Here is a 47763-nt window from a genome sequence, read left to right as displayed (position 1 = left end):
CGTCCACGTCCTCACGGTCCACCGTCAGGTCATCGGCGAACCCCCGGTCACCGGTCGCGTCGGGCACGTACTTCACAGGGACAACGATCCTCAAGCTCACGCCGGCTCTCCTACTGCATCGTGAATTCTGGGCTGCCTCGGTTGGTCGCAGCATAGGCGCCCCGGGAGGCGGTTTCCCGGTCAGGGCGACCGGCACACCGAGCGAAATATTACTCGCCAGTACACCCTTCACGTGCCCAGTGAGCAAGCGCTTGGAACTGTGATGTGGCCAACGCGGCGGGCCCGGAGAAAGGCGACCGCGGACGGGGCCGGACCAGGCCGGACCCGGGTGGTGTCCGACCCTCACCCGCCGGACACCACCCGGAGGTCCCGGCGCCGGGTACGGCCCCGCGGCAGCGCCCCGGGTCAGTCCCGCAGCGCGGTGAAGCGGCCCTCGTGGTAGAGGAGCGGGCGGCCCCCGCCCGCGGGGTCGCCGACCTCGACCTGCGCGATGACGATGCGGTGGTCGCCCGCGGGCACCCGGGCCACCACGCGGCAGACCAGCCACGCCACCACCCCGCCGAGCACCGGTACACCCTCGGGTCCGTGGTGCCAGTCGGTGTCCGGGCCGAAGCGGTCGGCCCCGGAGCGGGCGAAGGTGGCGGCCAGGTCGGCCTGGTCCTCGGCGAGTATGTGCACGCCTATGTGCGCGGCCTCGGCGACCACGGGCCAGCTGGAGGACGAGGTGGAGACGCCGAAGGAGATCAGCGGCGGTTCGGCGGCGACGGAGTTGAGCGAGGTGGCGGTGAATCCGACGGGCTTCCCACCGGAGGCGGTGATCACGGCGACCCCCGCGGCGTGCTGCCGGAAGACGGAGCGCAGCAGTTGCGGGGAGGCCGGCACGGGGGTGCGGAGCTCGGGCGAAACCGTCATGGAATTGTCCTTCTGCGAGTCGGGCGTACGGGGCCGTAGGTGCTCAGGCACCCGGACAGCGCGCACTCGCGTTGCGTGCCAGGTCGACGTGGACCCGGCCGTAGAGAAGGATTTCCGGCGGCATAACGTCAGACTGACGATGCGCGACCGCTACCGTCAAGTGCGTATCGCCATGTGGGAGCGGCGTCACCGCCGATCACATCGCCTGACCGAGCGCGGCTACGACGTCGACGGTGCGTGGCTGCCCGGTCGCGCGGCGGACGACCGCGCCGCCCGCGTCGAGGACGAGGACGGTCGGTGTGCTGCGGATGCCGAGCCGGCGGACGAGCGTGAGATGGGCCTCGGCGTCGATCTCGACGTGGGCGACGCCCTCGACCATGCCCGCGACCTCGGCGAGGGTGCGGCGGGTGGCGCGGCAGGGCTGGCAGAAGGCGGTGGAGAACTGCACCAGTGTCGCCCGTTCGCCCAGTTCCGCGCCGAGTTGGGACGCGTCCAGCCTCTGCGCGCTCGCGGTCCTGTCCACCGTCGTCCTTCCGTCGGAGTTCCTCGCAGGACGTCAGCGCCGGGGGACGGCGGCGCATTCCCGGCCGGGGCACGTGATGAGAATCTCGCCGCCCGGCCCCATCGGGACTGGCCACCGCGTCGCACATGGGGCACCATCGCCACAATGCCGAAAACCTACGGCCGCGTAACTTCCGCCGGGAGAACCCCCCAGGCGCAGAAGAAGGAGTCTTCTCCAGATGGCAGAACTCGTCTATCGACCGGTCATCGGCGCCGCTCGCACCATGTTCAAGGCGCTGGACCTGAAGATCGACACTCAGGGTTCGGAGAACATCCCGAGAACCGGTGGCGCGGTGCTGGTCAGCAACCACATCAGTTATCTCGACTTCATCTTCTCCGGGCTCGCCGCCCTTCCGCAGAAGCGCCTCGTCCGGTTCATGGCCAAGGAGTCGGTGTTCCGGCACAAGGTGTCCGGTCCGCTGATGCGCGGGATGAAGCACATCCCGGTCGACCGGAAGCAGGGTGAGGACGCCTACGCGCACGCGCTGGCCTCGCTGCGGTCCGGCGAGATCGTGGGGGTGTTCCCCGAGGCGACCATCTCCTCGTCCTTCACTCTGAAGAGCTTCAAGTCGGGTGCCGCCCGGCTGGCCCAGGAGGCGGGGGTTCCGCTGATCCCGATGGCGCTGTGGGGTACCCAGCGGATCTGGACCAAGGGACACCCGCGCAACTTCCGGCGGAACCACATCCCGGTGACCATAAGGGTCGGCGCCCCGGTCGAGGCCCCGGTGGACCAGTACGCGGGGGCCATCACCCGGCGGCTGCGCGAGCGGGTCCAGGAGCTCCTGGAAGCGGCGCAGCGCGCCTATCCGGTACGGCCGAAGGACGCGGGCGACACCTGGTGGGTGCCCTCCCACCTCGGCGGTACGGCTCCGACGGCGGCGGAGGTCCGCGAGCGCGGCTGATCCGGGCGGCCGGGCCGGGTGGGCCGGCCCCGCGCGAGTCGGCTCACCCGGGCCGGCTCACGCGGGCCCGGCAGCGCGCTCCGGGCGTCAGAGCGCGCCGGGCAGCATCTCCCACAGCTCGTGCCGGTCGCGCGCCCTCCGGAGCGCCCCCAGCACCTCGGGACGGGGCGCCGCGTACAGCACGGGGTAGTCCGCTTCCCCCGAGGCGGTCCGCACCGGCCAGGCCAGCCGTTCGTGGTCGAGGGAGAACCGCGCGTCGACGCCGGGCGTGTTGCCGCGCGCGTCGACGCGGGCCCAGCGCTCCCGCCCCGGGAGCCGCAGGGCGACGAGTCCGTGCAGCATGGACCTGTTTCCGTCGTCGTTCACAAGCCTCTGGTAGCAGAGCGCGGCGGGAATGCCCGCGGCGCGCAGCAGCGCGGCCAGGGCGTGGGACTTGGCGTGGCAGATGCCGTTCCGGGTCGCGAGGACGTCGGAGGCCCGCCAGCTGACCCGCAGGTCCCCCGAATCGACGGAGTGCCAGATGGTGTCGCGTACGAAGGTGAAGGCCGCCTCCGCGTATGTGTATGCGTCGCTGGTCTCGGCGCCGAGGCGTCGCGCGGTCTCGGTGACGTACGGGTGCTGGTGGTCGATCGCTTCGTCCGCCGCGAGATAGGCGTCGAGTTCCGGGTTTTCCTGGATCAGTTCCATGCCCGCCGACCATAGGAGTGCGGCCGACCGGGAGCAAATATTTTTCCGGTCGGCCGCATCTTCATGCAAGCAGTACGCCTACTTTGGTACCGCGCCTCTTCAGCTCTTCAGCTCTTCGGCCAGTGCCTCGACGAAGGCGTCCACGTCGCTCTCGCGCGTGTCGAAGGCGCACATCCAGCGGACGTCTCCCGCCGCCTCGTCCCAGAAGTAGAAGCGGAACCGCTTCTGGAGCCGTTCGGCCACGTCGTGCGGGATCCGGGCGAAGACGCCGTTGGACTGGACGGGGTAGAGGATCTCCACTCCGTCCAGGGCACGGACGCCCTCGGCGAGGCGCTGGGCCATCGCGTTGGCGTGCCGGGCGTTGCGCAGCCAGAGGTCACCCGCGAACAGGGCTTCCAGCTGCACGGAGACGAAGCGCATCTTGGAGGCGAGCTGCATCGACGTCTTGCGCAGGCGCTTCATCGCACGGACCGCGTCGGGGTTGAGCACCACGACGGCCTCGCCGAAGACCGCGCCGTTCTTCGTGCCGCCGAGGGAGACCACGTCGACGCCCGCGTCGGTGGTGAAGGCGCGCATCGGCAGGTCGAGGGAGGCCGCCGCGTTGGCGATCCTCGAGCCGTCGAGGTGGACCTTCATCCCGAGCCCGTGGGCGTGGTCGCAGATCTCGCGGATCTCTTCGGGGGTGTACAGGGTGCCGAGCTCGGTGCTCTGGGTGATCGAGACCACCTGGGGCATCGCGCGGTGCTCGTCGTCGAAGCCGTACGCCTGGCGGTCGATGAGCGCGGGCGTCAGCTTGCCGTCCTCGGTCGGGACGGTGAGCAGCTTCAGCCCGCCCACGCGTTCCGGGGCCCCGCCCTCGTCCATGTTGATGTGCGCGGACTCCGCGCAGATCACCGCGCCCCAGCGGTCCGCCAGGGCCTGGAGGGACAGCACGTTGGCCCCGGTTCCGTTGAAAACCGGGTATGCCTCGGCGCCCTCACCGAAGTGGCCGCGTACGACGTCCTGGAGGTGTTCCGTGTACGCGTCCCCGCCGTAGGCGACCTGGTGGCCGTCGTTGGCGAGGGCGAGGGCGAGCAGGATCTCCGGGTGGGTTCCGGCGTAGTTGTCACTGGCGAAACCGCGTATCTCCGGGTCGTGATGACGACGCGCGTCGGTCGTTACGGTTGCGGAGTCAGCCACAGGCGCTTTCCGTTCACATCGGGGGCGGGACGTTCCCAGACGCCGGCGATGGCCTCGGCCAGTTCCGTCACGTCGGTGAAGCCCGCGAATTTCGCAGTCGGGCGCTCGGCGCGCATCGCGTCGTGCACCAGTGCCTTCACGATCAGGATCGCAGCCGCCGTCCTGGGCCCTTCCTCGCCCCCCGCCTTGCGGAAGGCGTCGGCGAGGGCGAGGGTCCACGCCTCGGCGGCGGCCTTCGCCGCGGCGTAGGCCGCGTTTCCCGCAGTGGGCCGGGTCGCGCCCAAGGCGCTGATCAGGACGTAGCGGCCCCGGTCGCTGCGCTCCAGGCCCGCCTGGAAGGCGAGCGAGGTGGACTGCACGGTGCGGATGAGCAGCTTCTCCAGCGCGTCCCAGTCGCCGAGATTGGTATCGGCGAAGTTCGCGCTGCCGCGCCAGCCACCGACGAGGTGGACCAGGCCGTCGATCCGGCCGAACTCCGTCTCCGTCTTGTCCGCCCACGCGCGGGCGGCGTCCGGGTCCAGCAGGTCGACGGTCTCCCCGGTGACGCTGGCCCCGCCGTGCGCGTACCGTGCGGCGTCCACCGCTTCGGCGAGCCGCTCCGGGTGGGCGTCGGCCCCGACGACCGTCGCTCCCGCCTCGGCGAGGCGCAGCAGCGTGGCCCGCCCCGCCGGGCCGGCCGCGCCGGCCACCGCGATCACCGCGCCTTCGAGTGGGCCGGTTCCGTTACGGACACCGTTCATGGCCACCGCCTCCTTGCGACCCTCGCTCACGCGGCCACCTGCTCGACGCTCGCCGCGGTGATCCCCACCGTGGACGCGATCACGTGCTTCAGCTTCTTGGAGAGCGCCTCATAGAACATGCTCAGGGGAAACTCGTCCGGAAGCACGTCGTCCACGAGTTTGCGCGGGGGAAGTGTCAGGTCCAGCGCGTCGGGGCCCTTGGCCCAGCGCGAGCCCGGGTGCGGGGCGAGATACTCCGCGACCAGGTCGTACGCGGCGAACCAGTGGACGAGCTTGGGGCGGTCGATGCCGTCGCGGTAGAGCTTCTCGATCTCGCCGCAGAGCTGGTTGGTGATCTGCGGGGCGCGGTCCCAGTCGATCTTCAGGGTGTTGTCGGTCCAGCGGACCACGTCGTGCTTGTGGAGGTAGGCGAAGAGCAGCTGACCGCCGAGGCCGTCGTAGTTGCGCACCCGCTGGCCGGTGACGGGGAAGCGGAACATGCGGTCGAAGAGGACGGCGTACTGGACGTCCCGGCCCTGCGGGAAGCCGTCGGCTTCCAGCTTCACGGCCTCCTTGAAGGCGGTGAGGTCGCACCGCAGCTCCTCCAGCCCGTACATCCAGAACGGCTGGCGCTGCTTGATCATGAAGGGGTCGAACGGCAGGTCGCCGTGGCTGTGGGTCCGGTCGTGGACCATGTCCCAGAGCACGAAGGCCTGCTCGCAGCGCCGCTGGTCGCCGACCATCTCCTGGATGTCCGCGGGAAGCTCCAGGCCGAGGAGGCCGACGGCGGCCTCGGTGACCCGGCGGAAGCGGGCGGCTTCGCGGTCGCAGAAGATGCCGCCCCAGCTGAAGCGGTCGGGTGCCTCGCGCACGGCGATGGTCTCCGGGAAGAGCACCGCGGAGTTGGTGTCGTACCCGGAGGTGAAGTCCTCGAAGGTGATGCCGCAGAACAGCGGGTTGTCGTAGCGGGTCGCCTCCAGGTCGGCGAGCCACTCGGGCCAGACCATGCGGAGCACGACCGCTTCGAGGTTGCGGTCGGGGTTGCCGTTCTGCGTGTACATCGCGAAGACGACGAGGTGCTGGAGACCGTCCGCCCGGTTGGCGGCCGGCTGGAAGGCGAGCAGGGAGTCCAGGAAGTCCGGCACCCCGAAGCCGCCCTCGGCCCAGCGGCGCAGGTCGCCGACGAGGGCGCGGTGGTAGGCGGCGTCGTGCGGGAGGAGCGGGGAGAGCTCCTCCACCGCGCCGGTGATCCGGTCGAGGGTGGCGCCCACGACGGCGGCCGTGGGGGCGTCCTCGGCCCCGAAGTCGATCGAGCCGTCCTTCGACTGCCAGGGCCTGATCTCCTCCACGGCGTCCCTGAGCACGGGCCACGCAGGGTGGTCGACCACCCGCCCGGCCGCGACCACGCCGCTGCCGGGGGTGTCGTGTACCAGAATTTCCGTCATAACCGTTTCCTCCACAGGGCCTCGCGTGCGGCGAGCGTATCCGGGCACGGTTCCCCAGGACAAGTGGGATCCAATAAATTATCCTGCCCAACCCCCATGGTCACCGCCGATTTTCCTGCAACAGCCTAGAACCACGTTACTTCCGTCACCCATGTCGTGCCGGGTCGGAGGCTGGGTAGGTACGCCCCCGGCAGCCGGGGCGGGACGTGGGAACGCGCCGGGCCACGTGAGGAATCAGGAGAGTGCCTTGTCCTTCGTCACCATCGGTCATCGCGGGCTCATGGGCGTCGAGCCCGAGAACACCCTGCGGTCCTTCGTCCGGGCGGAGCGGGCGGGGGTGGACGCCATCGAGCTGGACCTGCATCTGAGCAAGGACGGCGCGCTCGTGGTGATGCACGACGCCGAGGTGGACCGCACGACCGACGGCACGGGCCGGATCGCGGACAAGACGCTGGCGGAGCTGCGCGAGCTGGACGCCGGGCAGGGTGAGCGGGTGCCCCTCTTCGAGGAAGTGCTCGACGCGGTGGGCTCGCCGGTCCAGGCGGAGATCAAGGATGTCGCGGCGGCCCGGGCGCTGGCCGAGGTGATCACCCGGCGGGGTCTGGCGGGCCGGGTGGAGGTGTCGTCCTTCCACGACGAGGCGGTCGCGGAGATCGCCGAGCTGCTGCCGGGCCTGCCGACCGTGCTGATCGCCAGCCGCTGGGGCCCGGACGTCGTGGAGCGGGCGCGGGCGGCGGGCGCGGCCACGCTGGCGCTCAACATCCGGCGGCTGACGCTGGAGACCGTGGAGCAGGCGCGCGCGGCCGGTCTGCGGATCATCGCCTGGGTGGTGAACACGCCCGAACAGCTCTCCCTCGTACGGGCGTTCGGGCTCGACGGCGCGACGACCGACCGCCCGGAGATCCTCGGGGCCTGAGCCTCGCGGGGCGGGCTGAGAGCACGAAGGGCCCCGCCGTACGGCGGGGCCCTTCACCTGTGCGAAAACACGGCCGGCGCCTGCCTACGGGAGCGCCTTGACCAGCAGCTCGAACTCCAGGTCGTCGCGGAGCGGGACACCGAAGCGCTCGTCGCCGTACGGGAAGGGGCTCATCCGGCCCGTACGGCTGTACCCGCGGCGCTCGTAGAAGGCGATCAGCTCGGCGCGCACGGAGATCACCGTCATCTGCATCTCGGTGGCGCCCCACTCCTCGCGGGCCACCCGCTCCGCCTCTGCGATGACGGTCTTGCCCAGCCCGGCGCCCTGACGGCCCGGCCGGACCGAGAACATGCCGAAGTAGGCCGCGTCGCCCCGGTGTTCGAGCTGGCAGCACGCGACGATCGCGCCGTCCTGTTCGGCCACGAGCAGGCGTCCGCCGGAGGTCGCGATGATCCCGCGCACCTCTTCGTCGTTGGTCCGCCGGCCTTCGAGGATGTGCGACTCGGTGGTCCATCCCGTACGGCTGGACTCTCCCCGGTAGGCGGACTCGACCAGCTCCACGAGCGCCGGCACGTCGTCCTCGGCCGCGTCGCGGAAGGTGAGCCGGTGCGCGACGCGCGGCGGGGCGATCTCCATGGAACGGTCTCCGTTTCTCCGCCGGTGCGGCAGGACTCCCGGGCCCGCCCGCCGGGCGGGGCTCCGCTTCGGCGCCGGACCTCTGCTCCGGCGCCGCGCACGAGGGTAACCCGATCACCGCAGCCCACCACGAACCCGGTCGCTCCCCCTTGTGCACCCTTCGCGCCACCGTGCGCCTGGTTGTCACGGCGGCGCGCGGGAATCGAGTACGGGACAGCTTTGGCACACCGGAGGGGGAGGTGCGCTGTGCACGGACCGGCGCTGTCCGGCTGGCTGCTCATGGTGCTGTGCGCGGCCACGGGCGCCTACTGCCTGCTGCGGGCACGCGCCGGGAGCGGGGAGGAGCGTCGCGTCGCCCACGCCGAGGCGCTCATGGGATTCGGCATGGCCGCGATGGCCGTCCCGGCCGCCCTGCTGACGCCCCCCGGGTGGGCCTGGGCGGCCTGCACCGTGCTCTTCGGCGGGGCCGCCCTGCGTTCGGCCTGGGCCGCACGCCGGGGCGGACACCATCTCCACCATCTGGTCGGCTCCCTGACGATGGTCTACATGGCCGTGACCATGGGGCCCTCCACGGCGTCCGGAGCGGGCGGCGGTCCGCACGCCGGACACACCGGAGCGGGCACGGGGGCGGGCCTGCCCCTGCTCACCGGTGCGCTCCTCGTCTACTACGCGCTCTACGTACTGGGCGCGGCCGGGCGCCTGATACCCGTCGCCGCGGGCGCCGGGGCGGGGACGGCCGCCGTGACCGGGGGCTGGCGTGCCCGGCCCGAACTGGCGCTCGCCTGCCGGGTGACGATGGGCCTGGCCATGCTCGCGATGCTGGCGGGCCTCTGACCCGACGGCCGGGCGGGACCCGCGCACGCCCCCGGTCCCCCGGGCCGTGCGCTCCCATGCGTCCGTGCGCCGTGGCGTACGTCACTTGACCGTCGGAGCCGTATCGGCGCCCATCGCGCGCTCATAGGCTGACCGCATGTTGGTCTCCCTCGCCCTGCTGTCGCTCGGCGCACTGACCGCCGTGGTGGCTCCCCGCCTGATGGCGCGGGCCCGGTGGCCGGAGCGCGAGCCCGTGGTGGCGCTGTGGGTCTGGCAGTGCGTGGTCGCCGGAGTGCTGGTCTCCTTCGCCCTGTCGATGACGTTCAGCGCGGCGGCGGCGTGGCAGGCGGTCCGGGGCCACGTCTTCGCACCGGCCCCGCGCGCGGTCGTCGAGGCGTACGCGCTGGCCGGGTACGGCCCCTGGTCCGCGGTGGTGGCCGTGGTGCTGGCTTCCGGAGGCGTGTGGAGCGGGGCGATGCTGCTGCGCGAGGTCCGCCGCGCACGCACCCGCCGGCGCCTGGCTCGCACCGAACTCCTCGTCCGCTCACCGCTGTTGGACGGCGAGAAGCCCGGCGACGAGCGGCTGGTGATCCTGGAGGGCGGGCGTCCGGACGCCTGGTGGCTGCCGGGACCGGCCCCGCGGCTCGTCATCACCACCGCCGCGCTGAGCCGCCTGAAGGGGCGTCAGCTGGACGCGGTCCTCGCCCATGAGCAGGGGCACGCCCGGGCCCGGCACGACTGGCTGCTGCACTGCTCCGCTGCCTTGGCCAACGGTTTCCCGCAGGTACCGGTCTTCGCCGCGTTCCGCGACGAGATGCACCGGCTGGTCGAGCTGGCCGCCGACGACATGGCGTCCCGGCGCTTCGGCCGGCTGACGACCGCCCTCGCACTGGTCGGACTCAACGAGGACCGGGGGGTGTTCGACCCCTGCCGCGCCCAGGACGGGCAGCTGCCGCGCCGCGTCAACAGGCTGCTGGAGCCGGGGGAACGGCTCACCGCCGGGCACCGGCTCCGGCTCACCGCCGCGGCCTCCCTGGTCCCGGTCGTTCCGCTGCTGGTGGCGTTCGTACCGGCGATCGGCGCGCTGCGGCCGTAGGCCGAGGCCGCCACCGCCCGACGAGCGGCGCGCTGCGGCCGTAGGCCGAGGCCGCCCCGGCGCGCGGGTCGGCGCCGGGCACGGAACCAGGCCTGGGCCGTGTACGGCCGGAACCCGCCGTTCCGCGCGGGGCGGCGTCCGCCGGAACGCGGGCGGTTTCGGCGAGGATCGCCGCATGTCCTCTCCCGCCCCTCCCCCGACGCGGCCTTCCGGACCGGCGGCGGTCTCGCGCGCCACGCGGACCGGGGCGGTCTGCGGCGTGCTCGCCCTCGTCCTGCTGGTGATGGTGGCCACCGCCTGGACGCCGTTGAAGGCGCTGGACCAGGCCGTCGCCGAAGGACTCCACCGCCGTGCCGTCAGCCATCCCGGGGAGGTCCGAGTCGCCCGGGTGCTGACGGACTGGGTGTGGGATCCGTGGACCGCGCGCGCCCTGGTCGCGGTCGCCGTGGTGGCGCTGTGGTGGCACGGGGCCCGGCTCCTCGCCGGCTGGATCGCGGCGACCATGCTCTTCGCCGCCCTCCTCCAGCAGGGCATCAAGGCGGCCGTGGGCCGGGACCGCCCGCACTGGCAGGACCCGGTGGACTCCGCGCAGTACGCGGCGTTCCCCTCGGGCCACGCCATGTCCGCGACGGTGGCGGGCGGCCTGCTGCTGTGGCTGCTCTGGCGGGCGCGGCCTGCTGCCCCGGTCCGCGGCGCGGCGGTCCCGGTGGCCTGCGTCTCCTGGGCGTGCGTCGCCGTGGCGGTGGTCTCGGTGGTGGGTGTCTCCTTCACCCGGGTCTACCTGGGGGTGCACTGGCTCTCGGACGTGGTGGCCGGGGTGCTGCTCGGGGCGGGCGTGGTGGCGTTCTCGGTCGCGGGCCACACGGCGGTGGTCCGCGCCCGGTCGGGCGGCGGCCTTGACCGGACGGGGAATTTGTCACACCGATCCTGAGCGCGGCAGGATCGGCCCCATGACGATCAAGGGCGTGCTCTTCGACTTCTCCGGAACCCTCTTCCGTATCGAGTCGGTCTCCTCCTGGCTCCGCGCGGTCCTCGACGAGCAGGGCACGAAGACCGACGAGGAGAGCTTCGACCGGTACGTGCGCGAGCTGACGGAGGCCGGGGCGCTGCCGGGCGGGCCGAGCCCCGTACGCGTACCGGCCGCACTGGCCGAGGCGTACGCGGCGCGCGACGAGAGCGCCGAGCTGCACCGCGCCGCGTACTCGGGGCTCGGGCGCGAGGTCGCGCTGCCCGACGAGGGGACGCACGACGCCCTGTACGCGCGCCACATGTCGCCGGACGCCTGGCTCCCGTACCCGGACGCGGCCGAGGTACTGCGTGGCCTGCGGGAGAACGGCACGGCGGTCGGGGTGGTCAGCAACATCGGCTGGGACCTGCGCCCGGTGTTCCGGGCCCATGGGCTGGACGAGTTCGTGGACACGTACGTCCTCTCCTTCGAGCACGGTGTGCAGAAGCCGGACGTGCGGCTCTTCCGTACCGCCTGCGACCGCCTCTCCCTGCGTCCCGAGGAGGTGGTGATGGTCGGTGACGACCGTCACGCGGACGGCGGGGCCGCCGCGCTGGGGTGCGCGGTGCGCTTCGTGGACCACCTGCCGGTGACCGAGCGGCCGGACGGGCTGCGGCGCCTGGGGCTGGTGGCAGAGGCGGACGGCGGGCCGGGCGCGGCATGAGGTGCGTCCGGCAGGAGGTGCGCCGGGGGTGAGGTGCGCCGGGGGTGAGGTCTGCCCGGTGCGAGGTGCGCCGGGTGTGAGATGTTCCGCGCGCTCGGCGGCCGGATCGCCGGATTCGGCGCCGTAGCCTGGTGGACATGTCCCGTCCTCCCACTCCGTCCCGTTCCGTCCGTCCTGCCGCGGTGATCAATCAGGAGATCCGCGATCTGCTGCAGCGCTCGGACGGCCTCGTGCTGTCCGCCTCGGACGAGGCGACGTACCAGGGGCTGCTGGTCGAGTGGGCCGCCGCGACGGGCACGACCGTCCGGCGGACGGCGGCCTGAGCCACCGGCCGGGCCGGGGCACGCCCTCGTCGGGCCTGCTGCGATGATCCCGGGATGAACGACCAGAACGCTCTCCGCATCCTGCGCCTCCCCGGCGCCGAGGTCTCCGCCGCCCACGGCCTCACCGCCCTCCTCCGCGCCTACCATCTGCGCACGGAGGAGGAGAAGGGCCGGGCGGTCACGCGCCAGGAGGACCTTCCCGAGCGGTATCTCTCCGAGATCCGGTCACCGGCCACCGCGTTCGCCGGTGATCTGGTCCTGCTGGCCCTCGACGACGAGACCGCCGTGGGGTGCGCGATCCTGACCGCCCCCGACGGCGACGGGCGCTCGGAGATCAAGCGGCTGTGGGTCGGTCCCGCCTTCCGCGGCGGCGGCGTGGCGTCCGGTCTGCTCCGGGAGGCGCTCGCGGCGGCCGAGGGGAACAGCGCCCGCGCGGTGCGGCTCTCCGTCTGGAACTGGCGGGCCGGCGCGATCGCGCTGTACGTCCGCCACGGCTTCGCAGCCGTCGAGTCCTGGGAGGACCGGCGCGAGCTCGTCTGCATGGAGCGTCGCCCGGGCTCCGCAAGCTGATCTGACTCCGGCGATCCCCTGCGCCGCCGGAATCAGCGGGTCCAGCATCTCCCCGCACCGCTCGGCGGTCAACGCATTACTCCGTCCCGGCCACGTGGCGGCCCACGCGGTGCGGTCCGCCGGGTCTGGACCCGGCGGACCGCGTGACGCTGCTTCTCCCGCGCGCCGCCGATGTGGCGGTGGGTCAGCGGGCGAAGTAGTCGGGCTGCGTCTGGACGTTCAGTTCGTCGAGCCGGACCCGCTTCGCGGGGTCGGTCCGACGGTCGTGCAGGGCGAGGACGTCCAGGCCCTTCGCGATGTCGTTGGAGTAGATGTAGCCGTTGTAGTAGTACGCCGACCAGGGGCCGGCCGTGGTGACGGCGTCGAGATTGACGGGGCCGCGCTCGAAGTAGGCGATCTCCTGGGGCTTGCTGGAGTCGGTGAAGTCCCAGACGGAGATACCGCCCTGGTACCACGCCTGGACCATGAGGTCCCGGCCCTTGACCGGGATGATCGAGCCGTTGTGGGCGACGCAGACCTCGACGTCGGCCTGGTAGCGGCCGATCTTGAAGTAGCTGCGGAAGACCAGCTTGCGGTGGTCGCCCTTGCCGACGATGTCGTAGATGCCGTCGGCGCCCCGGTTCGGTCCGATCTGCTCGTTGCAGGTGGCCGCGCCGCCGCCGCCGAGCTCGTCGGTGAAGACGACCTTGTCGGCGTCCTGGTTGAAGGTGGCCGAGTGCCAGAACGCGAAGTTCACGTTGTCCTGCACCCGGTCGATGATCTTCGGGTTGGCCGGGTCCTTGATGGAGAACAGCAGGCCGTCACCCATGCAGGCACCCGCCGCGAGGTCCTCGGAGGGCAGCACGGTGATGTCGTGGCAGCCGGTGGTCTTGGCGACGCCGGGGTTCGTCGGGGATCCCGGGTTGCCACCGTCCGGGAAGAGCACCGGGAAGTTCACGATCCGGGCCTCCTCGGGCGCCTTGCGCGGCACCTTGATGACGGAGATCCCGTCGTGCGGCGGCTGGCAGTCCGGGAACGCCTCGTTGGGCGAGTACGAGGACACGTACACGTACACCTCGTTGCGCTTCGGCACGATGGTGTGGGTGTGCGAGCCGCAGGCCGTCTCGACGGAGGCGACGTACTCCGGGTGGCGCTTGTCGCTGATGTCGAAGACCTTGATGCCCTCCCAGGAGGACTTCTCGGTGGCGGGCTGGGTGGTGCTGGCACAGGAGTTGTCGCTGCGCGAGGAGTCGGTGGAGAGGAAGAGCAGGTTCCCCGAGACGGAGACGTCGTTCTGCGAACCGGGGCAGAGCACCTGGGCGACGGTCTTCGGCTTCTTCGGGTTGCTGATGTCGAAGACGCGGAAGCCGTCGTAGTTGCCGGCGAAGGCGTACTTGCCCTGGAAGGCCAGGTCCGTGTTCGTGCCCAGCAGCGCGTCCTTCGGCACGTTGGTGAGGTGCTCGATGTTGTCGCTGTGGACGATCTCGTCGACGCCGGGGATGTCGCCGCTCGCGATGGCCGCTTGCGCTTGGGCGCGGATGTCCGACGACACCGTCGCCGCCGCGCTTGTGGTGGTGTCGCCGGGTTCGGGTGACGCGACGGCGTTCGTGGCTGTCAACAGCGTCGCGAGGAGACCGGCCGCGGCGGCTGCCACGCCCAGTCGTCTCCGTCGCACCTGGGTGGTGTGCAACAAGGTCACTTCGTCCTCCCTTGATGCCGTTCGGGGTCGAACGGTTCTCGGTCCTCGGAAGTATGGCTTCTTTCATGTACACATCAACAGACGGCAACAGAGACGTAATGAAAGTTTTTGATCAACGTGGCGTGGAAGCATGCTAGGGGTTATCCCGCAGTGCGTGGCGGATCAGTGCGCGGCGTCAGATGCGGTGCATCGCAAGGCGGAAGGGCGTTCGCATACGGGATGTGTGCGGACGTTCCGACAACGCGGCGAGGTGCCGTAGCTGTCGTCGCGCACCCACCAGGCATTGCGGGACAACCCTTGGTTGTTGGTCATCAACTCTCCTCTAGGCAACGGAGGCCGCAGTGCTGTTCGACCGACAGACGTTCCGCCCGCGTGCGGCGGCCCTTGCCGTGGCCGCGATCGCCGCCGTGTCCGTACTCGCCCTCTCCTCGTGCGACGCGGACGAGGACACGTCGTCCCGGAAGACCACGGGTCAGAGCGTCGTCGCGCCCGGGAAACCCGGCGAGAAGTCGAGGACCCTCACGGCGGACGAGGCGCGGAAGGAGACGGTCGCCGACACCCCGAACTCCGCCGACTTCCAGTACGTGCAGAGGATGATCCACCATCACGAGCAGGCCCTCGTGATGACGGATCTGGCTGGGCAGCACGCTACTTCGCCCTCGGTGCGACGGCTCGCGGAGCGCATCTCGGCCGGGCAGAAGCCGGAGATCGAGGCCATGCGAGGTTGGCTGAAAGACAACCACGGCGAAGAGCGCGCGGCACACGATCACGCCACGATGCCCGGCATGGCGACCTCGGCGCAGCTGACGCGCCTGAAGGCCGCACGGGGCAAGGCGTTCGACCAGCTCTTCCTCACCCTGATGATCACCCACCACCAGGGGGCCATCACGATGGCCACGGCGGCGCTCACCGACGGCAACAACGTCCGGGTGGAGGAGATGGCCACCGACGTCGCCGCACAGCAGACCGCGGAGATCGACCGGATGCGGGCGCTGCAGTCCTGACCCGGCACCGGGAGGGAGCGCTCGTGCCCACCTGCCCGCCTCCGGACCTTGCGCCCTCAGACCCTTACGGTGCCGGCCGGACCACCGTTCCTCGTGCCGCTTCCTCGTCGGCCGCTCGCAGGACGCTGTCGAGCAGGCCGGGGAAGAGCTGCTCCAGGTCGTCGCCGCGCAGTTCGTTCAGCTTCGCGGTGCCCCGGTAGATCTGGTGGATGACCCCGCTCTCCCGCAGTACGCGGAAGTGGTGGGTCAGGGTGGACTTGGCGACCGGGAGGGCGAAGGACGAGCACGCCAGCCCGGCCGAAGCGACGGCCATCTGCCGGACGATGCGGAGCCGTATCGGATCGGACAGCGCGTGCAGCACGTGTTCGAGCCGGATCTCGTCCAGTGCGGGATGGGCGAGCACACGGGCGCCGCCGGTCGCCGCGAGGCGCCCCCGAGTGAGGGACGCGGCAGGGACGACGGTGTCGCTGGCGGGGGTCACGATGGGCTCCACTTCGTCCGAAGGTCTCCATGGTACGAAAGCCGCGGGGGTGGCCACGCGGGGCGGGTCAACGCGCGGTGGCCACCACGAGCCGGGCCCGCGGGCTGCCGTCCGGCCGCGTCCCCAGGTCCGTCAGGGGGCTCAGGCGCACCGAGAATCCGGTGGCCGCGAGGTCGGTGAGCACGTCGGGCAGCCGAAACGTGCGGTAGTACATGACGAAGCGCGGGCGCCACAGGGCGTTGCGCACGCGCATCGCCGCGTCGAACCCGAGGAGCGTCCAGTACGCGCGCGAGCCGAGGGAGGGCGGGGCGCCCACCGGGAAGACGAACCGCCCGCCGGGCCGGAGCGAGGCATGGACCTGGGCGAAGAGCGCGGGGCGTTCGCGCGGCAGGAAGTGGCCGAACGCGCCGAGGCTCAGCGCGAGGTCGAAGGCCGGTGCGAAGGGCAGGGCCCTGGCGTCGGCCCGCACCCAGTCGACCACGGGGCCGTGCGGTGCGGCCGGGCCTCCCGCCCCTGCGGCAGGGGGCTCCGTCGTTCCGGCCGCGGCCTCCCTCCCTCCGCCCTGACCCGCCACCGCATCCGGCAGCGAGGACCGGCCGACGGCGAGCATGCCCGCGCTGAAGTCGACGCCGGTGACCCGTTCGTGGCACACCTGGCGCAGCACGCCGATGCCCGCGCCGGTGCCGCAGCAGACGTCCAGCCCGCGGGCGAACGGGCCGAGCGGCCGGAGCGCCCCGGTCACTGCGTCGAGGACACGGTCCGGGGTGCGGTAGGGCGAGTGGTCGAATTTCGGGGCGAGCAGGTCGTACCCGCGCTCGGTCGAGGAGAGCGCCTGGACGGCGAGTTCGCGGAAGGTGGGGCCCTGTGTGGTAGGCATCGCGGCCACCCTACCGAGGAGCGCGCTTCTCCCCCGCCCTCCGCGCCTCGCGGGAGGGGCGGAGGGGGTTCCCCCGGCCCGGCGGTGCGGGCCGGGGAACCCTCGTGCGGGTCAGACCGAGCGGCCGTACTGGTTCGGGACCCGGACCTCGCCGCCCAGTTCGCGCGCGGCGCTGCGGGCGAAGTAGGGGTCGCGCAGCAGTTCCCGGCCGATGAGGACGGCGTCGGCCCGCCCGTCGGTGAGGATCTTCTCGGCCTGCACGGGCTCGGTGATGAGGCCGACCGCGGCGACCGGAAGACCGGTCTCGGTCCGGACGCGCTCGGCGAAGGGGACCTGGTAGTCGGGGCCCACGGGGATATCGGCGCGGGGCGCGTTGCCGCCGGTGGAGACGTCGAGCAGGTCGACGCCGTGTGCCTTGAGGTCGCGGGCGAAGCGGACCGTGTCGTCGCCGGTCCAGCCTTCGCGCGGGTCGTCCGTGTTCTCGGTGAGCCAGTCCGTGGCGGAGACGCGGAAGAAGAGCGGCAGCTCCTCGGGCCACACCTCCCGTACGGCGTCCACGACTTCGAGTGCGAGGCGGGTGCGGTTCTCGAAGGAGCCGCCGTAGGCGTCGGTGCGGTGGTTGCTGTGCGGGGAGAGGAACTCCCCGATCAGGTAGCCGTGGGCGCCGTGGATCTCGACGACCTGGAAGCCGGCGGCGAGCGCACGCCGGGCGGCGTCGGCGAACTGCCGCACCACGTCCTTGATCTGATCGACCGTCAACTCAGCCGGGACGGGGCTTGCTTCGTCGAACGCCAGCGGGCTGGGTCCGAGCGGCTGCCAGCCGCCGTCCGCCTCGGACAGCGCGCCGCCACCGCGCCAGGGCGCGTCGGTCGAGGCTTTGCGGCCGGCGTGACCGAGCTGGATCCCGGAGATCGTCCCCTGGGCGGCCAGGAAGGAGGTGATCTTCCGGAACGCCTCCACCTGACGGTCGTTCCAGATGCCGAGGTCGGCGGGGCTGATGCGGCCCTCGGGGCTGACTCCGGTCGCCTCCACCAGGATGAGCCCGGTGCCGCCGACCGCACGGGAGGCGTAGTGCGCGAAGTGCCAGTCGTTGGGCACTCCGGCGTCCGGGCCGGTCGGCGCGGCGCTGTACTGGCACATCGGCGGCATCCAGACGCGGTTGGGCACGGTCACCGACCGCAGGACGTAGGGCTCGAAAAGGGCGCTCACGCCGGACTCCGTTTCGCAGGCACACGACTTCGCCGCCGGGCGGAAGGCGCCGACGACGTCAGCCGTGCGCCGGGAGTCCCGCCGGACCCGCCCTCCGGGCGGACGGCGCCGCTCTCGGCACACGGCTTAGTACGAGATCCACCGTACTACGACGATCGACGAACTAAGGAGACGGCCTTACGGCGTTCCTACAGCCGTTCACGGACGAGCTCGCACAGCCGAGCGCGCGGGGACCCGGGCGGCCCCGCTCCCCCTCGGCCCCCGCTCCCCCGCCCTTGATCCTTCGCCCTTGCCCTTGGCCCTTGCCCCTTGCCCCTCGGCCCTTACTCGTCGGCCCGCAGCCGTCGCCGCAGGGTGATCGGGGTCGTGGCGTCGTAGACCTGCGTCCAGCTCCGGCCACCCCCGGACGTCCAGGTGACATGGACGCTCGCCCCGTCGGCCCTGGCACCCTCCACGGTCATCACGCGGGGGCCGTCCCGCACGTCGCCCCGGAGCAGTTCGTCCGCCCGTACGGTGACGGGGCCGGCCGGACTGGAGCGCTCCACCAGGTCCGCGGTGGCAAGGAGCGCCGCCGCCAGTTCCCGGGCCGCCGCCGGGGTGCACCCGAGATCCAGGCGCCGGTCCGGGGCCACGATCCTCAGCCCGACCCGGAGCGGATCTCCCGGGGTGCCGGGCTCCACCTCCCAAGCCGCCGCGCGCCCCTCGGCGTCCTCGAACCCGCTGCTCATCCTGGTGCTCCGCTCCCGCTTCGGGGCCACGCGATCTGCGTACCGGGCCCGCCCCGGCATTCCAGCACATCCGCCGCATCCGCCACATCGGTGCGTCCGGGCCGGTGCGCGGCGGCGACGGGCGCCCCCACCTCGCCGCTCCCGACAGTCCCGCGCCTCACCGCGCCCGGCCACCCCGCACCCGACCGCCCCGCGCCTCACCGGCCCGGCCGCCGCCCAGCCGTCGCCATACGGGTGCAAACTGGCGCACATCCGCTAACTACGGCGTTTCGGGAGGTTCGGCCATGACCGACGTTCTGCTCACGGTGGGCACGCGCAAGGGGCTCTTCATCGGGCGCAGGCACGGGGGGACCTGGGAGTTCGGCGCCCCCCATTTCAACGCGCAAGCCATCTACTCGATCGCCATCGACACCCGGGGCCCGGCGCCGCGGCTGCTGGTGGGCGGGGACAGCTCGCACTGGGGGCCGTCCGTCTTCCACTCGGACGACCTCGGCGCGACCTGGGTGGAGCCCACCCGGCCCGCGGTGAAGTTCCCGAAGTTCACCGGGGCGTCCCTGGAGCGCGTCTGGCAGTTGCAGCCGGCCGGACCCGAGGCGCCGGACGTGGTCTACGCGGGGACCGAGCCCGCCGCGCTGTTCCGCTCGCAGGACCGGGGCGAGTCCTTCGAGCTGGTCCGGGCGCTCTGGGAGCATCCGACGCGTTCGCGCTGGGTGCCGGGCGGCGGGGGCGAGGGGCTGCACACCATCCTCACCGACCGGCGCGACCCCCGGGCCGTCACCGTCGCCGTCTCCACGGCCGGTGTGTTCCGGACGAGCGACGGGGGCGAGAGCTGGGAGCCCGCGAACAAGGGGGTGTCCGCGGTCCATCTTCCCGACCCCGAACCGGAGTTCGGCCAGTGCGTGCACAAGGTCACCCGTGACGCGGCCGATCCGGACCGCCTCTATCTGCAGAACCACTGGGGCGTGTTCCGCAGCGACGACGGGGGTGACCGGTGGACGGACATCGGCACGGACCTGCCGTCCGACTTCGGGTTCGCGGCGGTGGCGCATCCCCACCGGGGCGGCACCGCCTACATCTTCCCGATCAACGCCGACATCGACCGGGTGCCCGCGCAGCACCGCTGCCGCGTGTTCCGCACCACCGACGCCGGGGCGAGCTGGGAGCCGCTGTCACGGGGGCTGCCGGAGGGCGACCACTACGGAACGGTGCTGCGCGACGCGCTCTGCACGGACGGCGCCGACCCTGCGGGGATCTACTTCGGCAACCGCAACGGCGAGGTGTTCGCCAGTGCCGACGACGGCGACACCTGGACGCAGCTCGCCGCACATCTGCCGGACGTGCTCTGCGTCCGGGCCACGGCCCTGGGGGATGCCTGACCACGCCCCGTGGTCGTGGGCACGCGGCGCGTACCGGCTGTCGGCACCCCGGGCGGCCCGCGTACCGACCGGGCAGTTGATCGTTCCGGCCGTACGCCCAGTAGAGTGCGCGCGTGGCAGCACGACCGTTGAACGAAATCATCGAACCCGGCTGGGCCGAGGCCCTCGAACCGGTGGCCGGGCGCATCGCGGCCATGGGCGACTTCCTCCGTACGGAGATAGCCGCGGGTCGCACCTACCTCCCGTCCGGCGCGAACGTCCTGCGGGCGTTCCAGCAACCCTTCGCCGACGTAAGGGTTCTGATCGTCGGTCAGGATCCGTATCCGACGCCGGGTCACGCGATCGGGTTGAGTTTCGCGGTGGCACCCGACGTGCGTCCGGTACCGGGAAGCCTCGACAACATCTTCCGTGAGATGCACAGCGATCTCGGACTGCCCCGGCCGTCCAACGGCGACCTGACGCCCTGGACGCGCCAAGGGGTGCTTCTCCTCAACAGGGCGCTGACCACGGCTCCGCGCCGTCCGGGCGCCCACCGCGGCAAGGGGTGGGAAGAGGTCACCGAGCAGGCGATCCGGGCGCTCGCCGCGCGCGGCACCCCGCTGGTGTCGGTGCTCTGGGGCGCCGACGCGCGCAGGCTGCGACCGCAGCTGAGCGCCTACCCGGCCATCGAATCCGCGCACCCCTCCCCGATGTCGGCGGACCGCGGCTTCTTCGGCTCCCGCCCGTTCAGCCGGGTCAACGAGTTCCTGGAGCGCCAGGGGGCGCAGCCGGTGGACTGGCAGTTGCCGTGACGCCGGGCTCCGAGGCGTACGTGGTCGGGGTGGACTCCGGCGGGTCCGGGCTCCGGGTCGCGCTGGGCACCGCCGATGCCGCCGTTCCCGCTGCCACGACCGTCTGCCCGGAGCCCGTGCGCACCGGCCCCGACGGCATCGACGCCGACCACCTGCTGGGCCAACTCCTCCCGGCGGTCGAACGGTTGACGCACGAGGTCACCGGTGCGCGGACACCCGTCGGCGGCGTGCGCGTTGCCGCGCTCGCGGTGGGTGCCGCCGGGATGGCGACCCTGGGTGACGATCTGCGCGCGCGGCTTCCGCGGGCACTGGCCGCGTCGCTCGGGGTCCGGCCGCTGGCTCTCGCGGCGGACGGGGTGACCGCGTACGCGGGCGCTCTCGGGCAGCGTCCGGGCGCCGTCGTCGCGGGCGGCACCGGAATGATCGCGCTCGGCACCGACCTCGGCACATGGCGGCGGGCGGACGGCTGGGGCCATCTGCTCGGTGACAGCGGGGGCGGCGCGTGGATCGGCCGCGAGGGTCTGGACGCGGCGCTGCGCGCGCACGACGGCCGGCGCGGCGGTTCACCCGCACTGCTGGCGCGACTTCGGGCCGTGTTCGGTCCGCCGGCCGGGCTGCCCGCCCTGCTCTACCCCCGCGGCGACCGGCCGGCGCTGCTCGCGTCGTTCGCGCCCGAGGTCGCAGCCTGCGCCGGGGAGGACGTCGTCGCCGCGTCGATCCTGCGCCGCGCGGCCGGGCACATAGCCGAGTCGGCCGCTGCCGTGTGTCCGCGGGCGGAGAACTCCGGAACCCGAGAACGTACCACGGGCTCCGGCGGCGAGGCTGCCGAAGTAGCTCTTACGGGTGGCCTGTTCCGGATGGGTGATCCGCTGCTCGGGCCGCTGCGCGAGGAGTTGGGGCTGCTGTTGCCGCACGCCTCCCTGGTGCCCGCCGCCGGAGACCCGCTCGCCGGTTCGCTGCTGATCGCACGGGCTCTGGCCAGGTCGGATCTTCGGCTGCCCCGCCATCCGACCCTCCTGCACGTCGTCGGCGACGACCTCGGAGGCAACTGAGGAACAGCCCTGGAGGCCAGACAGAGCGGGGCAGTTGACCGATACGTCACCCATCGGACATAAAAGGACAGATAACGCCCTGCTGGACCCTCCCTGAACGAGGGGGCAACCAAAACCAGTAGCATGCGGCGCCATGAGCACCCCCACTGGGCCCGCTTCCGGCCTGCCTGTACGAATGCCGCGACCTCGCCAGTCCGGACGGCACCGCCGCCCGGAGCCCGTGGTCGCACCCGAGGGCGCTGCCGCGCTCGTTCTCGCCGTTCCCGGCACCCCTTCCCCGGCCTCCCGCAGCGTGGCCGAGGAAGTCATCAGCATCGCCCGTTCCGAGCTGCCCGGCCTCAACGCGGTCATCGGCTATCTCGAAGGCGACGACGAGGAATTCCCTGCGCTCGCCTCCGTGCTCGCCCAGCAGGCCACCGAGCGCGTCGCGGCGTACGAGCAGGCCACCGCGGCGGGCCGCGAGGTCCCGGCGCCCGAGGGCCCGTCCGCCGTGGTGGTTCCGCTGCTCGCGGGACCCGACAGCGCCCTGATCCGCCGGATACGGCAGGCGGTCATGGAGAGCGGCACGCAGGTCGAGCTGACCGACGTGCTGGGTCCGCACCCGCTGCTGGCGGAGGCGCTGCACGTGCGGCTGTCGGAGGCCGGTCTGGCGCGGGCCGACCGCGCCCGGCTGTTCACCGTCGCCACCGCCGCCGACGGCATCGTGCTGGCCACGGTGGGCGGCGACGAGGCCGTCAAGGCGGCCGGGATCACCGGCATGCTGCTGGCCGCCCGGCTGGCCGTGCCCGTGATGGCGGCGGCGCTGGACGTGGAGGGCTCGGTGTCCTCGATCGCGGACCAGCTGAAGAACGCCGGCTCCGTCCAGCTCGCGCTGGCGCCCTACCTGGTGGGTCCCGAGGTCGACACGGGCCTGCTGGACGCGGCGGCGAAGGAGGCGGGCTGCGCGACGGCCGAGCCCCTCGGCGCGTACCCGGCGATCGGCAAGCTCGTGCTGTCGCTGTACGCCTCGGCGCTCGGCATCTCCCCGGCGATGCCCCAGGGCGTCCCGGCGCACTGATCGCACGCCCTGACAGCGCCGCGCGGTGCGTACCCCCTGTGAGCGGGTACGCACCGCGCGACGCTGTCCGAGGCGATCCCGGGATCGGCCCCGGGATCGGGCTCAGGCTCGGACGAAGACGACGCAGGAGGCGGCCGGGGCGTCGATCGAGCCCGCATGGCGCGGCACTCCGGTCTCCTGGTCGACGGCGAACCAGCTGACGTCTCCGGAGCGCTCGTTGGCCGCGTACAGCCACTGCCCGGTGGGGTCGAGCGCCAGGTCGCGCGGCCAGTTGCCGCCGCAGGGGACGGACGCGACCAGCTGCGCCTTCTCGCCGGTCTCGTCCAGGGTGAGCACGGAGATGCTGTCGTGCCCCCGGTTGGCGGTCCAGACGAACCGTCCGTCGAGCGAGACGACGACCTCGGACGGGTAGGTGCGGTCCGGGGCCCCGGATGCTTCCTCGGGCAGCACGGGAACCTCGTGGAGCGGCTCCAGGACACCCGAGGCCGCGTCCCAGCGGCAGACGGTGAGGGTCGGCTCCAGCTCGTTCAGTACGTAGGCGTGGCCGCCCGCCGGGTGGAAGGCGAGGTGGCGGGGGCCGGTACCGGGGCGCAGCGCAGTCTCGCCGTGGGGGCGCAGTTCGCCGGTGACCGGGTCGACGGAGCCGATGTACACCGAGTCGGTGCCGAGGTCCACGCTGAGCAGCCAGTCGCCGGACGGGTCGGGCAGCACCTGGTGGGCGTGCGGTTCCGACTGCCGTTCGGCGTCGGGGCCGCTGCCCTGGTGCTGTTCGACGAAGACGGCGGCGCGCAGCGATCCGTCCTCCCGGAGCGGCAGCACGGTGACGCTGCCGGAGCCGTAGTTCGCGGTGACCAGGTGGTTCGCCGCCAGGGTGAGGTGGGTCGGTCCGTCGCCGTTCACCGAGCGCAGGCAGCCGCCGATGAGCCGGGGCGTCTCTCCGCTGATGTCGAGGGCGGCAGCCGCGCCCTCGGACGCCTCGCTGACGGCGTAGAGGATCGTGCCGTCGGCCGATGCCACGAGGAACGACGGGTCGGGGACGGTGTCGGTCGAGCCGACCACCGTGAGCGCGCCGGTCTCCCGGTCCACCTCCGCGACGGTGATGCCCTGTCCGCCCGCGGTGGTGAAAGACCCTATGAACGCCCGCCCGGCGCTGTTGCCGCTCATCGCGCTACCCCTCTTGCCCGTACCTGGTGTTTTGGGTGCGGGCCGTGCGGTCCGCCCGGCCGACGGTAGCAGGGACCCGGCGCCCGGCAGGGCCAGGCACGGGCAGCTCCCGGTGCCGGGGCGGCGGTCCGGGGCGCTCGGGGCGCCCGTGCGGTGCGCCCCGGACCGCAGGGACGCGGTCGGGCGCTCAGGCGCCGGTCGGCACCGGCCCGGTCCGCCGCAGCGGAACGGCGAGTTCGAGCAGGGCCTGCTCCAGCGCGTGGAGGTGGGCGAAGACCGGTTCGGTCTCCCGCGCTGCGGGCTCGACAGGAGCGGCGTGCCGGTGGCGCCGGTCCACGGCCGGTGGTGCGGTGAGCGCCTCGACCGCGGCCTCCACCCGCCAGCAGGCGGCGGCGAGCCGGGCGTCGTGCGAGGCCTCCGGGTCGGCGGCGACCGAGGCGAGCCCGCGTACCTCGCGGGCACAGCCGTCGAGCAGGGTGAGCACCTGGCGCGCCCGCTTCTTGCGCGCCCTCATCGGGCTCAGCGGGTGGACGAGCGGTGCCAGCGAGAGCCGCACCCGGCCGAGGATGGCCTCGAGTTCGGCCACCAGGGGCGCCGGATCGGCGTCCGGGCCGCCCGCGAGGCGGGCCGCGGCCTCGGCGGTGCAGGCGTGCACGCAGCGCAGCGCCCGCTCCACCCACGCGTCGGTCACGGAGTGCGTGGTCACCGGGAGGACGAGCAGGACCGCCAGGACGGCACCGAGCGCGCCGACGGCCGTCTCGCCCACCCGCAGGGCGAGGAGAGCCGGGTCGAGCACGCCGAGGAGCCCGTACAGCATGCTCGCCATGACGGTCACGCCGAGCATCATCCAGGTGTACGAGACGGCCGCGGTGTAGAAGACCACGAAGACGCTCAGCGCGACGACCACCGCTGCCGCGACCGGCTGCTCGTGCAGCGGTACGGCGACGGCGAAGCCGATCCCGATGCCGAGGACCGTCCCCAGGACGCGCCTGAAGCTCCGCACCACGGTCTCCCCGCGCGAGGTGGTGGCCACGAACACCCACCAGGTGGCGCCCACGGCCCAGTACCACCGCTGGTCCGACAGCACCTGTCCGACCGCGAGGGCGAATCCGGCGCCCGCCGCCGCCTGCACGGCCTGCCGGGTGGTGATCCGGGCGAGCCCGGCTCCGCCGGCCGGGGCCGGGACCGCCGCCGGTGCCGGCAGCCGTCGCTCGTAGCACCACGCGCCGAACCGGACGGCCGCCGCGGCGGCCACCGAGAGCAGTACGGCTCCGTACAGTTCCGGAATCCGGGCCGGCACGGCGTGCAGGAACTGCGCCATGAAGCAGGTCATGAAGGCGAACACCCCGAGCGAGTGTCCGCGCGGACCCCACCTCCGCGCGTACACCCCGCCCCCGACGGCGGCGAGGAACAGCAGGTCCCGGGCGACGGGCACGGTGTGCAGGGCGCTCGCGAGCACCAGCACCGGCAGTCCGACGACGGGCAGCAGCGCGGTCGTCACGGCCTGCCCGCGCACCGTGGGATCGCTCACCGTGAACAGGGCGAGCAGCGCGGACAGGCCGCCCGCGACCGTGGCCACCAGTGAATGTCCGGTGATCCCGCACAGGGCGACGGCCAGCCCGATACCGAGCACGGCCCTCCCCGCGAACCGCAGCCGCATCCACCCGGGATCCGGCGCCACGAACGCCCTCCTCAGCAAGTCGCCCGCCCTTCCGTCCGTCGTCCATCTGTATGAGCGCATGAGAAAGGCGCTGCGGAGCCCCCGTGGGGTTCCGCAGCGCCATCGCTCCGCACATCTCACCATCGACCCGGCCGACGGTTCAATCGACATCGAAAACGGTGGTCCATTGGCCCAGTTTCTCGCCGTGGAGCTGGGCCAGGGCAGAGCCAACGGATCACTGCCCTGTGACTCTTGTCGCGCGGCGTCCAGACCGGTCGGCGGCCGTCTCGACCGCGCTCAGCGCCGTCGCGGGCGCCGGCTCCGGCGCCCGCCGCACACGGCGTCAGCCGGTGGACGGAGTCCTGGGCGCGGCGGACTCCCGGGTGGCGGCCCAGGAGGCGAGCAGACGCAGGCCCTCCTCGGAGGAGGAGCCCGGTTCGGCCGTGTAGACGGTCATGGTGAGTCCGGGCTCGGCGGCCAGTTCGAGCACTTCGTAGGCGAGGGTGAGTTCGCCGACCACGGGGTGGCGGAACCTCTTGGTACCGGTCCCGTGGCGGCGCACGTCATGGGCGCCCCAGCGGGTGCGGAAGTCCTCGCTGCGGGTGGACAGTTCACCGACGAGGTCGTGCAGGTCCTTGTCGTGGGGGTCGCGGCCGGCCTCGCGGCGCAGGATGGCCACGGCCATGTCGCCGAAGAGCTCCCAGTCCGGGTAGAAGGAGCGCGAGGCCGGGTCGAGGAAGTTGAAGCGGGCCAGGTTTCCCTGGTTCTCCGGGTTGGCGAGGAGCTCGCCGTAGAAGGCGCGGGCGAGCGGGTTGGCGGCGAGGATGTCCGCCCGGCCGTTGCACACGACCGCGGGCCCCGCCGTGATGGCGTCGAGGGTCCACTGCAGGCTCGGGTGCGGACTCCACCGGCGGCCGGCCCGCCGCCGGGGACGCGTCAGCGCGTCGGAGCCGTCGGCGGCCTGAGCGAGGTGGAGCAGGTGGGCGCGTTCGGCGTCGTCCAGGTGCAGGGCCCGGGCGACGGATTCCAGCACGGCCGGGGAGACGCCCGCGAGGTTGCCCCGCTCCAGCTTCGCGTAGTACTCCACGCTCACGTCGGCCAGGGCGGCCACCTCGCTCCTGCGCAGTCCCGGCACCCTCCGCCGCGACCCGCCGGGCAGTCCGGCGCGCTCCGGGGTGATCTTCGCTCGCCGCGAGGTCAGGAACTCGCGGACCTCTTCACGGTTGTCCACACCACGACGATACGGCGTGCCCCCGGGGAGGAGAGGTACGGCCGGTCCCGTTCGGGCGGGCGGGACGCGGTGAGGGGTGTACTGCTGGTACACCCCTCACTGGTGACTCGCTCGCCGCTACGGAAAGGGGTTACCTGGAAGACGTGGCACTTCCCGGCCGGGGCGCGACGGCGCGGCGGCCGGGGCCTGTCCGCGAAGGACGCGGGCGGCGTCGGCGAAGACGCCGCGGAACGCGCCCCGGCCATGCGTACGGGCACCACGGGCCCGTCCCCCAGCACGTTATGTAAGGAACCCCTCATGCGCGGCGCAGTGATTCACGCCCCCGGCGATGTCCGTTTCGAGACCCTTGCCGATCCGAAGATCCTCCACCCCACCGATGCGATCATCCGTACCGCCGTGTCGTGCGTGTGCGGCTCCGACCTGTGGGCGTGGCGCGGTCTGGAGCCGGTCGGCGACCCGCACCCGATGGGCCACGAGTACGTCGGTTTCGTCGAGGAGGTCGGCAGCGAGGTCACCTCGGTCAAGCCGGGCCAGTTCGTCGTCGGCTCCTTCGCGACCTCCGACAACACCTGTGCCAACTGCCGCAACGGCTTCCAGTCGAACTGCCTGCACCGGGAGTTCATGAGCACCTGCCAGGCCGACTACGTCCGCATCCCCAACGCCCAGGGCACCCTGGTCGCCACCGAGGAGATCCCCGACGAGACGTACTGGCCGAGCCTGCTGGCGGTCTCGGACGTCATGGGCACCGGCTGGTGGGCCGCCGAGGCGGCCCAGCTCCGGCCCGGCTCCACCGCCGTGGTCGTCGGTGACGGCGCCGTCGGCCTCTCCGCCGTGATCGCCGCGAAGGAGATGGGGGCCGGGCGCATCATCGCCATGTCCCGCCACGCCTCCCGCCAGAAGCTCGCCCTGGAGTTCGGCGCCACCGACATCGTCACCGAGCGCGGCGACGAGGGCATCGCCCGGATCAAGGACCTCACCGGAGGCATCGGCGCCGACAGCGTGCTGGAGTGCGTCGGCACCGCCGAGGCCATGCGGCAGGCCCTGCACTCCGCCCGCCCCGGCGGCAGCGTCGGCTTCGTCGGTGTCCCGCACGACGTCGCCGTCGACGGCCAGGAGCTCTTCTTCTCCCACGTGGGCCTGCGCGGCGGCCCCGCCCCCGTGCGCCGCTACCTCCCCGACCTCATCGACCGCGTCCTGACCGGCCGCATCGAGCCGGGCAAGGTCTTCGACCTCACCCTCCCCCTCGACCAGGTCGCCGAGGGCTACCGGGCGATGGACGAACGCCGCGCGATCAAGGCGCTCCTCAAGCCCTGACGGGCCCGCGGTCCCGCCCCGGGGCCGTCACACGACCACCGCACCCCGTACCGCCCGCACGTCCGGGCCGCAAGGAAGAGGGAACGATCATGCAGATCACCCGGAGTTCGATCACCACCGCCAAGGGACCCGCCGAATGGTTCACCGGTGACGTCTACATCGACGCCGTCGCGGCGGCGCCCGCGCCGTCCCGGGTCACCGCGAACCTGGTGCACTTCATGCCCGGCGCCCGCACGCACTGGCACAGCCACCCGCTGGGCCAGACCGTCTTCGTCACCGAGGGCGTCGGCCTGTGCCAGCGCCGGGGCGGACCCGTCGAGATCATCCGTCCGGGCGACCGCGTACTGTTCGAGGCGGGCGAGGAGCACTGGCACGGCGCCGCACCCGACCGGCTGATGGTCCACGTGGCGATCAACGAAGGCGACGCCGACCACGCCGTCGTGCACTGGCTGACCCCCGTCACCGACGAGGAGTACACCGCCACCCCGGCAGCCGGCTGACACCCGCCCGGCTCGGCCGCCGCCACCGATGCCGGACAGGGGATCCCGCCGGTCGAGCGCGTGACCCGGGGTGTGCCGGATCCGAACGCGCTCACCGACTGTCCAGGACAGCTCCGACCCCTCGCTCACGGCGGCCTCACCGAGATCGTGTCACCCGTGCCCATCGGATGCAGGTCGCCCCTCGGCGGCCTCCCGTTCCTCCACCGCGGTACGCAGCGCATCAAGGCCCGCCAGACCCCTCAGCGCCGTGTCGACGGGCACACCGAAGTCGATGAGGCACGCGATCTCATCGACGCCGGCCCCGCGCATGCGCTCCACGATGGGCAGCACCTCCGAGACGGCCCCGAACAGGCCGTCCGAGGTGAGGTAGCGCTGGTAGGCACCGTCGACAGCCGCCGCAGCCAGGGGGGATCTGGCCCAGACCCGGGCTCGTTCATCGGTGGTCGGCCGCCTCGTGGTGGCGTCCCTGCCCGCGGATGAACCGGTGGAGCGCAGGTTCAGATCCAATGCGGACATCAAATAGCGCCGCAGCGGCTCACGCACAGAGCGCTCGACCGACGCCCGGTCCTCGCCGAGACAGGTGTGCAGCATCAAGACAACGTGTCCGCGACCGGTGCGCCCCGAGCGGGCGTAGGACCGCCGATAGACCGCGACGTTCTCCGTCAGCTTCTCGACGTTCTGCGTGAGCAGGTTCGTCAGCACTCCGGCACCGGCGTGCCCGGCGGTCTCGAACGTGGCCGGACTTCCACTGCTGGTGAGCCACAGTGGAATCTCCTCCTGCACAGGCGGCGGATAGACGAGGCGCCCCTGCCTCGAATCGAGGGGCCCCTGCCCCGGGTCGAGGGGCCCGCCCTGCCAGAGCCGCCGAAGCGTCTCGACCGCGTCCACCGTGCGCTCCCGGCGGTCGGCGTACGCATCTGGGTCGAAGAGGAAGTCCTGGGGATTCCAGCCGGAGGCGAGAGCCACGCCGGCCCGACCGTGGGACAGGTTGTCCACCATGGCCCACTCCTCGGCGACCCGCACCGGATGGTGCAGGGGCAGCACCACACTGCCTGCTCGCACCTGCACGCGAGAGGTTACGGCTGCCACTGCGGCCGAGGTGACGGACGGGTTCGGAAACAGGCCGCCGAAGCGGTGGAAGTGCCGCTCGGGTGTCCAGACGGCGGCAAGTCCGTGGTCGTCCGCGAACCGGGCGCCCTCCATCAACAGCCGGTACCGATCGCCCTTTGCTTCTCCATTGTCAGCGAAATAGAAGAGGCTGAAGTCCACGTTTCCCTCCAGTCGAACGCTTGACGCCAAGGTTCGGGACGCCGCACACAACACGCATTCAAGTCATCGCCATACGGTGCAATTCGACGCGTTTCTCCCGGTCAACCGCGAACGGCGACATGGTGAACCTGGTCCGACGGGCAGTGCATGACGCCCCTTATGTCCGCCGCGTACGCCTGAAGTCGCGCCCAGTCGGCCGGTTCGATAAATTGGCGCATCAGGGCACTGATATCGGCATTTTTCTTGTCCGCGCCATCGAGGTCCGATGCCACCGATGAGTAGATTTTACGCAGCCACGTATTCACACCCACGCGATAGTCACTGCCTGATCGCGTTTCTGGTGCGGTGGACAGTGAGCCGGGCCGACGGAGGCGGTGGTACACCGGGGCCCTCGTGTACGCGGCCTCACCCAGGAGGTGCGTCACCGCGACAATGAGCTTGTCGTACGAAACTCGAAATCCTCCGTAGTACCCACCGAGCCGACGGAGAAGTTCTGTCCGAAACAATCCATGATGTTGACAGTACTGACGGAGCGTGTCCGGATCCGCCGGGGCGCAGAGATTCTCCGACATGTCCTCCAATCTGGTCGCCCGCTCGGAACCGTCGCCGTAATGACGACCATGCTCGTAATGCACCGACTGCGCGGAGAAGGCGGCGCCGACATCCGTCCTGCGGAGAACATCCAGCAGGACGGATACGCGTTCGGGTCGACTCCAGTCGTCGGCATCCTGTATCAGCATCAGCGGGGAGTCGTTGGCCAGCAGGACTGCGGATACGACGAAGTAGACCCCTTCGTTCGTCGGGAGCTCGATACGCCACACGCGAGGGTCCTCGATGTCCTCGATCAACGACCACGGAGGTTCGCTGTCTCCATCATTCACGATGACCACTCGTAGATTTTGGTGAGATTGCCGAAGAACACTTTCGACGGAATCCCTGAAGTAGGTGGCGCAGCCGAAGTAGGATATCGGCACGAGCACTTCCGGTTCGATCCTGTCGTCTTTCATTACACGTCTCCCAAAATCCTGAAGGTGAAATTCTTCAGATGCTGCACCCACATGGCACAGAGTTCGCCAGGTGGTTTACGTCATTGCAGGTCATCAGCGTTTTCGTGATCTGGCCGTACGGATTTTCCTGTATCCGCCAATGGGTGATTCCCGTATGCTGGGTCCCAAACCTCAGGTCGCGAACCGACTCTGCGGCAAGTCCGAGCATCAAAGAAAACGAAGCTTCCACGGTCTCACCGTGTGCGAGCACAAGGACTCTCTGATCGCGGTGCCTTGTGACAAGATCTTCGAGGATTCGAGTGACGCGGCCGAGGTAGGAGTTCCACGACTCCGCACCGGGCGCATAGGGGAGGTGTGGCTTCTCCTGTGGTTGCGCGCCGAAGACCGTCTCCACCTCCCGCCATGGCAGGCCGTCGGCCTCGCCGGCACGGAGATCGAGCAGTTTCGGCTCGACAATGGCACGCGCTCCCAATGCCGTGGTGACTATGTCGGAGGTCTCCCGCACGCGTCGGCGCGGTGAGGCGTAGACGACTTCGAAGGGCAGCTCCGCGTGTTCCGCGCTCAGTCGTCCCGCCAGCTGTTCGGCCTGCCAGCGACCTCGGTCCGTCAACCCTGTGCAGCCCTTATCCCCACCGACGATTCCGGCCACATTACAATTGGCTTCACCGTGCCGAACGAGGAAAAGGTCCGTACGGACAGCCACTTCTATATCTCCGCATCTTTGAAACTGAAATGTGTCGAACGATGAGCCGACCGCTGACCTATGAGTGGTCGCGCCCCCGTTCCGCTCACAGTTCGAGCCGCGCGCGGATCGTCTCCGGCCAAGCAGGGATCTGGCTGCCGTACCGCTGTTTCAGGGCCAACAGGAGCCTGTCGAGCCCGAAGGCCAAACACGCACTGTGCCCGACCGATCCGTCGGGCCTTGCCAGCCCGAATGCCTCACCGAAGTGGTCCTTGTGATAGTTGACGGAGGCTACGGCCTGGTTGACTCCGTCGTCCACATCCGCGAGCATTTCCCACTTGAGTTGCTCGGACTGCTGCGCAGAAGCCAGATATCTTCCGGCGCTGCCGAAGAAGGGGTCGTTGGCCGCGGCGCGTTCGATGCTCAGACCCAGATCACGCAGCCATGATTCTGCGATGCTCAATGCACGATGGCGCCACATCGCAATGTCGTCCGGGGCACCCCAGCGAACGATCTCGTACATACGGAACGAGCGCAGTCGGCCGGTTTCGGCGGTCGCCTCGCCGCGGTAGCAGGCGGCCTCCACGCTGAGACAGCCGAGTTCTTTTCGCCATTCCTCGGAAATCAGCGGATACAGATGGTGACAGGCCGCCGACGTGAGGACGAGATCAGAGGGGCCAGTTCCTGATCCGGGCAGCGCACCGTGCACCTCACCGAGCAGGTGCGGGAAGGAGCTCGGGTATCCGGCACGCTCCGAGACGCTTCGGGCGATGACGGGAGGAGCGGTGTAGTGATCATCCACTTCATGGGCGAAGAGTCTCGCCAGTGAGGCGCGGAGACCGTCAAGAACGCTCTCGTCCGCCCTGGACGTCATCTCGACACCCGGAGCGCGCAGCCGAGTCCCTGCCGTGCTCGCGCGATCCATCGGCTCCCCATTGGGGGGCTTTCCCACGGGGGACTGCTGCTTCACTACGACTTCGACCGCCTCGGCGATGACCCCGATCGACCTGAAGGTCTCAGGCCTGATCATGTCCTCCGGAATTTCGATCTCGAATCGACTCTCAACCTCCATCAATATCTGCACTATTTGCATGGAACTGACTCCGGCCAGCCGGATATCCGCATCGCGCGCCAAGGACGCAGCCGCGTCGCCGAGAATTCCCGGGTCGGCCAGAATCGAGCGTATCGATTCTTCCATCAACTTTCCACCGTTCACATTCGATCGAGCATCCATGACGGCGAACACATTCATGACCATGGAAATCGGAAAGCATGGCCAAAATACTGCGACCCGCACGTGCGCCCGACTTGACGGTCAGGCACCGCCCCTCACCAAGCCACGGGGAGGTTGCGCACCCCGTACACCAGGTCCTCGTGACGGTAGACCAGATCCTCTTCCGGGACATCGAGATGCAATTCGGGCATTCTGGTGAAGAGCAGCTCCAGTGCCACGACTGCCTCCAAGGTTCCCAGTCCCCCGCCGAGGCAGCGGTGGACTCCGTGCCCGAAGGCAAGGTGCGGGTTCCTGGTACGGTCGATGTCGAACCTTTCAGGTTGATCGAAAACCTCGGGGTCCCAGTTCGCGGAATGCAGGTGCAGCACGATGAACTCACCCTTGCGGATCGTGCGGCCGGCGATCTCGATGTCCTGTTTCGCCACCCGTACCGGGCCGTGCTGAATAACCGTCCAGAACCGAAGCGACTCCTCGACCGCCAGGGGCGCCCACCGCGCGGGATCCTGCCGCATCCGCTGATGGAGCGACGGGTCCCGGAGCACGGCCAGGACGGTCATGGAAGTTACGGCCGCGGTGGCATCCAGACTCGCCGCGAGCAGGAGCGTGGCGGCGCCGATGACGTCGTCCCGGCCGAGTCCGGCAGCACGCGCGTTGGCAAGCAGCCGCGTCAGCAGATCATCGCCCGGCGTAGCTTCCTTGGCATCGATCAGCTCGCCGAGGAAACGCTTCATCTTCTCGCCTGCGACGAGCCGCTTCGCCATCGAGCCGTCGTGAGTGGCCCGCGCGTTGATGCACTGCCGGGCGAAGTCCTCGTAGTCGGTGACCCCGTACAGGTATCCCGACACGTAGCAGGGCAGCAGGTCGGCGAACATTTTGACCAGGTCGGCAGAACGCCCCCCGTCGGCGGTGAGTTGGTCGATCAGCCCTGTGGCAAGCTTCTCGATCGCAGGCCGGCGAGCTGCTACAGCCGCTGCGCCGAACTCCCGGCTGAGCAGGTTGCGTATCCGCTCGTGCTCCGGCGGGTCCATGGACAGAAACACACCAGGACGCTGCTCTCGATAGGCCAGCGGGACCAGTGGGTAATCATCGGCAGTCGCGTCCGAACTCAACCGGTTGTCGCTGAAGAGTGTCCGGACATCAGCGTTCCGTGTGACAAGCCAGGCCCGGCCACCGTAGGCGAGTTCGACCTCAAGGGGGCCACCGTCATGCCCATCAGGACGGTAGGCCCCGGGGGGCGCGAACGGGTTCTCGCGAGCAGCGGGAAACCGCACGGGACAAGTGGCGGCCGACTTGGTCCCGCCCGTTTCACTGGTGGTGTTCATTGCCCTTCCTCCTCAACGCTGTTGACGTCACTGAATCGCTTCTGCGCAGAACTGGGGGTGTCGAGCCCTGCGATGTAGTCCCGCAGGTGGATTCTTGGGATCCAGCCAAGCGCCCGTGCAGATGAGTGGTCGGCCACTCCGCGAACGCGGTTGCCGCGACGCGCCGGGATCATCCGCATCGCGCCACCGAACATGCGCGCGACGTCGATGATCCGGTGCTCTACACCGCAGCCCAGCTGATAGCCATCGCCCGACCCTCGCTCCGCGCAGATCAGGAGGCCGGAGACAATGTCGTCGACGTGGGTGAAGTCACGTGTCTGAGTGCCCGGTTCGACGATGGTCAGAGGAGAGCCCTGGCGCCTCTGCTCCTCGAAGATGCCGATCAGCGTGGCGTACGGCCCCTGGCTGATCTGCCGCGGACCATAGACGTTGTGGAAGTAGGTGATCGCGTAGTCGAGCCCGTACCAGTTCCCGACGTTGCGGATGTACTCCGCGTTCTTCGCCTTCACCCATGCGTAGGGGCTCGCATGTTCGCCGTGTGGTGGCTCAGCGAACCTGGTACTGGATCCCGCGTACACCAGGCGCGCTCGACGATTCAGACAGAAGTCGACCACCGACTTCGTGCCCAGAAGATTGGAGTGCCATACGCGATCGAGCTCCTGGAAGGAGCGCTCGACGCGGGCATACTCTCCGAGGTGGAAAACCGTGGATGGTGAAGGCAGGCTCGCCTCGTTCCACACGCGGTCGAGGTTCGCCGTCTCTCCCTCGATGTAGCGGACCCGTGGATCGGCCACATGGTTCTCCTTGCGGCCGGTGAAGTAGGAGTCGACGGACACGACAAGGGCTTCCCGGTGAAGGCGCAGCAGGCCTTCGACGACATGGCTGCCGATGAACCCGGCGCCACCGGTCACCAGCACCACCTCGCCGGTCACGACGTCCGCCCGGTGGATTTCATCAGCCGCTCGGTGATGTAGGCCTGACGCCGCTTCGACTCGAAGTAGGCATCGGCACGTTGGGGGCGGTGCTGTGGCCCGGACTCCGGATCGCCGCCCCCAGGTACGCAGGCGATGAGGGCGGCTGGGCTCGGCTGGTGGAAGTAGGCGACGGAGAGGCGGTCACGGGCCTGGCGGTCCGTGGACGGCGAGACCACCCGATGCACCGCGCTGCGCCACCGGTTGTCCGTCCAGAGGGCCATCAGATCGCCGACGTTGATCACGAACGCACCGGGGATCACGGGGACTTCTCGCCAGACCTGGTCACGGCCCAGCACCTGGAGTCCTGTTGCGCCCTCGTCCAGGTACAGGATGGTGAGTGTGCCCCAATCCCGATGCGCGATCTTGAGGAATTTGCCGTCGGGGCCGCTCCGCGCATCGGACGAGGGGTAGAAGTTGACGGTCAGGCTCGACATGTCAGGCTTGAAATGTGGTGCGAACCAGTCCTCGGGGAGATCGAGGGCCATCGCGAACAACCGCATGATGGCGTCGGCAAGTTCCCGGGTCGCTGCCATGTAGGACCGGTACGACTCGGCGAAGCCGCTGATCCGCGGCCACTTGTTGGGCAACCCGAGAGAAGGCCGGACATCGTCGGGCAGCTGGGCGAAGGCTCCGGGTTCGCCCAGGCTGTTCACGGTGAACGCCTCCAGCGGCTCGATGTTTCCCGCGACCAGTCCACGCAACAGCGGGTCCGCGGGGTCGGCGGCCAGTTCGGGATCGTTCCGCTCGGGACCGCCGAACAGTTCCGCGGTCGCGGCGCGCACCCCGTGTACAAGGCCTTCGGCGATGCCGTGACCGACAAGAAGAAAGAATCCGCCGTCCTCGCAGGCCCGACGGATCTGCGAAACCGCACGAGCTCGGCCGTCGGCCGTGCGGGCGTCGGCGAGATCCACGACCGGGAGCCAATCGTCGGCCATGGGGCCTGCCCCGGCGCCGCCTTCGGCGCCGGCCTCTGCACTGGTAGCCATGGACATCCCCCTCAAGGAGTGGTCATCATGCGGACGTCTGGTCGTCTTCTGTCGGCCATTGAGCGTCGGCCAGCTCGGCAGGGAGGCCGCTGCGGCCGATGATCAGGGTGCGCACACCCGCGGCTCCGCCCTGCGACCGGTCCCATTCGCTGTCGCCGACGAAGAGTGCTTTCGACGGCTCCGTGTCGAGGCGCCGCAAGGTGAGCAGCAACGCGTCCGGCATCGGCTTCGGCGCCGCGTCCTGCCGCGCCACCGTCAGCCTGACATCGAGGCTGGCTGCGTCCAGCAGGGACTGTGCGTCCTCACGCGACCGTCCGGTGCACACCCCCACCGCAATCCTGTGACTTCGCAGTCCCTCAAGAACGGCGGTCACACCGGCTACGGGCTGGGGAGAAGCCGTCGCGAGTTCCCGCGAGAGGAGCGCCCGGTAGACGCCCAGCGCCTCCGGGGCTCGATCGGCTCCAACCAGGCGACCGAGCGTGCCAAGATCCGTCGGCTGCTGAGAGCGGAAGAGCTGTAGCGTGCCGACCGGGCTCCCGGTCAACTCGTGCACTGCCCCGCTGAGACAGCGGGCGTGGATCGACCAGGTGTCCAGCAACGTGCCGTCGAGGTCGAAGACAACCGCACGAGGTGGAGAGGTCTTCGTGTCCGACATCTTCCTCACGTGTCCCCCTCTTGTAGGGCCAGGCCCACGTCACGAGCCCGTGGTGTGCTCCGTGCGAGCTCCAGCGTGGTGTTGATCAGACCCAGAACCATGGCGGCGCCACTGCCCATGCCGAGGCGCATGCCGAGATCGAGCAGAGGCTCCAGGCCGATCGCTTCGAGCACGGGCTGATGCCCTGGTTCGGCCGAGCGGTGGGCCGCCACCAGGTAGGCAGACGCCTGCGGGCACAGCCGAACCGCGAGCAGCGCGGCGACGCCGGTTATGAAGCCGTCCAGTACGACGACGCGGCGTGCGGCGGCGGCGGCGAGGATGACCCCTACGTTGCCGGCGATCTCGAACCCGCCCAGTGCGGCGATCAGAGCCATGGGATCGTCACGGGAGATCCGAGCTGTCCGGTGCAGCGCCTGTGCGACGAGACCGTGCTTGCGTGCAACCCCTGATGCGTCGACTCCCGACCCGGCGCCGACGACGGCATCGGGCGGCAGGTCCAGCAATACCGCGGCCAGCGCGGCGGCGGCTGTCGTGTTGCCGATGCCGATTTCCCCGACTGCGACAAGGGGCTCGTCGCCGAGCCGGCTCTGTGCGTACCGCGCTCCGCCGAGCACCGCACGCTCGGCGAGCGCGGCGCTCATGGCATCCTCCACGCTGATGTCCCCGGTTCCGGGACCCATTCGGTACTCCGGGTCGCCGACCGGCTGCGTCAGCCCGAAGTCCGCGCAGGCGAACTGGGCCGACACGCGATCGGCGAGAATGTTCACCGGTGCCCGTCCCGAGAGCGCGAGCGCCAGTACCCGTCCGCCGGCGTGCTGGGGGAAGGCGGAAGCCGAGTGCCGCGCGAGTCCGTGATCCGCAGCCAGGACGCTGATGACGGCGGGCAGCGGCCCGGGGGCGGGATCGCCGCGTATCGCGCTGATCCGAGGCACCAGTTCGTCCAGCCGGCCCAGCGCTCCCGGCGGCCGTGCCAAGGTGCGCAGTCGCACGGCCGCGAAGCGGGCCGCACTTCGGTCCGGCGGCCCGATCCGGTCGCACAGTTCCGCCATCGACGAAGGCTCCTGACTCACGCCCGCGTCTCCTTATAGGCAACCAGCCCGCTGCCAAGGACCAGGACGTCCATATCGGTCTTGAGGAAGCAGCGCACCGCGTCCTCCGGCGTCTCGACGATCGGCTCCTCGTTGTCGTTGAAGGAGGTGTTGAGCAGCACGGGGACACCGGTGACGGAGTCGAAGGCGTTCAGCAGAGCACGCAGTTGCGGATTGAGCGCCCCGAGTACCGTCTGCAGTCGGGCCGATCCGTCGGCATGAGTGACCGACGGGATCACCGTTCGCATCTCGGGCCGCACCTCGGGCACCATCAGCATGTACGGTGCCGGAACCGATGTCGTGAAGTACTCGCTCTGGCGTTCTTCGAGCACAATCGGTGCGAACGGGCGAAAGTGCTCGCGGTGTTTGACCTTGGCGTTGATCCGATCCTTCATTCCGGGATCCCGCGGGTCGGCAAGAATGCTGCGATTTCCCAGGGCCCGCGGGCCTATCTCGGAGCGCCCCTGGTACCAGCCGACGACCGCTCCGGCGGCGAGTTCACCGGCCACGTGGGCATACAGGTCGTCCGGCCGGAGCACCCTCAACAGGCCACTCTCCGCCGCGAGCGCGGCTTCGAGCCGCTCCTGGCCGTACTCACGGCCGAGGTAGGGGGAGAACGGTTCCGGGGAGGGCCTCCACTCGTGCGAGCCGAGAGCGTAGTAGCCGAACAGGGCCGACCCGAGCCCGGTCCCGCCGTCACCGGCGGCGGGGACCACGTGAATACGTTCGAAACCCGTCGCTTCCAGGAGCTTGTAGTTGGCCACGCTGTTGAGCGCTACGCCGCCTGCCAGGCACAGATCAGTCAGCCCGGTTCGTCGGTGCAGCGCGCGCGCGAATGAGATCACGACCCGTTCGGTGTGCTGTTGGACGGCGTAGGCGAAGTCCGCACGACGCGCGTAGTGTTCGTCCGGATGGTCGGCCTTGGCGAGTTCGGCGTCGATGAAGGCGCGCATGGCGATCTGCTGCGCTGTGGATTGGCGGAACTCCCCTTCGGAAAGCCGGTAGTAGGCGCCAAGTTCTTCGACATAGCGCGGTGAGCCGTAAGCGGCCAGCCCCATGGTCTTGCCGGGCGCGCCCATTCCTCCTGTGGTGAAGAGTCCGATTGCCTTGGACACGGCCTCGTACATCCACCCCACCGAGTCCTCGTAGGGATCCTCGGACCGACGGTCGGTCACCGTCACCCTGCCGTGTTGCGCGCGCACCACTTCAAGCCCACGGGGATTCGCCTGATAGCAGGTGATGGTCTCGCCGTAGAGCTCACCGCCCTCGACCACCGTCGAGCCCCGGCCGTCCATCACCATCACGGCAGCGTGTTCGAAGGGCGAGGTGTAGAAGGCGCTCGCCGCGTGGGCGAGGTGGTGGCCCATCCAGCGCACGCGGTCCCGCACACGCAGCGTGTAGACGGGATTGACGAAGTCGTTGGCGACGACCAGGTCCACCTCGTCCATGGATGTGCCGGCCTCGGAGAGCACATAGTCGGCCGCGAGGCAGCGTTGGAGACGGGGCCCGAGACCGAAGGCGATCTTCACTCTCGTCAGCCGCTCCTCCTCGATGGCCGAGACGACCTTGCCGTTTTCCACAAGAGCAGCACAGAAATCGTGATGCGATCCGCCAAGTCCCAAGACGCGCAACGGTCCTCCATGTCTCGCGTTGTCAGCCAACGCCGTCACTTGCCGGTCAGCCTGGCCACTACCGGCGCGAATGCCTCCGCCTGCGCCGCCGGCAACACCCAGTAGGAGATGCCAAAACGCTCGCGGCGCTCTTCCAGCCGTTCGCAGACCTCTGCGACGTCCCCGACCAGCGCCAGGGGAGAGTCCAACGCTTCAGCTGCCGGCAGGCCGAACATGCGGGAGAGGACGCGATCGGCATAACGCTCGGGCGACTTGGTGAGAGAGGCCGCGAAGATAAGGCACTGAAGCTCCGGCTGTTCGGCGCGGTCCGCCGCGGCCTCGCGCACCCAACGCACCCGCTGATCGAACTCGACAGCTCGTGCAGACGGTCCGAACCTGCTGTCCTTGGCGCCCGACACGAGGCGGGCCGAGAGCGAGACGATGTCGGCATGCAGGGCCGCCGCGCGCAGGACGCGCGGACCACCGCCGCCCATGGTCCACCGCGCAGGACGGGGACGCGGCTCGCCAACGGCGTCAATCACCTGATGGAAACGTCCGGTGAAAGATGCTCCCCCTTCGTCCCACAGCCGACGCAGCAGAGTCACAGCCTCGACAGCACGATCTATCCGCGCCGAGGCTGACTCGACTTCGATCCCCGCACGTGTGAAGTCGGAGGCCAGCCACCCTGCCCCCACGCCGATCTCCAGACGGCCCGGAGCGATCAGGTCGAGCGTGGCGAGTTCCTTGTACAGCACGGACGGCCTTCGCAGGCCGGCTCCGAGCATGAGCGGGCCGAGAGCCAGGGTCCGGGTCGTCCGCGCGGCAAGTGCCAGGGAGACAAGTGGGCCCCACTCCCGATTCATGTGGTCGGGTACGAGCAGCGAGCTGTAGCCCGCCTCCTCGCAGCGGGCGGACAGTGACTCCCAGTCAGCGACGTTCTGAGCACCTCCGGCAAGCACCCCGAACCGGAACGGCCGCACGTCGAGGCCCTCGCTCATCGGGATTCCCCACTGCCGATCACAAGATTCCCAGCGTCCGTTGGGACGTCGTCCACCGCCTGAATCGACATATCAGTTCCTTTGAGCAGCGATGAGTACGCCTGGGGCCTGCGGAACGCCGCACCCCAGATCGAACGCGCGCGGTAGGCGCGCAATGCCTGGAGATCCAGGTCTGCGACCACGAGCTGTTCCCTGTCGTCGGCCAGCACGATCGTGTGGTCACGAGGCCGCCCTCGGTCCATGGCGCGCCCGTCGAACAGACAGGACCGGCCGTTCATGCTCGGGCGGGGATAGTTGGCCACGGCCACGGCTGCCGCGTTCTCGAAGGCCCGCGTCCTAATCTGCCCGATGCGGTCGTCGCACAGCAGGGAGGCGTTCGGGCACACGAGGAGCTCGGCGTCGTCCAGTGCGAGCGCCCGGCAGGATTCTGGTTGCTCGCGGTCGAAGCAGATGATCACGCCCATCCGTACCGGTCCCGCGGCCGTTTGCACCGTTGCCGCGGCGAAACGATCCCCGGGGACGAAGGCCCGTTCCCAGAGGAAGTCGCACACGTGGACCTTGCGGTACACGTGGGCCACGCGGCCCGAGGAGTCGATGAGGGCGGCGGCGTCGGAGATCCCGTCCGGACCCGCTTCCATGAACGTCGTCACGATGGCGAGTCGGTGCTGCCGGGCGGCTTCCCGGAACGAACCGATCCAGTCGCCCGTGACTGTCGTCGCCAGTTCGCTCCATTGGCGTGCGCCGGCCTCGTCCTCCGGGCACGGCGCGTATGCCGTCTGCCACAACTCCGGAAAAACCAGGAGGTCGGCCCCAAGCTGCTCGGCCTCGGCGCACACGGCGAGACCACGCCTCAGGTTCTCACCAGGATCGCCCGTCAGGGCTCGGCGTTGGACCAGAACGATGCGCATCAGCCGTGCCCTCCCGCGCTCCCCCGCACCGATGCGATCGCTGGCACCACGGGCCCGGCGGGGCTGATCACAACCCGGGTCCGTTCCCGGGCGGAGATCATCGCGGCCTCGATCATCGCCACGGTTCCCAGGTTGTTGGCGGCATCACCCCAGTGGGCCGAGCTGTCGGTCAGGGCATCGACGAAATGATCCAGAGGGACCGAGACCTGCCGTATCGGATCACGGTCGAATCCGGCGTCATCGGGCTCGGCGACAACGGCGACGGGGCCGTCACTGCTCAAGTCGGCGCCGGCATCCAAGCTGTGCGGCATTGACGCCGCCCCTGCACGCGCCAGCCGTACCCGCCCGGCCCCGTTCCAGGTCGCGGTTCCGCCGGGGCCGGTCGCCCGCCAGCTGCCGCTCCATGCCGTGGGCATGGCAGGAGCACACCAGGAACCCCTGTAATGGAAGCGCGAGTGGTCGGCCATTTCGAACAGGGCTACTGCCTCGGCCGGACCTCGGTAGCCCGTGCCCGGGCGTCGTACAGAATCGCAGTAGACGGCCTCCGGCTCACTGCCGCTCAGGAGCCGAGCGGCGTCGAAGGCGTGCACGGCCATGTCGAGCAACAGGGGCTGGTCGAGTTCGGCGCGAAATCCTTCCGCCGGGTAGCCACGGCTGAAGCGGGCCTCCAGCGTGTGCAGACCGCCCAGTTCGGCCATCGCGGCCTTGAACGCCGCGATCCCGGGTTGATGACTGCGGGATTGGCTGACCATCAAGACTCTGCCCTGTCGGCCGGCCTGACCCGTCAGCATCACTGCTCCGGCCAGGTCCGTGGCAAAAGGCTTCTCCGTGAGCACCGACAGCCCGGCGGCGAGCGCTTGAGCGATCACCGCATGGTGGACATCCGGTGGCGTGGCGTTCACGATGGCGTCCGCCGCGGGGTTCGGCAGCTCGCCCAACGAGGCCGCGGTCGGTACGCGGGGAAGCCGGAGTCGCAGGGCCAGGCCCTTCGCCCGACGAGTGTCGGCGTCCACGATGCCCGCGAGCTCGCACTGCTGATGTCGGGCCAGAGCGTGTGCCCACGCTTGCCCCATGGCACCGGCGCCGACGAGCACGACACGTATGGGACGTCCCAGGACACGGTGCGGCGGCACTGCCGAGCCGGTCATCCGAGGTCCGCCGGCGAGCACCGAGTGGTCAGCGACAGGACGGCGCAGGCCCCACGATGCGTGACCAGCCACACATCACGCTCCGCGACGCGCACCGTGCAACCGCCGATCGACCTGTACGGGGGCCAGTCAGCCGGGTTCAGCAGCGACCAATCGGTGAGGAGATGGAGCAGATGCGGATCGAGTGCGGTCCAGCTGTCCCCGTCGCGCACTTCCATCCAGGTATGGGTCATCGAGTACGGGAGGGCCAGGAAAATGCCGTTGCTGTAGCGCGCGTCCAAACCTCTGGCCCCGGCCTCGCGGGTCAGGAAGGCCGCGGCCAGGGCGCAGTCCGCGAGGCCGGTTTCTTCCAGGAAGCCGAGGTCAGCGCGTAGCGCCTCGGGCAGCAAGTGGTAGTGCAGAGGTCGCACCAGTTCGGCGAGCTCTCGCGCGTGCGGCGGTGCAGCGGACTCGGGCCGCGGCATGCGCCGGCGCAGTGTGCCTGAGCGCACCTCGTCGCGCGGTTCGTAACCTTCGAGCGAGCGCAGGGCATCACTGAGTTCGTAGGCGCAGCCGCCTGGGTGCCCGGGGGCGGGGCAGTGCGCTTCGACCTCCACCTCGAAGAAGCTCGACCCGGTGCCGGCCGTCACGCTCAACGAGTTGGCCCAGCCGCGCATGGCCATGGCCCGGGCATTGGGAAGGCGCAGGGCCAGGGCGACGTTGGCAAGGTCGATCCTGTCGTAGCGATGGGCGCCGTCCACGTGCTGCGACGGCAGGCCGAGGTCACCCAATTGGTTGAGAAGTGCCGGAGAGATGCCGTGTTCGCGGGCAGCGCGCCGTGCGTCCTGAACAAATTCGCGATGACGGCCGGGAACCCGGTGCAGACGATCGACAGCCTCTGCAACATGACCGCCAGTCATGCCCATAGCCGGGATATCAAGAGACATTGGCTGTTTGCTGGAGCGCATCTCAGGCAAGCTACGCATCGGGCGCAAGGTTGACCCTCTCGACGTAGTCCGTTATTCGCAAGAAGGTGGCGAAATCAGCGGGGCCACGGATTTCAACCGCCACCCAATTCGCACCTGCCACCCTACGGGACAAGGACTCTTTGCCTATTCGGCGAGTCTCCAAAACCCTAATCACGCCCACTCAGCCCCGTCAATACCATCTGCGCAACTGAAATTGAAAGTGCCACCTACAAGCCCAAGCGCGCCAATATCACCCACGATCGACATACGGACCGAATTTGCAAGCGATATCCCAAATCGCACAAAGAGTCACACTCGTCACGACGCGAGCGGCTCCGAACGCGCCGATCTGCCGCCAACAAGGCGCATATTGAATGTTTTGACCGATTCCGGGCGAGTGGCCGGCGAGGCAACGAGGGACGACCCCGCACCCTTGACAGTCCTCAGGTCGGCCTATAGTTTCATCACGAAACCGCTTTCTATCGATGTAGATCTACGCTTGGCGTCCCCGTACCCGAGCAGGCAGAAAGAGCCCGCGCCGAGTCCGACGAAAATTCGGCGGCCATAGGGACGAAGTACTGCCATTTCTACAGAGCCTGGAATTCCGGAGGCACACGACTCCGGGCAACCGAGATGCTCGATCAGGGGGTGATGATGGATACCAGTCTCATCTATTTCGCGAATCGCGTGGTAGGCGACGCCGAGGCAGAGTACGCTACGCTCGAAAAAGTCGCTCAATTTGCTGACGCGAATGACTTCTCGGCCATCTGGCTACCCGAGCGACATTTCCATCCATTTGGCGGAGCGTATCCGAATCCCGCGGTCATGGCAGGGGTTCTGGCCCGCTGTACGGGGCGTGTGCGTTTGCGTGCCGGCAGCGTCGTGGCTCCCCTCCACGATCCACTGGAGATCGTGGAGAACTGGGCGATGGTGGACAACCTGTCCAGCGGCCGGGTCGATCTGGCCCTCGCCTCCGGCTGGGTCGCCAATGACTTCGTACTCGCTCCGGGGCGATACGCCGAACGGCGTGAGCTGACCTTCGACGCGGTCGACGTGGTGCGCGGCGTCTGGGCGGGAAAGGAAATCGAGCGGGTCAACGGTGAGGGTGCGAGGACCGCCGTGCGTACCTACCCGCGACCGGTCCAGCCGGAGCTCAACGTGTGGGTCACGGCGGCCGGACACTCGACGACGTTCGAGCGGGCCGGCGCCGCCGGCCTCAATGTGCTGTCCGCGCTGCTGTTCCAGAACGTCACGACGCTGAAGGAGAACATCCGCACATATCGCACGGCCCGCGAAGAAGCCGGATACGACCCGCAGGGCGGCACCGTGACTGTCATGGCCCACACCCTCGTGGGAGCCGACGACCAGAGAGTGCGCGAGGTGATACGCGAGCCGTTCGAGGACTACCTGCGCTCCTCCTTCGAGCTCTGGCGACAGCAGTGGCCCGAGACGGCAGCCGCCGACGAGGACGCTGTCATCGCCATGGCGTTCGAGAGGTACTTCCGCACCGCGTCCTTGTTCGGCTCCGTCGACAAGTGCACAGCGTTCGCGCGAAGGCTTGCCGACTGCGGTGTGGACGAGATCGCCTGCCTGGTTGACTTCGGCGTGGACTCCGTGCAATTGCTCGAAGGGCTGCCGCACCTCAAGAAAGTGGCCGACGCGGTGCGAGACCGCCGGAACGGGGATCTCACATGAACCACGCGCAACAAGAAGTTGCTGAGCCGGTTCGCCGTCTGGTCTTCGCCGTCGACGAGTCGTACTGCCTGCCTTTGACCGTGGCATGGCTGTCCCTGCGCAGGACGAACCCCGAGCTGGCCGATCGGCTGCGCATCGATGTGCTGTATGAGGAGCTGTCCGACACGGCGGCAGACCGTCTGCGGCGCCACGCGGATCTGCTGCGGCTCCAGGTCACACTCCGTCCGGTGAGTCTTGAGCCCATCCGGTATCCGACCGGGTTCGGCGGGGCCAACGCGAACTATCTGCGTCTGGTGATTCCCGAGATCTACAGAGACTGCGACAAATTGCTGTATCTCGACTCCGATCTCGTCATCCGGGGTGACCTGGAAGGACTGCTGGGCACCGATCTCGGTGGCGCCCCCATCGGTGCGGTACGCGACCCCTTGAACCCGCTCGTCGGTCGAGGAAGAGCTCTGCCTGGCTGGTCGAAGCTGGGCATCCCGGCCGAGCGGGAATATTTCAACTCGGGCGTCCTGATGATCGATCCCCTCGCCTGCCGCTCAGAGCGCCTCTTCGAGCGGGCTCTCGCCTTCATCGCCTCTCACCCCGAGCACATTCGGCTCTGGGATCAGGACGCGCTCAACTGGGCCGCAGAGGATCGCTGGCACCGGCTGAATCCCCGGTGGAACGTCTTCCCGGTCTCGGCTCTGTTGCGCACTCCATGGGTCCGGTACACGACAGAGGACGTGACGCCCCTCGACGCACTCGACCGGCTCGAAGAAGAAGCAGCTGTGCTGCATTTCGCCAGTCCGGCCAAGCCCTGGAAGGGGCTGCTGCCCGAGTGTCCGTCGGCGGTGCTCTACGAGAAGCTCCTGGACGCCGTCCGCAAGGCCGACCACCAACTCGCGGCAGATCTCCGCTGACGCCGCCGAGCGCCTGTTCACCACGCGCTCGCAGAGCCCCATCCGACAAGAGAGGTAGATGCCACATGGCCGACCGCCAGGCTGTCCTGGAAACCGTCTTCGTGCGTCTGCGTGAAGTCATCCCCGCGCTGCGGGATGGCGATCCGGACGCGGAGAAGGACCTGCGCGAGTACCCCGAGTTCGACTCGCTGGGAGTTCTCGAAGTGCTGGTCTGGCTCGAGGAGGAGTTCTCGCTGACCATCCCGGACGAGGAACTCGTCGTGGACCGGTTCTGCACTCCGGGAAAGATCGCGGACTACGTCGTGGAGCACAGCTGACCATCCCGAGTGATGGCGGGGTCCGCGCTCGGCAGGCCCCGCCATCGACACCGCTCAGGAGTATCCATGCATTCCCAGGGAATCTTCGCGGCGGTGGCCGCCTCGTCCCCGACCGCCGCACTGATCACCGCTGACCGCACATGGACGCGCGACGAACTGCTTGCTGCTGCGGAGGACCTGTCCGAACGGCTCGGCCTCCACGCCCCTGGAGGCGTCGTCTTCGCCGAACTCGTTGATGCGGCGGCCACAGCGGTGGTGACGTTTGCCGCAGACCGCGCGGGGCTTTTCGTCGTCCACCGGGATCCGGGCGCGACCGCGGATTCACCGCGATCGGGGCCGGTCGTACGCGACAGCCCTCTGTCTTCGGGGCCCGGCCAGGTCACGTGGACGGCACCGTCCGGGGACGTCACCCTGGCGATCAGTACCACCTCGACGGACGGGTCGACGCCACACGACGACCTGTTGTCCGGCGGTGCACAAATCTTCCTCACCTCGGGTTCGACAGCCGCGCCGTCCGCGGTTGTTCGCCGGGCAGCCGCAGTGCTCGCAGACGCGCGCCGCGTCGCTCGAGCCCTTGACTACGCACCGGATGCACCAGTGGTCTGCGCGGCTCCACTCTTCCATGCGTACGGCTTCAACTACGGCCTGGTCGCTCCGCTCCTGGCCGGGGCGCCGGTCAGGGTGCTACCCGGGCGCAGCCTGCCATCACAGTGTGCTGCCGCCGCGCGCGAGCTCGGCGCCCGGACCCTGATCGCGTTGCCGGCACATTACCGCCTGCTGGCTACCGGCTCCGGCCAGGGGCATGCGGCCCGGGGACTCGACCGGCTGGGCGCCGCCGTCTCCGCGGGCGCCCCGCTGCCGCAGGCGCTGCTGGACCGGTCCGAGGACGGACTGGGCTTCCCGCTCTACAACTGCTACGGCTCCTCGGAGGCCGGGGCCGTGACCCTGACCCGGGTCGCCGCCGGACAGGAGCCGGGCGACATCGGCGAGCCCTTGCCGGGCATAAAGGCCCGTATCGAGGACGGAGAGCTCTGGATCCACACCTCTTCCCTTGCGCTCGGGCGTGCGGAGCCGAACACCCTCGCCGGCTTCGCTCCGCTGGCCGGACCCGACGGCTGGTACCGGACGGGTGACCTCGCTCGGCGCGACCCCACCGCCTCGGGGCGGCTGCGGCTCCTGGGGCGAGCCGCCACGGTGATCAACGTGGCCGGGGAGAAAGTCGCTCCGGCCGAGGTCGAGGAGATGATCGCGCGGTGCGAAGGCGTCCTCGACGTACAGGTGTCCGCAGCGTCTGATCCGGTCAGAGGCCAGGTGCCCACAGCCCGGGTCGTGCTCAGGCCGAGCGTTACGGAACGGCAGCTCGTCGCATGGTGCAGGGCGCGACTGGCACCCCAGCAGATGCCCCGCCGATTCGAGATCGTCGAATGGATCGCCCGTTCGGCGACCGGAAAGCCCCTGGCGGAGCCC

At 70.0% G+C, this 47763-nt stretch carries 48 protein-coding genes and 1 pseudogene (1 of these 49 running past the window's edge); 19 read left to right on the top strand and 30 right to left on the bottom strand.

The genetic code is table 11. From position 1 onward, the window contains the following. From ACFWEE_RS13125 to ACFWEE_RS13115, 3 genes and pseudogenes are all read right to left on the bottom strand, one after another. Positions 1-100: pseudogene (locus ACFWEE_RS13125) on the bottom strand (electron transfer flavoprotein subunit beta); the annotation flags it as partial. Between the two features lie 305 nt (positions 101-405). Then, positions 406-912 carry a flavin reductase family protein gene (locus ACFWEE_RS13120; protein ID WP_386888681.1) on the bottom strand — a complete coding sequence of 169 codons (507 nt, stop codon included), beginning with the start codon at positions 910-912 and terminating at the stop codon, positions 406-408. A 196-nt stretch (positions 913-1108) separates the two neighbouring features. Next, positions 1109-1435 carry a thioredoxin family protein gene (locus ACFWEE_RS13115; RefSeq protein ID WP_386888680.1) on the bottom strand — a complete coding sequence of 109 codons (327 nt, stop codon included), beginning with the start codon at positions 1433-1435 and terminating at the stop codon, positions 1109-1111. A gap of 217 nt (positions 1436-1652) precedes the next feature. Between ACFWEE_RS13115 and ACFWEE_RS13110 the strand changes: the two genes are divergently transcribed. Beyond that, positions 1653-2375, top strand: coding sequence for a lysophospholipid acyltransferase family protein (locus ACFWEE_RS13110; RefSeq protein ID WP_327174126.1), 723 nt, complete (start codon positions 1653-1655; stop codon positions 2373-2375). 87 nt (positions 2376-2462) lie between these two features. Here ACFWEE_RS13110 and ACFWEE_RS13105 read toward each other — a convergent pair whose 3' ends face one another. From ACFWEE_RS13105 to ACFWEE_RS13090, 4 genes are all read right to left on the bottom strand, one after another. Beyond that, positions 2463-3062, bottom strand: coding sequence for a transglutaminase domain-containing protein (locus ACFWEE_RS13105; protein ID WP_386888679.1), 600 nt, complete (start codon positions 3060-3062; stop codon positions 2463-2465). Positions 3063-3161: 99 nt separating this feature from the next. After that, a complete protein-coding gene (locus ACFWEE_RS13100; RefSeq protein WP_386888678.1) occupies positions 3162-4241 on the bottom strand; it encodes a threonine aldolase family protein in 1080 nt (359 codons plus the stop codon). Continuing rightward, complete coding sequence (locus ACFWEE_RS13095) at positions 4220-4981, bottom strand: SDR family NAD(P)-dependent oxidoreductase (protein ID WP_386888688.1); 762 nt, start codon at positions 4979-4981, stop codon at positions 4220-4222. Before ACFWEE_RS13095 ends, ACFWEE_RS13100 begins: the two co-directional genes overlap by 22 nt. A 26-nt stretch (positions 4982-5007) precedes the next feature. Next, positions 5008-6405, bottom strand: a complete 1398-nt coding sequence (locus ACFWEE_RS13090) for a DUF6421 family protein (protein ID WP_386888677.1) — start codon at positions 6403-6405, stop codon at positions 5008-5010. Between the two features lie 247 nt (positions 6406-6652). Here ACFWEE_RS13090 and ACFWEE_RS13085 point away from each other — a divergent pair, with 247 nt between their 5' ends. Next, the gene (locus tag ACFWEE_RS13085; protein ID WP_386888676.1) at positions 6653-7321 is read left to right on the top strand and encodes a glycerophosphodiester phosphodiesterase; all 669 of its coding nucleotides are present in this window, start codon (positions 6653-6655) and stop codon (positions 7319-7321) included. Between the two features lie 84 nt (positions 7322-7405). On the opposite strand, the gene ACFWEE_RS13080 is transcribed toward ACFWEE_RS13085, so the two are convergent. Further along, the gene (locus ACFWEE_RS13080; RefSeq protein WP_386888675.1) at positions 7406-7957 is read right to left on the bottom strand and encodes a GNAT family N-acetyltransferase; all 552 of its coding nucleotides are present in this window, start codon (positions 7955-7957) and stop codon (positions 7406-7408) included. A 246-nt stretch (positions 7958-8203) separates the two neighbouring features. Between ACFWEE_RS13080 and ACFWEE_RS13075 the strand changes: the two genes are divergently transcribed. From ACFWEE_RS13075 to ACFWEE_RS13050, 6 genes are all read left to right on the top strand, one after another. Beyond that, positions 8204-8791, top strand: a complete 588-nt coding sequence (locus ACFWEE_RS13075) for a DUF5134 domain-containing protein (protein ID WP_386888674.1) — start codon at positions 8204-8206, stop codon at positions 8789-8791. 136 nt (positions 8792-8927) lie between these two features. Beyond that, positions 8928-9866: a M56 family metallopeptidase gene (locus tag ACFWEE_RS13070; RefSeq protein ID WP_386888673.1), complete on the top strand. Its 939-nt coding sequence runs from the start codon at positions 8928-8930 to the stop codon at positions 9864-9866. Positions 9867-10041: 175 nt separating this feature from the next. Continuing rightward, positions 10042-10797: a phosphatase PAP2 family protein gene (locus ACFWEE_RS13065; protein ID WP_386888672.1), complete on the top strand. Its 756-nt coding sequence runs from the start codon at positions 10042-10044 to the stop codon at positions 10795-10797. Positions 10798-10816: 19 nt separating this feature from the next. Next, a complete protein-coding gene (locus ACFWEE_RS13060; protein ID WP_386888671.1) occupies positions 10817-11536 on the top strand; it encodes an HAD family hydrolase in 720 nt (239 codons plus the stop codon). 137 nt (positions 11537-11673) lie between these two features. Next, positions 11674-11859, top strand: coding sequence for a hypothetical protein (locus ACFWEE_RS13055; RefSeq protein ID WP_386888670.1), 186 nt, complete (start codon positions 11674-11676; stop codon positions 11857-11859). Between the two features lie 54 nt (positions 11860-11913). Continuing rightward, complete coding sequence (locus ACFWEE_RS13050) at positions 11914-12429, top strand: GNAT family N-acetyltransferase (RefSeq protein WP_386888669.1); 516 nt, start codon at positions 11914-11916, stop codon at positions 12427-12429. 184 nt (positions 12430-12613) lie between these two features. On the opposite strand, the gene ACFWEE_RS13045 is transcribed toward ACFWEE_RS13050, so the two are convergent. Beyond that, the gene (locus ACFWEE_RS13045; protein ID WP_386888668.1) at positions 12614-14107 is read right to left on the bottom strand and encodes an LVIVD repeat-containing protein; all 1494 of its coding nucleotides are present in this window, start codon (positions 14105-14107) and stop codon (positions 12614-12616) included. Positions 14108-14448: 341 nt separating this feature from the next. Between ACFWEE_RS13045 and ACFWEE_RS13040 the strand changes: the two genes are divergently transcribed. Beyond that, the gene (locus ACFWEE_RS13040) at positions 14449-15111 is read left to right on the top strand and encodes a DUF305 domain-containing protein (RefSeq protein ID WP_386888667.1); all 663 of its coding nucleotides are present in this window, start codon (positions 14449-14451) and stop codon (positions 15109-15111) included. 64 nt (positions 15112-15175) lie between these two features. Here ACFWEE_RS13040 and ACFWEE_RS13035 read toward each other — a convergent pair whose 3' ends face one another. The 4 genes from ACFWEE_RS13035 to ACFWEE_RS13020 all read right to left on the bottom strand — a co-directional run bounded on the left by ACFWEE_RS13035 (position 15176) and on the right by ACFWEE_RS13020 (position 18406). Continuing rightward, positions 15176-15592, bottom strand: a complete 417-nt coding sequence (locus ACFWEE_RS13035) for an ArsR/SmtB family transcription factor (RefSeq protein ID WP_386888666.1) — start codon at positions 15590-15592, stop codon at positions 15176-15178. Between the two features lie 67 nt (positions 15593-15659). Further along, positions 15660-16469 carry a methyltransferase domain-containing protein gene (locus ACFWEE_RS13030; protein ID WP_386888665.1) on the bottom strand — a complete coding sequence of 270 codons (810 nt, stop codon included), beginning with the start codon at positions 16467-16469 and terminating at the stop codon, positions 15660-15662. 111 nt (positions 16470-16580) lie between these two features. Then, positions 16581-17678, bottom strand: coding sequence for an NADH:flavin oxidoreductase/NADH oxidase (locus ACFWEE_RS13025; RefSeq protein ID WP_386888664.1), 1098 nt, complete (start codon positions 17676-17678; stop codon positions 16581-16583). A gap of 323 nt (positions 17679-18001) precedes the next feature. After that, on the bottom strand, positions 18002-18406 hold the full coding sequence (locus ACFWEE_RS13020; RefSeq protein ID WP_386888687.1) for a hypothetical protein: 405 nt from the start codon (positions 18404-18406) through the stop codon (positions 18002-18004). Positions 18407-18690: 284 nt separating this feature from the next. On the opposite strand from ACFWEE_RS13020, the gene ACFWEE_RS13015 reads away from it, so the two are divergent. The 4 genes from ACFWEE_RS13015 to ACFWEE_RS13000 all read left to right on the top strand — a co-directional run bounded on the left by ACFWEE_RS13015 (position 18691) and on the right by ACFWEE_RS13000 (position 22682). After that, positions 18691-19782 (top strand): WD40/YVTN/BNR-like repeat-containing protein, encoded by a 1092-nt coding sequence (locus tag ACFWEE_RS13015; RefSeq protein WP_386888663.1) that lies wholly within the window; start codon positions 18691-18693, stop codon positions 19780-19782. 113 nt (positions 19783-19895) lie between these two features. Continuing rightward, entirely contained in the window at positions 19896-20573 is a 678-nt protein-coding gene (locus ACFWEE_RS13010; RefSeq protein WP_386888662.1) for a uracil-DNA glycosylase, read from the top strand. Continuing rightward, a complete protein-coding gene (locus tag ACFWEE_RS13005) occupies positions 20570-21625 on the top strand; it encodes an N-acetylglucosamine kinase (RefSeq protein ID WP_386888661.1) in 1056 nt (351 codons plus the stop codon). Before ACFWEE_RS13010 ends, ACFWEE_RS13005 begins: the two co-directional genes overlap by 4 nt. A gap of 133 nt (positions 21626-21758) precedes the next feature. Next, positions 21759-22682 (top strand): sirohydrochlorin chelatase, encoded by a 924-nt coding sequence (locus tag ACFWEE_RS13000; protein WP_386888660.1) that lies wholly within the window; start codon positions 21759-21761, stop codon positions 22680-22682. A gap of 102 nt (positions 22683-22784) precedes the next feature. On the opposite strand, the gene ACFWEE_RS12995 is transcribed toward ACFWEE_RS13000, so the two are convergent. The 3 genes from ACFWEE_RS12995 to ACFWEE_RS12985 all read right to left on the bottom strand — a co-directional run bounded on the left by ACFWEE_RS12995 (position 22785) and on the right by ACFWEE_RS12985 (position 26737). Then, on the bottom strand, positions 22785-23846 hold the full coding sequence (locus tag ACFWEE_RS12995) for a lactonase family protein (RefSeq protein WP_386888659.1): 1062 nt from the start codon (positions 23844-23846) through the stop codon (positions 22785-22787). A gap of 187 nt (positions 23847-24033) precedes the next feature. Beyond that, positions 24034-25545 carry an FUSC family protein gene (locus ACFWEE_RS12990; RefSeq protein WP_386888658.1) on the bottom strand — a complete coding sequence of 504 codons (1512 nt, stop codon included), beginning with the start codon at positions 25543-25545 and terminating at the stop codon, positions 24034-24036. A 304-nt stretch (positions 25546-25849) separates the two neighbouring features. Beyond that, positions 25850-26737, bottom strand: a complete 888-nt coding sequence (locus tag ACFWEE_RS12985; RefSeq protein WP_386888657.1) for a helix-turn-helix transcriptional regulator — start codon at positions 26735-26737, stop codon at positions 25850-25852. Positions 26738-27034: 297 nt separating this feature from the next. Between ACFWEE_RS12985 and ACFWEE_RS12980 the strand changes: the two genes are divergently transcribed. Continuing rightward, positions 27035-28051 (top strand): zinc-dependent alcohol dehydrogenase family protein, encoded by a 1017-nt coding sequence (locus ACFWEE_RS12980; protein WP_386888656.1) that lies wholly within the window; start codon positions 27035-27037, stop codon positions 28049-28051. Between the two features lie 89 nt (positions 28052-28140). After that, a complete protein-coding gene (locus tag ACFWEE_RS12975; RefSeq protein WP_327174150.1) occupies positions 28141-28551 on the top strand; it encodes a cupin domain-containing protein in 411 nt (136 codons plus the stop codon). Positions 28552-28701: 150 nt separating this feature from the next. On the opposite strand, the gene ACFWEE_RS12970 is transcribed toward ACFWEE_RS12975, so the two are convergent. The 14 genes from ACFWEE_RS12970 to ACFWEE_RS12905 form a co-directional block, all read right to left on the bottom strand. Then, positions 28702-29820 carry a MupA/Atu3671 family FMN-dependent luciferase-like monooxygenase gene (locus tag ACFWEE_RS12970; RefSeq protein ID WP_386888655.1) on the bottom strand — a complete coding sequence of 373 codons (1119 nt, stop codon included), beginning with the start codon at positions 29818-29820 and terminating at the stop codon, positions 28702-28704. Between the two features lie 101 nt (positions 29821-29921). Continuing rightward, entirely contained in the window at positions 29922-30827 is a 906-nt protein-coding gene (locus ACFWEE_RS12965; protein WP_386888654.1) for a glycosyltransferase family A protein, read from the bottom strand. 34 nt (positions 30828-30861) lie between these two features. Further along, positions 30862-31530 (bottom strand): histidine phosphatase family protein, encoded by a 669-nt coding sequence (locus tag ACFWEE_RS12960; RefSeq protein ID WP_386888653.1) that lies wholly within the window; start codon positions 31528-31530, stop codon positions 30862-30864. An 85-nt stretch (positions 31531-31615) separates the two neighbouring features. Then, the gene (locus tag ACFWEE_RS12955; RefSeq protein ID WP_386888652.1) at positions 31616-32761 is read right to left on the bottom strand and encodes a phosphopantetheine-binding protein; all 1146 of its coding nucleotides are present in this window, start codon (positions 32759-32761) and stop codon (positions 31616-31618) included. A 77-nt stretch (positions 32762-32838) separates the two neighbouring features. Next, a complete protein-coding gene (locus tag ACFWEE_RS12950) occupies positions 32839-34065 on the bottom strand; it encodes a cytochrome P450 (RefSeq protein ID WP_386888651.1) in 1227 nt (408 codons plus the stop codon). Beyond that, entirely contained in the window at positions 34062-34997 is a 936-nt protein-coding gene (locus ACFWEE_RS12945) for an NAD-dependent epimerase/dehydratase family protein (protein ID WP_386888650.1), read from the bottom strand. Before ACFWEE_RS12945 ends, ACFWEE_RS12950 begins: the two co-directional genes overlap by 4 nt. Further along, positions 34994-36025: an isopenicillin N synthase family dioxygenase gene (locus ACFWEE_RS12940; protein WP_386888649.1), complete on the bottom strand. Its 1032-nt coding sequence runs from the start codon at positions 36023-36025 to the stop codon at positions 34994-34996. The genes ACFWEE_RS12945 and ACFWEE_RS12940 overlap by 4 nt, the downstream gene beginning before the upstream one ends. 25 nt (positions 36026-36050) lie before the next feature. Further along, the gene (locus ACFWEE_RS12935; protein ID WP_386888648.1) at positions 36051-36680 is read right to left on the bottom strand and encodes an HAD family hydrolase; all 630 of its coding nucleotides are present in this window, start codon (positions 36678-36680) and stop codon (positions 36051-36053) included. A gap of 5 nt (positions 36681-36685) precedes the next feature. Then, on the bottom strand, positions 36686-37750 hold the full coding sequence (locus ACFWEE_RS12930; RefSeq protein WP_386888647.1) for a nicotinate-nucleotide--dimethylbenzimidazole phosphoribosyltransferase: 1065 nt from the start codon (positions 37748-37750) through the stop codon (positions 36686-36688). Then, on the bottom strand, positions 37747-39438 hold the full coding sequence (locus tag ACFWEE_RS12925; protein WP_386888646.1) for a carbamoyltransferase: 1692 nt from the start codon (positions 39436-39438) through the stop codon (positions 37747-37749). The genes ACFWEE_RS12930 and ACFWEE_RS12925 overlap by 4 nt, the downstream gene beginning before the upstream one ends. After that, positions 39435-40376 (bottom strand): TIGR03621 family F420-dependent LLM class oxidoreductase, encoded by a 942-nt coding sequence (locus ACFWEE_RS12920; RefSeq protein ID WP_386888645.1) that lies wholly within the window; start codon positions 40374-40376, stop codon positions 39435-39437. The genes ACFWEE_RS12925 and ACFWEE_RS12920 overlap by 4 nt, the downstream gene beginning before the upstream one ends. Then, positions 40373-41284, bottom strand: a complete 912-nt coding sequence (locus tag ACFWEE_RS12915; protein WP_386888644.1) for a carbon-nitrogen hydrolase family protein — start codon at positions 41282-41284, stop codon at positions 40373-40375. Before ACFWEE_RS12915 ends, ACFWEE_RS12920 begins: the two co-directional genes overlap by 4 nt. Further along, a complete protein-coding gene (locus tag ACFWEE_RS12910; RefSeq protein ID WP_386888643.1) occupies positions 41284-42378 on the bottom strand; it encodes a Gfo/Idh/MocA family protein in 1095 nt (364 codons plus the stop codon). The genes ACFWEE_RS12915 and ACFWEE_RS12910 overlap by 1 nt, the downstream gene beginning before the upstream one ends. A 50-nt stretch (positions 42379-42428) precedes the next feature. Continuing rightward, positions 42429-43379: a hypothetical protein gene (locus tag ACFWEE_RS12905; RefSeq protein WP_386888642.1), complete on the bottom strand. Its 951-nt coding sequence runs from the start codon at positions 43377-43379 to the stop codon at positions 42429-42431. 633 nt (positions 43380-44012) lie between these two features. Here ACFWEE_RS12905 and ACFWEE_RS12900 point away from each other — a divergent pair. The 4 genes from ACFWEE_RS12900 to ACFWEE_RS12885 all read left to right on the top strand — a co-directional run. Then, positions 44013-45074: a MupA/Atu3671 family FMN-dependent luciferase-like monooxygenase gene (locus ACFWEE_RS12900; protein WP_386888641.1), complete on the top strand. Its 1062-nt coding sequence runs from the start codon at positions 44013-44015 to the stop codon at positions 45072-45074. Then, positions 45071-45979 carry a glycosyltransferase family 8 protein gene (locus ACFWEE_RS12895; protein WP_386888640.1) on the top strand — a complete coding sequence of 303 codons (909 nt, stop codon included), beginning with the start codon at positions 45071-45073 and terminating at the stop codon, positions 45977-45979. Before ACFWEE_RS12900 ends, ACFWEE_RS12895 begins: the two co-directional genes overlap by 4 nt. A 65-nt stretch (positions 45980-46044) precedes the next feature. Further along, the gene (locus ACFWEE_RS12890) at positions 46045-46296 is read left to right on the top strand and encodes a phosphopantetheine-binding protein (RefSeq protein ID WP_386888639.1); all 252 of its coding nucleotides are present in this window, start codon (positions 46045-46047) and stop codon (positions 46294-46296) included. 66 nt (positions 46297-46362) lie between these two features. Beyond that, positions 46363-47763: the 5' portion of a class I adenylate-forming enzyme family protein gene (locus ACFWEE_RS12885; RefSeq protein WP_386888638.1), read on the top strand. 21 nt of this gene lie beyond the right edge of the window; the window shows 1401 of its 1422 coding nt (coding positions 1-1401); its start codon is at positions 46363-46365; its stop codon lies beyond the right edge, outside the window.

It is taken from the genome of Streptomyces sp. NPDC060184, from assembly GCF_042728795.1.
Classification (GTDB): Bacteria; Actinomycetota; Actinomycetes; order Streptomycetales; family Streptomycetaceae; genus Streptomyces.
This window is presented reverse-complemented; position numbering and strand designations above follow the sequence as displayed.

Bases quoted from the DNA above. Each gene is read 5' to 3' on its own strand.
- ACFWEE_RS13020 (WP_386888687.1), bottom strand. From the start codon at position 18,406: ATGAGCAGCGGGTTCGAGGACGCCGAGGGGCGCGCGGCGGCTTGGGAG.
- ACFWEE_RS12980 (WP_386888656.1), top strand. From the start codon at position 27,035: ATGCGCGGCGCAGTGATTCACGCCCCCGGCGATGTCCGTTTCGAGACC.
- ACFWEE_RS13065 (WP_386888672.1), top strand. From the start codon at position 10,042: ATGTCCTCTCCCGCCCCTCCCCCGACGCGGCCTTCCGGACCGGCGGCG.
- ACFWEE_RS12915 (WP_386888644.1), bottom strand. From the start codon at position 41,284: ATGCGCATCGTTCTGGTCCAACGCCGAGCCCTGACGGGCGATCCTGGT.
- ACFWEE_RS13055 (WP_386888670.1), top strand. From the start codon at position 11,674: ATGTCCCGTCCTCCCACTCCGTCCCGTTCCGTCCGTCCTGCCGCGGTG.
- ACFWEE_RS12940 (WP_386888649.1), bottom strand. From the start codon at position 36,025: ATGGCTACCAGTGCAGAGGCCGGCGCCGAAGGCGGCGCCGGGGCAGGC.
- ACFWEE_RS13000 (WP_386888660.1), top strand. From the start codon at position 21,759: ATGAGCACCCCCACTGGGCCCGCTTCCGGCCTGCCTGTACGAATGCCG.
- ACFWEE_RS13120 (WP_386888681.1), bottom strand. From the start codon at position 912: ATGACGGTTTCGCCCGAGCTCCGCACCCCCGTGCCGGCCTCCCCGCAA.
- ACFWEE_RS13070 (WP_386888673.1), top strand. From the start codon at position 8,928: ATGTTGGTCTCCCTCGCCCTGCTGTCGCTCGGCGCACTGACCGCCGTG.
- ACFWEE_RS12975 (WP_327174150.1), top strand. From the start codon at position 28,141: ATGCAGATCACCCGGAGTTCGATCACCACCGCCAAGGGACCCGCCGAA.
- ACFWEE_RS12965 (WP_386888654.1), bottom strand. From the start codon at position 30,827: ATGAAAGACGACAGGATCGAACCGGAAGTGCTCGTGCCGATATCCTAC.
- ACFWEE_RS12890 (WP_386888639.1), top strand. From the start codon at position 46,045: ATGGCCGACCGCCAGGCTGTCCTGGAAACCGTCTTCGTGCGTCTGCGT.
- ACFWEE_RS13050 (WP_386888669.1), top strand. From the start codon at position 11,914: ATGAACGACCAGAACGCTCTCCGCATCCTGCGCCTCCCCGGCGCCGAG.
- ACFWEE_RS13105 (WP_386888679.1), bottom strand. From the start codon at position 3,062: ATGGAACTGATCCAGGAAAACCCGGAACTCGACGCCTATCTCGCGGCG.
- ACFWEE_RS12950 (WP_386888651.1), bottom strand. From the start codon at position 34,065: ATGAACACCACCAGTGAAACGGGCGGGACCAAGTCGGCCGCCACTTGT.
- ACFWEE_RS13030 (WP_386888665.1), bottom strand. From the start codon at position 16,469: ATGCCTACCACACAGGGCCCCACCTTCCGCGAACTCGCCGTCCAGGCG.
- ACFWEE_RS12935 (WP_386888648.1), bottom strand. From the start codon at position 36,680: ATGTCGGACACGAAGACCTCTCCACCTCGTGCGGTTGTCTTCGACCTC.
- ACFWEE_RS13060 (WP_386888671.1), top strand. From the start codon at position 10,817: ATGACGATCAAGGGCGTGCTCTTCGACTTCTCCGGAACCCTCTTCCGT.
- ACFWEE_RS12995 (WP_386888659.1), bottom strand. From the start codon at position 23,846: ATGAGCGGCAACAGCGCCGGGCGGGCGTTCATAGGGTCTTTCACCACC.
- ACFWEE_RS13015 (WP_386888663.1), top strand. From the start codon at position 18,691: ATGACCGACGTTCTGCTCACGGTGGGCACGCGCAAGGGGCTCTTCATC.
- ACFWEE_RS12905 (WP_386888642.1), bottom strand. From the start codon at position 43,379: ATGCGCTCCAGCAAACAGCCAATGTCTCTTGATATCCCGGCTATGGGC.
- ACFWEE_RS12955 (WP_386888652.1), bottom strand. From the start codon at position 32,761: ATGAATGTGTTCGCCGTCATGGATGCTCGATCGAATGTGAACGGTGGA.
- ACFWEE_RS12895 (WP_386888640.1), top strand. From the start codon at position 45,071: ATGAACCACGCGCAACAAGAAGTTGCTGAGCCGGTTCGCCGTCTGGTC.
- ACFWEE_RS13110 (WP_327174126.1), top strand. From the start codon at position 1,653: ATGGCAGAACTCGTCTATCGACCGGTCATCGGCGCCGCTCGCACCATG.
- ACFWEE_RS13080 (WP_386888675.1), bottom strand. From the start codon at position 7,957: ATGGAGATCGCCCCGCCGCGCGTCGCGCACCGGCTCACCTTCCGCGAC.
- ACFWEE_RS12920 (WP_386888645.1), bottom strand. From the start codon at position 40,376: ATGAGCGAGGGCCTCGACGTGCGGCCGTTCCGGTTCGGGGTGCTTGCC.
- ACFWEE_RS13095 (WP_386888688.1), bottom strand. From the start codon at position 4,981: ATGAACGGTGTCCGTAACGGAACCGGCCCACTCGAAGGCGCGGTGATC.
- ACFWEE_RS13090 (WP_386888677.1), bottom strand. From the start codon at position 6,405: ATGACGGAAATTCTGGTACACGACACCCCCGGCAGCGGCGTGGTCGCG.
- ACFWEE_RS12900 (WP_386888641.1), top strand. From the start codon at position 44,013: ATGCTCGATCAGGGGGTGATGATGGATACCAGTCTCATCTATTTCGCG.